The organism is Dyella sp. KRB-257 (assembly GCF_049445995.1).
In the GTDB taxonomy this organism is placed as follows: domain Bacteria; phylum Pseudomonadota; class Gammaproteobacteria; order Xanthomonadales; family Rhodanobacteraceae; genus Dyella_A.
In genome coordinates, this window is the sequence record NZ_JBMSDZ010000021.1 from 1 (window position 1) to 57671 (window position 57671).

44 protein-coding genes, 1 tRNA gene and 1 pseudogene (1 of these 46 running past the window's edge) are annotated in these 57671 nt (G+C 69.7%); 27 read left to right on the forward strand and 19 right to left on the reverse strand.

Annotated elements, in window-relative coordinates:
• Window positions 1-108: 108 nt before the first annotated feature.
• The 7 genes from cbbX (at window position 109) to ACO2Q2_RS14225 (ending at window position 7840) form a co-directional block, all read left to right on the forward strand.
• Window positions 109-1104, forward strand: a complete 996-nt coding sequence (gene cbbX, locus ACO2Q2_RS14195; protein ID WP_423256486.1) for a CbbX protein — start codon at window positions 109-111, stop codon at window positions 1102-1104.
• A 7-nt stretch (window positions 1105-1111) separates the two neighbouring features.
• A complete protein-coding gene (locus ACO2Q2_RS14200) occupies window positions 1112-2188 on the forward strand; it encodes a class 1 fructose-bisphosphatase (RefSeq protein ID WP_423256488.1) in 1077 nt (358 codons plus the stop codon).
• A gap of 83 nt (window positions 2189-2271) precedes the next feature.
• On the forward strand, window positions 2272-3156 hold the full coding sequence (locus ACO2Q2_RS14205; RefSeq protein WP_423256489.1) for a phosphoribulokinase: 885 nt from the start codon (window positions 2272-2274) through the stop codon (window positions 3154-3156).
• Window positions 3156-5153 (forward strand): transketolase, encoded by a 1998-nt coding sequence (gene tkt / locus ACO2Q2_RS14210; RefSeq protein ID WP_423256491.1) that lies wholly within the window; start codon window positions 3156-3158, stop codon window positions 5151-5153. Before ACO2Q2_RS14205 ends, tkt begins: the two co-directional genes overlap by 1 nt.
• Window positions 5150-5911, forward strand: a complete 762-nt coding sequence (locus tag ACO2Q2_RS14215; protein ID WP_423256493.1) for an HAD-IA family hydrolase — start codon at window positions 5150-5152, stop codon at window positions 5909-5911. The genes tkt and ACO2Q2_RS14215 overlap by 4 nt, the downstream gene beginning before the upstream one ends.
• 112 nt (window positions 5912-6023) lie before the next feature.
• Window positions 6024-7061, forward strand: a complete 1038-nt coding sequence (gene fba, locus ACO2Q2_RS14220; protein ID WP_423256495.1) for a class II fructose-bisphosphate aldolase — start codon at window positions 6024-6026, stop codon at window positions 7059-7061.
• Window positions 7062-7063: 2 nt separating this feature from the next.
• Window positions 7064-7840, forward strand: coding sequence for an HAD-IA family hydrolase (locus ACO2Q2_RS14225; RefSeq protein ID WP_423256497.1), 777 nt, complete (start codon window positions 7064-7066; stop codon window positions 7838-7840).
• 201 nt (window positions 7841-8041) lie between these two features.
• On the opposite strand, the gene tsf is transcribed toward ACO2Q2_RS14225, so the two are convergent.
• Both tsf and rpsB read right to left on the reverse strand, forming a co-directional pair.
• Window positions 8042-8920: a translation elongation factor Ts gene (gene tsf, locus ACO2Q2_RS14230; RefSeq protein ID WP_423256499.1), complete on the reverse strand. Its 879-nt coding sequence runs from the start codon at window positions 8918-8920 to the stop codon at window positions 8042-8044.
• A 67-nt stretch (window positions 8921-8987) separates the two neighbouring features.
• Window positions 8988-9860, reverse strand: coding sequence for a 30S ribosomal protein S2 (gene rpsB, locus ACO2Q2_RS14235; protein WP_423256501.1), 873 nt, complete (start codon window positions 9858-9860; stop codon window positions 8988-8990).
• A gap of 320 nt (window positions 9861-10180) precedes the next feature.
• On the opposite strand from rpsB, the gene map reads away from it, so the two are divergent.
• From map to treY, 10 genes are all read left to right on the forward strand, one after another.
• Complete coding sequence (gene map, locus ACO2Q2_RS14240) at window positions 10181-10945, forward strand: type I methionyl aminopeptidase (RefSeq protein WP_423256503.1); 765 nt, start codon at window positions 10181-10183, stop codon at window positions 10943-10945.
• A gap of 191 nt (window positions 10946-11136) precedes the next feature.
• The gene (gene glnD / locus ACO2Q2_RS14245) at window positions 11137-13779 is read left to right on the forward strand and encodes a [protein-PII] uridylyltransferase (RefSeq protein ID WP_423256505.1); all 2643 of its coding nucleotides are present in this window, start codon (window positions 11137-11139) and stop codon (window positions 13777-13779) included.
• A gap of 758 nt (window positions 13780-14537) precedes the next feature.
• Window positions 14538-14753: a DUF3606 domain-containing protein gene (locus ACO2Q2_RS14250; RefSeq protein WP_423256507.1), complete on the forward strand. Its 216-nt coding sequence runs from the start codon at window positions 14538-14540 to the stop codon at window positions 14751-14753.
• 122 nt (window positions 14754-14875) lie between these two features.
• Complete coding sequence (locus tag ACO2Q2_RS14255; RefSeq protein WP_423256508.1) at window positions 14876-18061, forward strand: maltotransferase domain-containing protein; 3186 nt, start codon at window positions 14876-14878, stop codon at window positions 18059-18061.
• Window positions 18062-18197: 136 nt separating this feature from the next.
• Entirely contained in the window at window positions 18198-21506 is a 3309-nt protein-coding gene (treS, locus tag ACO2Q2_RS14260) for a maltose alpha-D-glucosyltransferase (RefSeq protein ID WP_423256510.1), read from the forward strand.
• The gene (glgB, locus tag ACO2Q2_RS14265; protein ID WP_423256512.1) at window positions 21503-23704 is read left to right on the forward strand and encodes a 1,4-alpha-glucan branching protein GlgB; all 2202 of its coding nucleotides are present in this window, start codon (window positions 21503-21505) and stop codon (window positions 23702-23704) included. The genes treS and glgB overlap by 4 nt, the downstream gene beginning before the upstream one ends.
• A gap of 197 nt (window positions 23705-23901) precedes the next feature.
• Window positions 23902-26016 carry a glycogen debranching protein GlgX gene (gene glgX / locus ACO2Q2_RS14270; RefSeq protein ID WP_423256513.1) on the forward strand — a complete coding sequence of 705 codons (2115 nt, stop codon included), beginning with the start codon at window positions 23902-23904 and terminating at the stop codon, window positions 26014-26016.
• On the forward strand, window positions 26013-27788 hold the full coding sequence (treZ, locus tag ACO2Q2_RS14275) for a malto-oligosyltrehalose trehalohydrolase (protein ID WP_423256515.1): 1776 nt from the start codon (window positions 26013-26015) through the stop codon (window positions 27786-27788). Before glgX ends, treZ begins: the two co-directional genes overlap by 4 nt.
• Before the next feature lie 190 nt (window positions 27789-27978).
• Window positions 27979-30054, forward strand: coding sequence for a 4-alpha-glucanotransferase (malQ, locus tag ACO2Q2_RS14280; protein WP_423256517.1), 2076 nt, complete (start codon window positions 27979-27981; stop codon window positions 30052-30054).
• A complete protein-coding gene (gene treY, locus ACO2Q2_RS14285) occupies window positions 30051-32825 on the forward strand; it encodes a malto-oligosyltrehalose synthase (protein WP_423256519.1) in 2775 nt (924 codons plus the stop codon). Before malQ ends, treY begins: the two co-directional genes overlap by 4 nt.
• Before the next feature lie 29 nt (window positions 32826-32854).
• Here the strand turns inward: treY and ACO2Q2_RS14290 are convergent, their stop codons facing one another.
• Complete coding sequence (locus ACO2Q2_RS14290) at window positions 32855-33307, reverse strand: hypothetical protein (protein WP_423256521.1); 453 nt, start codon at window positions 33305-33307, stop codon at window positions 32855-32857.
• A gap of 119 nt (window positions 33308-33426) precedes the next feature.
• Window positions 33427-33939, reverse strand: coding sequence for a peptide-methionine (S)-S-oxide reductase MsrA (gene msrA, locus ACO2Q2_RS14295; protein WP_423256522.1), 513 nt, complete (start codon window positions 33937-33939; stop codon window positions 33427-33429).
• 288 nt (window positions 33940-34227) lie between these two features.
• On the opposite strand from msrA (ACO2Q2_RS14295), the gene ACO2Q2_RS14300 reads away from it, so the two are divergent.
• Complete coding sequence (locus ACO2Q2_RS14300) at window positions 34228-34893, forward strand: hypothetical protein (protein ID WP_423256524.1); 666 nt, start codon at window positions 34228-34230, stop codon at window positions 34891-34893.
• A 42-nt stretch (window positions 34894-34935) separates the two neighbouring features.
• Entirely contained in the window at window positions 34936-35391 is a 456-nt protein-coding gene (locus tag ACO2Q2_RS14305) for a host attachment family protein (RefSeq protein ID WP_423256526.1), read from the forward strand.
• Window positions 35392-35509: 118 nt separating this feature from the next.
• Here ACO2Q2_RS14305 and ACO2Q2_RS14310 read toward each other — a convergent pair whose 3' ends face one another.
• Entirely contained in the window at window positions 35510-37732 is a 2223-nt protein-coding gene (locus tag ACO2Q2_RS14310) for a penicillin acylase family protein (protein ID WP_423256528.1), read from the reverse strand.
• A gap of 352 nt (window positions 37733-38084) precedes the next feature.
• Here ACO2Q2_RS14310 and ACO2Q2_RS14315 point away from each other — a divergent pair, with 352 nt between their 5' ends.
• On the forward strand, window positions 38085-39125 hold the full coding sequence (locus ACO2Q2_RS14315; RefSeq protein ID WP_423256530.1) for a hypothetical protein: 1041 nt from the start codon (window positions 38085-38087) through the stop codon (window positions 39123-39125).
• 167 nt (window positions 39126-39292) lie between these two features.
• On the opposite strand, the gene ACO2Q2_RS14320 is transcribed toward ACO2Q2_RS14315, so the two are convergent.
• From ACO2Q2_RS14320 to ACO2Q2_RS14340, 5 genes are all read right to left on the reverse strand, one after another.
• Complete coding sequence (locus ACO2Q2_RS14320) at window positions 39293-39841, reverse strand: NAD(P)H-binding protein (protein ID WP_423256531.1); 549 nt, start codon at window positions 39839-39841, stop codon at window positions 39293-39295.
• Between the two features lie 255 nt (window positions 39842-40096).
• Window positions 40097-41254, reverse strand: coding sequence for a hypothetical protein (locus ACO2Q2_RS14325; protein ID WP_423256533.1), 1158 nt, complete (start codon window positions 41252-41254; stop codon window positions 40097-40099).
• Window positions 41251-42384, reverse strand: coding sequence for a carboxylate-amine ligase (locus ACO2Q2_RS14330; protein WP_423256535.1), 1134 nt, complete (start codon window positions 42382-42384; stop codon window positions 41251-41253). Before ACO2Q2_RS14330 ends, ACO2Q2_RS14325 begins: the two co-directional genes overlap by 4 nt.
• A 266-nt stretch (window positions 42385-42650) precedes the next feature.
• Window positions 42651-42824, reverse strand: a complete 174-nt coding sequence (locus ACO2Q2_RS14335) for an HAD hydrolase-like protein (RefSeq protein WP_423256537.1) — start codon at window positions 42822-42824, stop codon at window positions 42651-42653.
• Window positions 42824-43009, reverse strand: coding sequence for a hypothetical protein (locus ACO2Q2_RS14340; RefSeq protein ID WP_423256539.1), 186 nt, complete (start codon window positions 43007-43009; stop codon window positions 42824-42826). Before ACO2Q2_RS14340 ends, ACO2Q2_RS14335 begins: the two co-directional genes overlap by 1 nt.
• Before the next feature lie 173 nt (window positions 43010-43182).
• Between ACO2Q2_RS14340 and ACO2Q2_RS14345 the strand changes: the two genes are divergently transcribed.
• The 3 genes from ACO2Q2_RS14345 (at window position 43183) to ACO2Q2_RS14355 (ending at window position 47549) form a co-directional block, all read left to right on the forward strand.
• The gene (locus tag ACO2Q2_RS14345) at window positions 43183-43572 is read left to right on the forward strand and encodes an MAPEG family protein (RefSeq protein ID WP_423256541.1); all 390 of its coding nucleotides are present in this window, start codon (window positions 43183-43185) and stop codon (window positions 43570-43572) included.
• Window positions 43573-43910: 338 nt separating this feature from the next.
• Entirely contained in the window at window positions 43911-44687 is a 777-nt protein-coding gene (locus tag ACO2Q2_RS14350) for a TenA family transcriptional regulator (protein ID WP_423256543.1), read from the forward strand.
• 96 nt (window positions 44688-44783) lie between these two features.
• Window positions 44784-47549, forward strand: a complete 2766-nt coding sequence (locus tag ACO2Q2_RS14355; RefSeq protein ID WP_423256545.1) for a putative bifunctional diguanylate cyclase/phosphodiesterase — start codon at window positions 44784-44786, stop codon at window positions 47547-47549.
• Between the two features lie 101 nt (window positions 47550-47650).
• Here the strand turns inward: ACO2Q2_RS14355 and msrA (ACO2Q2_RS14360) are convergent, their stop codons facing one another.
• Window positions 47651-48370: a peptide-methionine (S)-S-oxide reductase MsrA gene (gene msrA, locus ACO2Q2_RS14360; protein WP_423256547.1), complete on the reverse strand. Its 720-nt coding sequence runs from the start codon at window positions 48368-48370 to the stop codon at window positions 47651-47653.
• 176 nt (window positions 48371-48546) lie between these two features.
• Here msrA (ACO2Q2_RS14360) and ACO2Q2_RS14365 point away from each other — a divergent pair, with 176 nt between their 5' ends.
• A complete protein-coding gene (locus ACO2Q2_RS14365; RefSeq protein WP_423256549.1) occupies window positions 48547-49362 on the forward strand; it encodes an arylamine N-acetyltransferase family protein in 816 nt (271 codons plus the stop codon).
• 10 nt (window positions 49363-49372) lie between these two features.
• Here ACO2Q2_RS14365 and ACO2Q2_RS14370 read toward each other — a convergent pair whose 3' ends face one another.
• Window positions 49373-49603 (reverse strand): RNA-binding S4 domain-containing protein, encoded by a 231-nt coding sequence (locus tag ACO2Q2_RS14370; protein ID WP_423256551.1) that lies wholly within the window; start codon window positions 49601-49603, stop codon window positions 49373-49375.
• Window positions 49604-50223: 620 nt separating this feature from the next.
• On the opposite strand from ACO2Q2_RS14370, the gene ACO2Q2_RS14375 reads away from it, so the two are divergent.
• The gene (locus ACO2Q2_RS14375) at window positions 50224-50982 is read left to right on the forward strand and encodes a pseudouridine synthase (RefSeq protein WP_423256553.1); all 759 of its coding nucleotides are present in this window, start codon (window positions 50224-50226) and stop codon (window positions 50980-50982) included.
• On the opposite strand, the gene ACO2Q2_RS14380 is transcribed toward ACO2Q2_RS14375, so the two are convergent.
• The 7 genes and pseudogenes from ACO2Q2_RS14380 to ACO2Q2_RS14410 form a co-directional block, all read right to left on the reverse strand.
• On the reverse strand, window positions 50945-51823 hold the full coding sequence (locus tag ACO2Q2_RS14380; RefSeq protein WP_423256555.1) for an IS4 family transposase: 879 nt from the start codon (window positions 51821-51823) through the stop codon (window positions 50945-50947). The two genes, ACO2Q2_RS14375 and ACO2Q2_RS14380, sit on opposite strands and share 38 nt — an antisense overlap.
• Before the next feature lie 37 nt (window positions 51824-51860).
• Window positions 51861-52037 (reverse strand): annotated as a pseudogene (locus ACO2Q2_RS14385) (IS4/Tn5 family transposase DNA-binding protein); the annotation flags it as partial.
• 61 nt (window positions 52038-52098) lie between these two features.
• Window positions 52099-53124 carry a UDP-N-acetylmuramate dehydrogenase gene (gene murB / locus ACO2Q2_RS14390; RefSeq protein ID WP_423256571.1) on the reverse strand — a complete coding sequence of 342 codons (1026 nt, stop codon included), beginning with the start codon at window positions 53122-53124 and terminating at the stop codon, window positions 52099-52101.
• Window positions 53125-53152: 28 nt separating this feature from the next.
• The gene (locus ACO2Q2_RS14395) at window positions 53153-54190 is read right to left on the reverse strand and encodes a quinone-dependent dihydroorotate dehydrogenase (protein ID WP_423256557.1); all 1038 of its coding nucleotides are present in this window, start codon (window positions 54188-54190) and stop codon (window positions 53153-53155) included.
• 53 nt (window positions 54191-54243) lie between these two features.
• Entirely contained in the window at window positions 54244-55020 is a 777-nt protein-coding gene (locus ACO2Q2_RS14400) for an SDR family NAD(P)-dependent oxidoreductase (RefSeq protein WP_423256559.1), read from the reverse strand.
• Complete coding sequence (locus ACO2Q2_RS14405) at window positions 55017-55343, reverse strand: DUF4190 domain-containing protein (RefSeq protein ID WP_423256561.1); 327 nt, start codon at window positions 55341-55343, stop codon at window positions 55017-55019. Before ACO2Q2_RS14405 ends, ACO2Q2_RS14400 begins: the two co-directional genes overlap by 4 nt.
• Window positions 55344-55399: 56 nt before the next feature.
• Window positions 55400-56935: an aldehyde dehydrogenase family protein gene (locus ACO2Q2_RS14410; RefSeq protein ID WP_423256563.1), complete on the reverse strand. Its 1536-nt coding sequence runs from the start codon at window positions 56933-56935 to the stop codon at window positions 55400-55402.
• 169 nt (window positions 56936-57104) lie between these two features.
• On the opposite strand from ACO2Q2_RS14410, the gene ACO2Q2_RS14415 reads away from it, so the two are divergent.
• Window positions 57105-57181 (forward strand) — tRNA-Arg (locus tag ACO2Q2_RS14415).
• 53 nt (window positions 57182-57234) lie between these two features.
• Window positions 57235-57671: the beginning of a tyrosine-type recombinase/integrase gene (locus ACO2Q2_RS14420; RefSeq protein WP_423256565.1), read on the forward strand. The gene runs 637 nt beyond the window's last position; 437 of the gene's 1074 nt are visible here — the first part of the coding sequence; its start codon is at window positions 57235-57237; its stop codon lies off the right edge, out of view.

Consider the following 57671-nt stretch of genomic DNA (forward strand, 5'->3'; position numbering starts at 1 on the left):
TCGTTCAACGCCGGCTTGCGCCCGCGCTTTACGTCACTGCGCTTCTTTTGTTCCATGAGAACCGTCCGCTCGTGAGACCTACGGCAGATTCTACAGGTTTGTTTTATTTTGTCGACACCCTCTGAGATGGGCGCGCCGAACTACAGCATTCCCGGCAGCCGCGCGCCCACCGTCGCCGCGCCCGTGACGGCGCCGGCGCCGGCCGCGCAAGGCGAGGCGACCGCCATGGCCGCCGCCCGCACCGTCAACGAAGTGCTGGCGCTGAGCCACGTCGAGGACGTGCTGGACGAGCTCGATCGTGACCTGGTGGGCCTGCGCCCGGTCAAGCAGCGCATCCGCGACATCGCCGCGCTGCTGGTGATCGACAAGCTGCGCATCAACCTGGGCCTGCAGGCGGAAAACCCCAGCCTGCACATGTGCTTCACCGGCAACCCCGGCACCGGCAAGACCACGGTGGCGATGCGCATGGCCGAGATCCTTCATCGCCTCGGCTATGTGCGCAAGGGGCATCTGGTGGCGGTGACGCGCGACGACCTGGTCGGCCAGTACATCGGGCACACCGCGCCCAAGACCAGGGAAGTGCTGAAGAAGGCGATGGGCGGCGTGCTGTTCATCGACGAGGCGTACTACCTCTACAAGCCGGAGAACGAGCGCGACTACGGCGCCGAGGCGATCGAGATCCTGCTGCAGGTGATGGAGAACCAGCGAGACGACCTGGTGGTGATCCTGGCCGGCTACAAGGACCGCATGGACACCTTCTTCCAGTCCAACCCGGGCATGAGTTCGCGCATCGCGCACCACCTGGATTTTCCCGACTACTCGGTGGACGAGCTCGCGCAGATTGCCGAACGCATGCTGCATCAGCAGCACTACCGCTTCGGCGAGGGCGCCGCCGAGGTGTTCCACGACTACCTCGAGCGGCGCATCGTGCAGCCGCATTTCGCCAATGCCCGCAGCGTGCGCAATGCGCTCGATCGTGCCCGCCTGCGCCAGGCCAGCCGCCTGTTCGTCGATCGCGACCGGGTGCTCGACGAAGCGGCCCTCACCACCCTCGTTCCAGCCGATCTGCTGGCCAGTCGTGTGTTCCAGAACCCGAGTTCCTGAGGTCGCCATGCCCCTGTCCAACCGCATCACGTTGACCCAGTACCTGATCGAGCAGCGTCGTCGCTTCCCCACCGCCAGCGGCGAACTGAACGCGCTGATCCTCGACGTATCGATCGCCTGCAAGGCGATCGCCCGCACGGTGGCCCTGGGCGCGCTGGCCGAGACGCCGGCGGGCGGCGCGATCAACGTGCAGGGCGAGGAGCAGAAGCCGCTCGACATCGCCAGCAACGCGATGCTGATCCGCCAGACCGAGTGGTCGGGCCACCTGGCCGGCATGGCGTCGGAAGAGATGGATGAGCCCTACCAGATTCCCGCCAGCTATCCGCGCGGCAAGTACCTGCTGGTGTTCGATCCGCTGGACGGCTCCAGCAACATCGACGTCAACGTCTCGGTCGGCAGCATCTTCTCGATCCTGCGTGCGCCGCAGGAGGCGATCGACTCGGGTCGCGACGTGGTCGAGGCCGACTTCCTGCAGCCGGGGGCCACCCAGGTGGCGGCGGGCTACGCGCTGTACGGACCCACCACGATGCTGGTGCTGACCGTGGGCAACGGCGTGGCCGGTTTCACGCTCGATCTCAACGTGGGCGAGTTCAAGCTCACCCATGCCGACATGCGGATTCCCGAAGACACCCACGAGTTCGCCATCAACAGCTCCAACAGCCGCTTCTGGGAAGCGCCGGTGAAGCGCTACGTGGACGAATGCCTGGCCGGCAAGACCGGTATCCGCGGCAAGGATTTCAACATGCGCTGGATCGCCAGCATGGTGGCCGAGGCGCACCGGATACTGATGCGCGGCGGCGTGTTCCTGTATCCGCGCGACAGCAAGGATCCGGCCAAGGCCGGGCGCCTGCGGCTGCTGTACGAGGCCAATCCGATCGGCATGGTGATGGAGCAGGCCGGCGGCCGCGCCAGCACCGGCCGCCAGCCGGTGCTGGCGCTCACGCCCGAGTCGCTGCACCAGCGCATCGGCCTGGTGTTCGGTTCGCGCCGCGAGGTGGAGCGCATCGAGCAATACCACAACGAGCCGTCGCGGCGCGAAACCTCCAATCCGCTGTTTGCCGAGCGCGGGCTGTTCCGCGACTGACATCCGCCAGTCACCGGTTCCATCGTGTCCGTCGCTGCGCGCGGCGGGCACCGACCCTTCCTGAGAGCTGCTGGGGAATCCTCATGTCCGAATGCCACCCGATCATCGCCATCACCGGTTCGTCCGGCGCCGGCACCACTTCGGTCACGCGCACGTTCCAGAACATCTTCCGGCGCGAGGGGCTCACCGCGGCGATCATCGAAGGCGACAGCTTCCACCGCTTCGACCGCAAGGAGATGCGCCTGCGCCAGGCCGAGGCCGAGCAGACCGGCAACATGCACTTCAGCCATTTCGGCGCGGAGAACAACCTGTTCGCCGAACTGGAGCGACTGTTCGGCGACTACGCGCGCACCGGCATCGGCAAGAGCCGCAAGTACCTGCATGATGCCGGCGAGGCCGCGCCCTACCAGCAAGAGCCGGGCACCTTCACCGCCTGGGAAGACATCGAGCCGAATACCGACCTGCTGTTCTACGAGGGCCTGCACGGCGCGGTGGTGACCCCGGAAGTGGACGTGGCGCAGCATCCGGACCTGCTGATCGGCGTGGTGCCGGTGATCAACCTGGAGTGGATCCAGAAGCTCTATCGCGACAAGAACGTGCGCGGCTACACCGCCGAGGCGGTCACCGACACCATCCTGCGCCGCATGCCCGACTACGTGAACTACATCTGCCCGCAATTCTCGCGCACCCACGTGAACTTCCAGCGCGTGCCGGTGGTGGATACGTCCAATCCGTTCATCGCGCGCGACATTCCCAATGCCGACGAGAGCATCTGCGTGATCCGCTTCCGCGATCCCAAGGGCATCGACTTTCCCTACCTGCTCAACATGATCCACAACTCGTGGATGTCGCGCGCCAACACCATCGTGGTGCCCGGCGGCAAGATGGAGCTGGCCATGCAGATGATCTTCACGCCATTCATCTGGCGCATGATGGAGCGGCGCAAGCGCGCGCTGGGGGCGCTGTGATGGCCAGCCAGTCGAGCATCCGCATCGAACATGGCGAAGCCTCGCGCGATCCGCGCGCCAGCGCCCTGCGCGCACTGGCGATGGACGCGGTGCAGCGGGCGAACTCCGGCCATCCGGGCGCGCCGATGGGCATGGCCGAGATGGCCGTGGCGCTGTGGGGATCGCACCTGAAGCACAACCCGGCCAACCCGGGCTGGATCGACCGCGACCGCTTCGTGCTCAGCAACGGGCACGCCTCGATGCTGCTGTACGCGCTGCTGCACCTGACCGGCTACGATTTGCCCGTCGAGGAGCTGAAGCGTTTTCGCCAACTGCACAGTCGCACCCCGGGGCATCCCGAACGCGGCATCACGCCCGGTGTGGAAACCACCACCGGGCCGCTGGGGCAGGGCATCACCAACGCGGTCGGCATGGCGCTGGCGGAAAAGCGCCTGGCGGCGGAGTTCAACCGTCCCGGGCACACGGTGATCGATCACCACACCTACGTGTTCCTCGGCGACGGCTGCCTGATGGAAGGCATCAGCCAGGAGGCGATTTCACTGGCCGGCGTGTGGCAGCTCGACAAGCTGGTGGCGCTGTACGACGACAACGGCATCAGCATCGACGGCCCGGTGCAGGGCTGGTTCCGCGACGACACCCCGGCGCGTTTTCGTGCCTGCGGCTGGGACGTGATCGGGCCGCTGGACGGCCATGACATCGGTGCCGTCGAAGCGGCGATCGCCCAGGCCAGGCGTGGCCGCGGCAAGCCTACGCTGATCGTCTGCCGCACCACCATCGGTGCCGGCTCGCCCGGTCGCGCCGGCACCGCGCGTGCACACGGCGAACCGCTGGGCGTCGACGAGATCGCCGCCACCCGCGAGGCGCTGGGCTGGTCTCATCCGCCGTTCGAACTGCCCGACGATGCCCGTGCCGGATGGGACGCGCGCCAGGCCGGCGAGCAGGCTGAGGCCCGGTGGCAGGCCCGCTTCGACGCCTATCGCGCGGCGCATCCGGAACTGGCGGCCGAATTGCAGCGGCGCATGGCCGGCACGTTGCCCTCCGACTGGGACACGCTGAGCGCGGCGGTGGTGGAGCACGAGGCGGCACGTACCGACGACGTCGCCACGCGCAAGGCCTCGCAGCAGGTGCTGGCGCAGTTGGCGCCGGAGCTGCCGGAAATGTTCGGCGGCAGCGCCGACCTCACCGGCTCCAACCTCACCGATTTTCCCGACGCGGGTGCGCGCCACCTGTCCTATGGCGTGCGCGAGTTCGGCATGGCGGCGGTGATGAACGGCATGGCCCTGCACGGCGGCTTCATTCCCTACGGCGGCACCTTTCTCACCTTCAGCGACTACAGCCGCAATGCGATCCGCATGGCCGCGCTGATGAAGTTGCGGGTCATCCACGTGTTCACCCACGACTCGATCGGCCTGGGCGAGGACGGCCCCACCCATCAGTCGGTGGAACATGCGGCCAGCCTGCGGCTGATTCCCAACCTGGCGGTGTGGCGCCCGTGCGACCCGACCGAAACCGCGGTGGCCTGGACCGAGGCCCTGGCCGCGGCCACCCAGCCCAGCGCGCTGCTGCTGTCGCGCCAGGCGCTGCCGACGCAGGCCCGCAGCGCGGAGCAGGTCGCGGCGATCGCCCGCGGCGGCTATGTGCTGGCGGAGGATCACGCGGCACGGGCTACCGTGCTGGCGACCGGATCGGAGGTGGGGCTGGCGATGCGCGCGCGCCAGCTGCTGGCGGAGCGGGGTGTGCCGGTGCGGGTGGTGTCGATCCCCAGTTCGACCCGCTTCGACCGGCAGGATCGCGCCTACCGCGAGCAGGTGCTCGGCATGCTGCCACGCTTCGGCGTGGAGGCGGGCGTCACCGCCTGGTGGGGACAGTACGGCTGTGTCGCCGCGCTGGGCGTGGACAGCTTCGGCGAGTCCGCGCCCGCCGCCGACGTGTTCGCGCATTTCGGCTTGACGCCGCAGGCGCTCGCCGACCGCATCCAGGAGACGCTTGGCTCATGACCGTCCCCTCCCACCGCACCGCGCGTGCCGACACCGCCGGGCGGATCGACCTGCTCACCTTCGATCTCGACGGCACCCTGGTTGATACCGCCGCCGAGATCGCCGAGGCGGTCAATCGTGCACTGGCCGATGTCGACGTGGCGCCGTGCCCGCAGCCGCAGATCGAAGCGCTGATCGGTGCCGGGGCGCACGCGCTGATGCGCCGGCTGCTGGCGCAGATCGACCCGGCACAGCGGCTGGACCGCGAGCTTGTGCTGGCCCGGCTCGATCATCACTACGCGCAAACCGCGGGCACGCATGGCGTCACCTATCCCGGCGCGCACGCCTGCCTGCAGGCGTTGCGCGAGGGCGGCGTGCGGCTGGGGCTGGTGACCAACAAGGAGCTGCGCCATGCCCGGCGCGTGCTCGATGCCAACGACCTCGCCGGCTATTTCGAGCAGGTCATCGGTGGCGACTCGCTGGCCTGGAAAAAGCCCGACGCGCGGGTGCTGCAGCACGTGATGGCGATGCTGCGCTGCGAGCCGGCGCGCACGGCGCACCTGGGCGACTCGGCGACCGATCTGCATGCGGCGCGCCATGCCGGCGTGGTCGACTGGGCGGTGCCCTGGGGCTACAACGCGGGCCGGCCGGTGGAACACGACCGGCCGAGCCGGGTGTTCCACAGCCTGCCGCAAGTGGCCGAGCACGTGCTTTCGCTGCGCCACGGCCCGAATGCTTCCGAGATTTCCGCGGCATGCGCGGCCGGCCTGTCCGGCTGAGTTCGTCGCGGATCGCGCGTGCATGGGCCCCGATCCGGTCGACGGATTGGGGCGGCACTACCCCCGTCCGGGTGCCGTTGCACCCTTGGTTACCCGCCTTACGGAGATGACGATGGCCCTTGTTTCGCTACGCCAGTTGCTGGACCACGCCGCCGAGCACGACTACGGCGTGCCCGCGTTCAACGTGAACAACCTCGAGCAGATCCAGGCCATCATGGAAGCGGCCGACGAAGTGCAGTCGCCGGTGATCCTGCAGGCCTCGGCCGGCGCGCGCAGTTACGCCGGCGAGGCGTTCCTGCGACACATGGTGCTGGCGGCGGTGGAGTCGTATCCGGATATCCCGATCGTGCTGCACCAGGATCACGGCGCCACGCCGGCGGTCTGCCAGCAGTCGATCCGCTCCGGCTTCACCAGCGTGATGATGGACGGCTCGCTGCGCGAGGATGCCAAGACGCCGTCGAGCTACGACTACAACGTCGACGTCACCGCCAAGGTCTGCGAGTTCGCCCACGCGGTCGGCGTGTCGGTGGAAGGCGAGCTGGGCTGCCTGGGCTCGCTGGAAACCGGCGAGGCCGGCGAGGAGGACGGCGTGGGCGCCGAGGGCAAGCTCACCCACGCCATGATGCTGACCGACCCGGAGCAGGCGCGGGATTTCGTCGCGCGCACCGGCGTGGACGCGCTGGCGATCGCCATCGGCACCAGCCATGGCGCCTACAAGTTCACCCGCCAGCCGACTGGCGACATCCTCGCCATCGACCGCATCGCGGCGATCCATGCCGCCGTGCCCGACACCCATCTGGTCATGCACGGCAGCTCCAGCGTGCCGCAGGAGTGGCTGGCGATCATTCGCCAGTACGGTGGCGACATCAAGGAGACCTACGGCGTGCCGGTGGAGGAGATCGTGCGCGGCATCCGCAGCGGCGTGCGCAAGGTCAATATCGACACCGACATCCGCCTGGCGATGACCGGGGCGATGCGCCAGCTGCTGGCCGAGAAGCCGGGCGAGTTCGATCCGCGCAAGCCGCTGATCGCCGCCAGGAAGGCTGCCCGCGGCATCTGCAAGGCGCGCTTCGAGGCGTTCGGCTCGGCCGGCCAGGCAGCGAGGATCAAGCCGGTGTCGCTCGAAGCGATGGCCAGGCGCTACGCCTGACCATGCTGCGCGCGGTCATCTGGGACGTCGACGGCACCATCGCGGAAACCGAGCGCGACGGTCATCGCGTGGCCTTCAATCGCGCCTTTGCCGAATGCGGCCTGGCGTGGGACTGGGACGTGTCGACCTACGGCCATCTGCTGCGGGTGCCCGGTGGGCGGGAGCGTCTGCTGGCCTGGATGGAGTCGCGTCCGGATGCGCCCGCCACCGAGGCCGGGCGTCTGCAACTGGCCAGTGAACTGCATCGGCGCAAGGGGCAGCACTACTGCGAGCTGGTGGAGCAGGGCGTGCTTGTCGCCCGGCCGGGCGTGCTGCGACTGGTGCACGCATGCGTCGACACCGGCGTACATCTGGCGGTGGCCACCACGACCGGGCGCGGCAATATCGAGGCGCTGTTTCCGCGGCTGTTCGGCGCCGACTGGCGCACGCTGTTTCCGGTGCGGGTGTGCGCCGAGGATGCGCCGCTGAAAAAGCCGCATCCGCAGGCCTACGAGCTGGCGCTGGAGCGGCTGGGCGTGGCCGCCGTCGATGCGATGGCGATCGAAGATTCGCCGGCCGGCCTTGGCGCATCCCGGGCGGCCGGAGTGGGCTGCGTGGTGACCCGCAGCGCCTATTTCGAGGACGCCGATTTCCGTGGCGCCGTGCACGTGTGCCGCGATCTGGATCATGCGATGGCGATGCCCGACGGCGTCGGCGCGCCGATCGACCTGCCGGCGCTGCGCCATCTGCATGCGGTTGCGCGCTGGATGGTGCTGGATGAGGATGGGCCGCCTCGCTGAGCAGCGCGGATGGTTCGGCGTCGGGGCGGCGATATCTGTGGCTCGCGGTCGGCGGTGGCTCACGGGCGGGAGAGTGCGCCGCCCGGGGCGGCGTGACGCCAGGCACCGATGATGCGCGCGTGCGCCACGCGCCTGGCGCAGGCAAGAAAAAAGCCGCGGTCACCCGCGGCTTTCTTCAGCGGCCCGAGGGCAGCGGGGCGATCAGACCTGCATCGCCTTGGCCACTTCGGCGGCGTAGTCTTCCTGCACTTTCTCGATGCCTTCGCCAACGGCCAGGCGGGCCACCGAAACCACCTCGGCACCGTCCTTCTTCAGCGCGTCGCCGACGGTCACGCCGGTGTCCAGCACGTAGGGCTGGCCGAGCAGGGTCACCTCGGACACGATCTTGTTGATCTTGCCGGCGATGATCTTCTCCAGGATCTCGGCCGGCTTGGCCTTGTCCTTGTCGGTCATCTGGCTCAGCGCGATGTCCTTTTCCTTCGCCACGAACTCGGCGGGAACGTCCTCGGCCCTCACGTACTGCGGGTTCATCGCCGCCACGTGCATGGCCACGCCCTTGGCCAGCTCCTCGGAGCCGCCCTTCAGGGCCACCAGCACGCCGATGCGGCCGCCGTGGATGTAGCTGCCGATCGTGCCGTCGGTCTCGACGCGGGCGAGGCGGCGCACGTCGATCTTCTCGCCGATGGTGGCGATCAGCGCCTTGGTGCCTTCCTCGACATTGCTCGCGCCCGGGAACGCGGCGGCCTTCAGCGCATCGATATCGGTCGCACCGGATTCCAGCGCCACCGCAGCCACGCTGTCGCTGAACTTGACGAAGTCGGGGTTCTTGGTGACGAAGTCGGTCTCGCAGTTGACCTCGACCAGCACCGCCTTGCCGGCGGCCTGGGCGGCCGCGATGCGGCCTTCGGCGGCGACGCGATCGGCCTTCTTGTCGGCCTTGGCCAGGCCGTTCTTGCGCAGCCACTCGATGGCGACTTCGATGTCGCCATTGTTCTCGACCAGGGCCTTCTTGCATTCCATCATGCCGGCGCCGGACCGCTCGCGCAGTTCCTTCACCAGCTGGGCGGAGATGTTGCTCATGTCAGTTCCTCGAATGCTTGGGAGCGGCGTGGCCGGGTCGGGCCACGCCGCGGGTGAAGCGTCAGGCTTACTCGGCGGCGTCGGACGACTCGCGACCGCCACGGCCGCGGCCGCCGTCACGGCGCGGCGCGCCGGCGCCCTTCTTGGCCGGGGCGCGGCGCGGCGCGGCGGCCTTGCGATCCTCGTCCCTGGCGACCGGGTTGCCTTCCTCGTCAAGCTCGACGAACTCGTCGGCGTCGCCCTGGGCGGCGTTCGGCGCGGCGGCCCTGCCCTCCAGGATCGCGTCGGCGGCGGCGCGGGCATACAGCTGGATCGCGCGGATGGCGTCGTCGTTGCCCGGGATGGCGTAGTCCACCAGCTCCGGGTTGTAGTTGGTGTCGACCACGGCGATCACCGGGATGCCGAGCTTCTTAGCTTCCTGCACGGCGATGTCTTCGTGGCCGATGTCGATCACGAACAGCGCGTCGGGCAGGCGGTTCATGTTCTTGATGCCGCCCAGCGAGTTCTCCAGCTTGTCGCGCTCGCGGCGCAGCGCCAGCACTTCATGTTTGACCAGCTTCTCGAACGAACCGTTGGTCTCGGCCGCTTCCAGTTCCTTCAGGCGCGCGACCGACTGCTTCACGGTGCGGAAGTTGGTCAGCATGCCGCCGAGCCAGCGGGCGGTGACGAACGGCATGCCGGCGCGTGCGGCTTCCTCGGCCAGCGGCTCGCGGGCCGAACGCTTGGTGCCGACGAACAGGATGGTGCCGCGCTTTTGCGCCAGCCCCGACAGGAAGTTCATCGCGTCGGTGAACAGCGGCAGGGTCTTCTCGAGATTGATGATGTGGATCTTGCCGCGCGCGCCGAAGATGTACGGCGCCATCTTGGGGTTCCAGTAACGGGTCTGGTGACCGAAATGGACGCCCGCTTCGAGCATTTGGCGCATGGTGACTTGGGCCATGGGTGTAACTCCGGATTGTCGGTTCCAGAAGGAACCTGGGGGTTGGGACCTCCACGCATCCCTTACCTTCGACCGCGGCGTTTCCTGGTGAGTGGCGGAAACGGACGCGGCACCCCGAAGGCGGTGCCGATACGTGTGTGGCGTTGGTTGGGCTTGCTCCGCGGCGCGGTTACAATGCCCGTTCGCTGTGCAGTCGACATGACCCGGAAAGGGCGCGTGCGGCCTGCAAAACTCGCAAATAGTAGCCGGTGCGCCGGTTAGGCGGCAAGTTGCCGGCGGGCGTTGGTCCGCCGGCCCGCCGCCGCCATCTGGGTGGAACCATGGCCATTACCCTCAAGACCCCCGAAGACCTGGCCGCGATGCGCGTGGCCGGCCAGCTCGCCGCCGAAGTGCTGGCGGTGCTGAAAGAGCACGTCAAGCCCGGCGTCACCACCGAGGAGCTGGACCGCCTCGCCTACGAGCACATCGTGCACAAGCAGAAGGCGATTCCGGCCAACGTGGGCTACCACGGCTTCCCCAAGACGCTGTGCACCTCGGTCAACCACGTGATCTGCCACGGTATCCCGACCGAGGGCAAGGTGCTCAAGGACGGCGACATCATCAATCTGGACGTCACCGTCATCAAGGACGGCTGGCACGGCGATACCAGCCGCATGTACTGCGTGGGCACGCCGTCGGTGCTGGCCAAGCGCCTGGTGGACACCACCTTTGATGCCATGATGCGCGGCATCCAGGCGGTGCGCCCGGGCGCCACGCTCGGCGATGTCGGCGCGGCGATCCAGAAGCACGCCGAGGCGGCCGGCTTTTCCGTAGTGCGCGAGTACTGCGGCCACGGCATCGGCAAGGTCTACCACGACGAGCCGCAGGTCCTGCACTACGGCAAGCCCGGCACCGGCATCGAGCTGAAAAAGGGCATGACCTTCACCGTCGAGCCGATGATCAACGCCGGCAAGCCGCACACCAAGCAGTTGCCCGACGGCTGGACAGTGGTTACCAAGGACCATTCGCTCTCCGCCCAGTGGGAGCACACCATCGCGGTGACCGACGACGGTTTCGAGATCCTCACGCCCTGGCCGGATGCCTGAAGGGCGAGAAGTGAGTGGAGAGGAGTGAGGAGTGAAAGAGGGCGCCCGGTCAACGTGGCGCCCTCTGCATTTGGGCGATCGGCGGTGACGTGGCATGAGCTGATATGGAGCCGCGCCCCGGGCCCCGGCGCTGGCCATGCCGGGGTCTACACTGTCCTGCCTTCTCTCACTCCTCACTTCTCACTCCTCCCATGCCCTCCATCGCCGTCCCGCTGCCGCCGCTGCCGCGCCTGCCCGTCGCGGTGCCCCGTTCGGGCGTCTCGACCGAGGCGCGCAAGGCGTTGCGCCAGTTGCTGGGCGACATGGATCGCGCGCTGGCCACCGCCTTCCGCGACAGTGCCGATGCCACGGCCCTGGCGGCGCGCCGCAGCGAGTCGGTGGCGCGCATCGTGGTGCACGTGTGGAACGCCTGCCTGGGCGAGGTGCTCGACACCGCGCTGTTCGCGGTCGGCGGTTTCGGCCGCGGCCTGCTGTTTCCGCACTCGGACGTCGACCTGCTGGTTCTCACCACCGGCGACGAGCCGACCCTGCGCCGCGCGCTGGAGCAGTGCTTCGCCACGTTCTGGGACATCGGGCTGAAGGTGGGCCACGCGGTGCGCGAGCCCGCCCAGTGCCGCGCGCTGGCGGCCGCGGAGGCCAGCGTGTTCACCAGCCTGCTCGATGCGCGCCGGCTGGCCGGCGACCCGGCACTGGATCCCGCGTTGCGCGCCATCGTCGACGATCCGGTGCTGTGGCCGCCGCGCGCCTACCTCGCCGCACGGCTGGCCGAGCGCGACGCTCGCCACGCCCGTTTCGACGACACCGCCTACAACCTCGAGCCCAACCTCAAGGACGGCCCCGGCGGCCTGCGCACGCTCGACTCGCTGCGCTGGCTGGGCCTGCGCCTGGCGCACGCCGACGGCTTCGATGCGATGGTCGCCGAGGGCCTGCTCGATCCGGTCGAGCGCGCCACGCTGGCCGCGGCCGAGGCCACGCTGCGCCGCTACCGCTTCGCCCTGCATCTGGAGGCCGGGCGGCCGGAGGAACGGCTGCTGTTCGACTTCCAGCGCGCTCTGGCCGCGCGCATGGGCTTCGTCGACCAGCACGAGAAGAACCTCGGCGTCGAGCAGTTCATGCAGGGCTACTACCGCGCGGCCAGCCAGGTGGAGCGGCTCGGGGTGCAGATCGTCGAGCGCTTCGAGGAGATGCTCGAGCCGGACGGCGCGATGACGCCGATCGGCGACGGCTTCGTGCAGCACGGCCGGCGCATCGCCGCGGCCGACCCGGAACTGTTCATGACCCGGCCGGCGGCGCTGGTGGAGATCTTCCTGGCGCGACTGGATCACCCCGAGCTGATCGGCTTCAGCGCCGAGACCATGCGGCGCATCCATCAGGCCACCGCCCACCACGGCACCGCGCTGGCCGACGATCCGACCGCGCTGGCGGCATTCCTCAAGCTGCTCCAGCGCGGCGCGCCGGCGGTGGATGCGCTGTGGCGGATGAACCGGCACGGGCTGCTGGCGGCGATCCTGCCGGCGTTCGGCAAGGTGTTCGGGCGCATGCAGTACGACCTGTTCCACGTCTACACCGTGGACGAGCACACGCTGCGCGTGCTGCGCAACCTGGCGCGCTTCGCCGACCCAGCGGCGTTCAAGGAATTCCCGCTCGGCTGCCAGATCTGGGCCTCGCTGGACAAGCCCGAACTGCTGCTGCTGGCCGGCCTGTTCCACGACATCGCCAAGGGCCGCGGCGGCGACCATTCGGTGCTCGGCGAGGAGGACGCCCGCGCGTTCTGCACGCGGCTCGGCCTGTCGCCCGAAAGCGTGGACACGGTCGCCTGGCTGGTGCGCCAGCATCTGCTGATGAGCACCACCGCGCAGCGCCAGGACATCACCGACCCGGACGTGGTGCACCGCTTTGCCCAGACGGTGGACGACCGCCTGCGGCTGGACCGGCTCTACCTGCTCACCATCGCCGACATCATCGGCACCAGCCCGCGGCTGTGGAACGCCTGGAAGGATCGTCTGCTGGCCGACCTCTACACCGCGACCCGCTACGCGCTGCGCAGCGACGCCGCGCTGCCGCGCGACGCCGGCGCCAGCATCGCCGAATGCCGCACCTACGCGATGGCGCTGCTCGAAGCCGAAGGCTTCGCGCCGGCGCAGGTCGAGGCGGCGTGGAGCGACTTCCCCGAGCGCAGCTTCCTGCGCCACCGCCCGGAGCAGGTGGCCTGGCAGACCGCGGCGATCCTGCGTGCGAACGGCGCGCTGCCGCTGGTGGAGGTGCATCCGTTCTCGATCCGCGGCAGCACCGAGCTGTTCGTCTGCGCGCCCGATCGCGATGGTCTGTTCGCCAGCGTCACCGCCATGCTCGACCGCATGCATTTCTCGGTGATGGAAGCGCGCGTGCTCGGCTCGCCCAGCGGACTGGCGATGGACACCTTCCTGCTGCTGGAGGCGGACACCCAGATGCCCGCCAACGCCACCCGCTCGGACGAGCTGCGCCAGCGCCTGCTGCGCGCGCTGGCCGAGGCCAAGCCGGTGCAGCCGACCCGCCGCGGGCTGTCGCGGCACCTGAAGCATTTCCAGATGCCGCCGCGCATCGCCTTCAGCGCCATCGACGGCCGCACCCAGATGGCGCTGGTCTGCAGCGACCGCCCGGGCCTGCTCGCCGCCGTGGCGCAGGTGCTGCTGGAGGTCGGCGTGCGCGTGCAGGACGCGCGCATCGCCACCTTCGGCGAACGCGTGGAGGATTTCTTCCAGCTCACCGACCGCCACGATGCACCGCTGTCGGCCGGGCTGCAGGGGCGGCTGCAGGGCGTATTGCTGCAGCGCCTGACGCCACCCAAGGTTTGAGGGTCTCCTCTCGGCAGGAGCGAAGTCCCGCCGCACCGTTCACCTGAGAGGCGGGTCCGCAGCCGTGGGGCGTCCCCGCAGCCCTTCGACTCCGCTTCGCTACGCTCAGGGCGAACGGTGACCGGTTCGCGCATCTTGAAAGTCGCTCTTCTCGGGAGAGCGTGGCGGCTGTCGCCGGAAACCGAAAAGCCTCCCCCTCACTCCGACCATCTTCCCCAAACGATGGAACTGTTCGGGGGAGAGGGAGCAAGGCGCGGGTATCAAGATGGCGTGGCGCTCGCATCTTGAGCCCTCTCCTCCGAGCCTGCTCGCACGAGGGCTTCGGTCGCGCGAGGTTTGTGCTCCCTCCACGCTGGAGATAGGGCTTCGAATCGAGCGAGTGCTCCCTCTCCCCGCTGGGGAGACGGCTGGGGCGGGGGGCTACAGAGCGTGATATATGGGAACGCCTCGGGCCTGTGCTGCCTGCCGGCCGCCATCGCGGAGGCCCCCATGCGAGACGGTGGGTGAAGGGCGACCACAGGTGGGCTCCTTACAGTCCGGGGCCGGTCGCCATGCCACACGCCATGCGGTACACGATCCGAGGCATGTCGCCGGCGGCCTGCGCAGAACGCAGTGCACGAGTGGTCCGGGCGGTGCATTGAGCGCGGCCGTTACACCATCCTCATCCGGCCATGACGGCGCCTTCAGGCTCGCGATTGCAAGATGAAATCCCTGCCGTACGCGGCGACGCCGAGACCGCCACCGAGTGGTTACCTCCGATGAGTCAGCCCGATCGGACTCTTAACACCATCAACGCCGCCGATCCGTTCGCCATACGGTACTGGTCCAAGCAGTTGCGCATTTCGGAGGGCGACCTGCGGCAAGCCATTGCCGCGGTCGGCACCAGCACGCAGGCGGTGCGCCAGTACACCCAGCGGCCACAGGCCAATCGCGCGGACGAGCCGCGTGGGGGTCACCGCAAACGGGGGGCCTGAGCGTCGGAGGGTCTTGCGCGCGGTTCCATCCAAACGTCCGATCGCCCGGCGGCCGCTCGCGCCGGGCACGGTATGGCCTAGCAGGTGTGCCGGCAACGGCGCGTTCCATCTCGGGAGTAGATATGCCGGCTCACGCAGCCGCGACGGCGCTTCGTATCTTCAGTCTGCCCGCCGGGCTTGATGACGACCCCGAGGCCTGGGCACCCTGGCTGGCGCAGGCGAGCGAGCTGGGTTTCAGCCACGTGCTGGCCGCCGGTGTCCTGCCGACAGACGCTGCGGGCGAGCCGCCCGCCAGCGGGCCGACGCTGTCGGCGCGGATCGAGCAGTGCGCGGCACACGGCCTGGCGCTGCTGCTGGATGTCGATGTGGCGCAGCCGCTTTCTCCCGGTCTGGCGGTGCGCGCGCAGCATCCGGGCTGGTTCAACGCGTTGGCGCATCCGGCGAGCCTGCCTGATCCGCGCAAGCCCGCGCCCGAGGCCGGCGTGCGCTGGCGTCTGCATGACGAGGCGGTGGCACCCGAGGCACTGGCCTGGTGGTGCGAGCGCCTGTGGCATGGATTGGAGGCAGGCGTCGCCGGCTACCGTTTCCTGTCGCTGGAGGCCGCCCCGCCGGCGTGGTGGGAGCATCTGCTCGACGGCCTGCATGCGCATGCCCGCGCCGCCCTGCTGCTGGGCTGGACGCAGGGCTTGCCGCCGTCGGCGCTGTCCGCGCTGGCCACAGCGGGTTTCGACTACAGCTTCTGCTCGGCCGAATGGTGGGACTTCCGCGCCGGCTGGCTGGCGCGGGAACTGCGCCGGCTGACGAACGTGGCCCCGCCGCTGGCGTGTGCCGCCACGCCCTTCGACGCTCCCGGTTCGCCAGGCGCCGCCGGTACCACCGAACTCAGCCGCCGACGGGCCGCCTGGTTCGCCGCCGCCTGTGCCTGCGGCTGGCTGATGCCGGCCGGCTTCGTCGGCGACCCTGCCGCCGGCGCCAGTGCGCTGGCCGACGACGTCCGGCGCATCAATGGCTGGCTGGCCGACCCGGGCGTGCAGACGCGGCAGATGCCGGCGCTGCACGTGGACGACGCGTGGGTCGGTGTGCTGTGCCAGTCCGGCGACCAGGCGCGGCTGGCCCTGTTCAACGCGCGGCTGGACGGCGACAGCGTGGTGCACCTCGGCGACATCGCCGGCGGCGCCGCGCGCGGCTTTGCCCACTGGCGCGATGCCGGCGGCGGGGCCACCGCGACGACCTTCGATGCGCCGGTGCTGATGCTGGCGGCCGGCGGCATCCGCCTGCTGCTGGGCGAACGCACGCGCCCGGTGACGACGCGCGTGGCGCCTGCCGCCAGGAAGCAGGCGCTGCTCGCGGCGACCGCCGCGCCACGCATCGCCATCGAGGCGATCACCCCACGCGTCGATAGTGGCCGCTTCCCCATCAAGCGCGTGGTCGGCGACAGCGTGCGGGTGGAGGCCGACGTCTTCATGGATGGCCACGACCGGCTGGCGGTGCGCCTGCGCTGGCGGGCGGTCGACGAGAAACAGTGGCAGGAACAGCCCATGCAGCCGCTGGGCAACGACCGCTACGCCGCCACCTTCGTGCCGCTGCGGGTGGGCCGTTACGAGTACACCGTGCAGGCCTGGCGCGATGCCTACGCCAGCTACCGCCACGAGATCGTGGCCAAGCACGACGCCGGGGTGCCGCTCGCCCTGGAGATGCGCGAGGGACAGCAGCTGGTCGAGGCCTTCGCCGCCAGCGCCGCGCCCGCCCGGCGCAAGCCGCTGCGCGCCCTGGCCGGCGCCCTGGCCAAGGCCGCCGACGACGCGGCGCGCTACCGGTTGCTGATCGCCGAGGACACGCAACAGGCCATGGCCCAGGCCGACCCGAGGCCATTCGCGGTGGAGCATCCGCCGCTCGCGCTGGAGGTCGATCGGCACGCGGCGCAGTTCGCCAACTGGTACGAGCTGTTTCCCCGCTCGCAGACGAGCGACGCCTCTCGCCACGGCACCTTCCGCGATGTCATCGCGCGGCTGCCGGCGATCCAGGCGATGGGCTTCGACGTGCTGTATTTCCCGCCGATCCATCCGATCGGCCGTGCCTTCCGCAAGGGGCGCAACAACACGCTCACCCCCGACGAGCACGATCCGGGCAGCCCGTATGCGATCGGCTCGGCCGAAGGGGGCCACACGGCGATCCACCCGCAGCTGGGCACCCTCGAGGACTTCCGTGCCCTGCGCGATGCGGCGCAGGCGCACGGGCTGGAGCTCGCGCTCGACTTCGCCATCCAGTGCTCGCCCGACCACCCGTGGCTCGGCGAACATCCCGAGTGGTTCGACTGGCGCCCCGACGGCAGCCTGCGCTACGCGGAAAACCCGCCAAAGAAATACCAGGACATCGTCAACGTGGATTTCTACGCCGAGGGCGCAGTGCCCTCGCTGTGGCAGGCCTTGTGTGACGTGGTGCTGTACTGGGCCGGCGAGGGCGTGCGCAGCTTTCGGGTGGACAACCCGCACACCAAGCCGTACCCGTTCTGGGAGTGGTTGATCGCGCGCGTGCGCAGCCAGTACCCGGACACGCTGTTCCTGGCCGAGGCCTTCACCCGGCCCAAGCCGATGTACCGCCTGGCCAAGCTGGGTTTCAACCAGTCCTATACGTACTTCACCTGGCGCCATGGCAAGCAGGAGTTCACCGACTACCTCACCGAGCTCACGCAGGGGCCGCCGCGGGAGTTCTTCCGCCCGAACTTCTTCGTCAACACGCCGGACATCAACCCGTACTTCCTGCAGCAGTCCGGGCGCAGCGGTTTTCTGATCCGCGCCGCGCTGGCGGCCACGCTGTCGGGCCTGTGGGGCATGTACTCCGGCTTCGAGCTATGCGAGGCGGTGCCGATTCCGGGCAAGGAGGAGTACCTGGACTCGGAGAAATTCGAGATCAAGCCGCGCGACTGGACCGCGCCGGGCAACATCATCGCCGAGCTCACCCAGCTCAACGCGATCCGCCGCGAGCAGCCGGCGCTGCAGAGCCACCTGAACGTGCGCTTCCTGCGCGCGGACAACCCGCAGGTGCTGTTCTTCGAGAAATACCTCGCCACCGGCGACGGCGTCGGCGAGCGCGACCGCGTGCTGGTGGCGATCAACCTGGATCCGCACCACGCGCAGGCGAGCGAGCTGCACCTGCCGCTCGCCGACTGGGGCGTGGCCGAGGACGCGCCGCTCACCGTGGAGGACCTGCTGCGCGACGCCACGCTGACCTGGCGCGGCGGTCGCCAGCAGGCATGGCTGGGGCAGGACCTGCCGTACGCGATCTGGCGGGTGGAGGGCCGGGCATGAGTTCCCGCGTCTCCGCGCTGCACCCATGCAGGAGCACACCCTGTGCGCGACCGCGCGGCAACGGCGTACCACCGCGGTCGCGCACAGGGTGCGCTCCTACCGGAGGGCATGCGTTCGCGCACCAGAGGAGTCCCGCATGAGCGCGCAGGCCAGGACCACCCGGCGCAATTTCTCCAACGACCCGCTCTGGTACAAGGACGCGGTGATCTACCAGGTGCACGTCAAGTCGTTCTTCGATGCGAACGACGACGGCGTCGGCGACTTCCAGGGCCTGATCGACAAGCTCGACTACATCGTCGAGCTGGGTGTCAACACGCTGTGGCTGCTGCCGTTCTATCCCAGCCCACGGCGCGACGACGGCTACGACATCTCCGAATACAAGGACGTGCATCCGGATTACGGCCGACTTTCCGACGCCCGGCAGTTCATCGCCGCGGCGCACTCGCGCGGCCTGCGCGTGATCACCGAGCTGGTGATCAACCACACCTCCGATCAGCACCCGTGGTTCCAGCGCGCGCGGCGGGCCAGGCGCGGCTCGGTGGCGCGCAACTTCTACGTATGGTCCGACACCGACCAGGCCTACGCTGGCACGCGGATCATCTTCCTGGATACCGAGAAGTCCAACTGGACCTGGGATCCGGTCGCCGGCCAATACTTCTGGCACCGCTTCTTCTCGCACCAGCCGGATCTCAACTTCGACAACCCGGCGGTGGTCAAGGCGGTGCTCGGCGTGATGCGCTTCTGGCTGGACATCGGCGTCGACGGCCTGCGGCTGGATGCGGTGTCCTACCTGATCGAGCGCGAGGGCACCAACAACGAGAACCTGCCCGAGACGCATGCGATCCTCAAGTTGATCCGCAAGGAGATCGACGAGCACTACCCCGACCGCATGCTGCTGGCCGAAGCCAACCAGTGGCCGGAGGACACCCAGGACTACTTCGGCAACGGCGACGAATGCCAGATGGCGTTCCATTTCCCGCTGATGCCGCGCATGTACATGGCGATCGCGCGCGAGGATCGCTTCCCGATCACCGACATCATGCGCCAGACGCCGGCGATCCCAGACAACTGCCAGTGGGCGATCTTCCTGCGCAACCACGACGAGCTGACCCTGGAGATGGTCACCGACGTCGAGCGTGACTACCTGTGGGACACCTACGCGGCCGACCGGCGGGCGCGCATCAACCTCGGCATCCGCCGGCGCCTGGCGCCGTTGATGGAGCGCGACCGCCGCCGCATCGAGCTGATGAATTCGCTGCTGATCACCATGCCCGGTACGCCTGTGCTGTATTACGGCGACGAGCTGGGCATGGGCGACAACATCCACCTGGGCGATCGCGACGGCGTGCGCACGCCGATGCAATGGTCGATGGACCGCAACGGCGGCTTCTCCAGGGCCGACCCGGCCAAGCTGGTCTTGCCGCCGATCATGGACCCGCTGTACGGCTACCAGGCGATCAACGTCGAGGCGCAGGCACGCGACCCGCACTCGCTGCTCAACTGGACCCGCCGCGTGCTTGCCGTGCGCAAGCGCTACAAGGCGTTCGGGCGCGGCAGCATCAAGTTCCTGTACCCCGGGAACCGCAAGATCCTGGCCTACCTGCGCGAGTACCAGGACGAGCAGGTGCTGTGCGTGGCGAACATGTCGCGCACACTGCAGGCGGTGGAGCTGGATCTGGGTGCGTTCGACGGCCGCGTGCCGGTGGAGATCATCGGCGGCACCTCGTTTCCCCCGATCGGGCGCCTGCCGTACCTGCTCACGCTGCCGCCGTACGGCTTCTACGCCTTCCAGCTGTGTGCCAATGCGCAGATGCCTGCCTGGCACCAGGTGCCGGCCGAGCCGATGCCCGACTACGAGACGCTGGTGCTGCGCGGGCCGCTGGTGGACGGTCCGGTGATGGCGCACCACCGCGGCGCCCTGGAGCGCGACGTGCTGCCCACCTACCTGGGCAAACGGCGCTGGTTCGGCGCCAAGGACCGCGGCATCGCCGCGATCAGCGTGATGTACGCGCAGCCGTGGCCCGACCGCGGCGAGGACCTGGTGGTGACCGAGATCATCGCCACGCTCAAGGACGGCAGCATCGAGCGCTATTGCCTGCCGCTGGGGATCATCTGGGAAGACGAGAACCCGCCGCCACGCGCGCAGCAGCTGGCACTGGCGCGGGTTCGTCGCGGCCGCCGGGTGGGTTTCCTCACCGACGGCTTCGTGCTGGATGCCTTCATCTCCGGCCTGCTGCGTGGCCTGCGCCAGCGCGTGGAGCTGCCGCTCAAGCGCGGTGGGATGATCCGCTTCACCGCTACGCCGGCGCTGGATGCGACCGACTTTCCAGCCGACCTGGCCAACCGCTGGCTGTCGGCGGAGCAGTCCAACAGTTCGGTGATCGTGCACGAGGCGGGGATGCTCAAGCTGTTCCGGCATGTGGCCCACGGGCTCAATCCGGAGCTGGAGATGGGTCGTCATCTCACCCGGGTGGGCTACACGCACAGCCCGCCGCTGCTGGGCGAGGTGTTGCACGTGGGCGCCGACGGCGTGCCCTCCGCACTGGCGGTGTTGCAGGGCTTCGTGCGCAACCAGGGCGATGCCTGGCGCTGGACGCTCGACTACCTGCAGCGCAGCTACGACGAATTCAGCCACGCCGTGGACGACGCGGCGCGCGCCGAGATCCTGGCCGACTACGACAGCTTCGCCGCCGCGGTGGGCACGCGCCTGGGCGAACTGCATGCGGTGCTGGCGCAGCCGTGCGACGACGAGGCGTTCCAGCCGCAGACCGCAGACGCGGCCGATGCAGCCGCCTGGGCGGCCGAGGTGCGCGCCCAGCTCGACCACGCGATGGAGGCCATCGAGCACCTCGATACCGCCGACGAAGTCCTGCGCAGCCAGCGCCAGCGCCTGTTCGAGCGGCGCGAGGCGCTGTGCCGGCGGATCGACGCGCTGGCCGCACACGGCGCCGGCGTATTGCGCACCCGCGTGCACGGGGACTTCCACCTGGGCCAGGTGCTGGTGGTGCAGGGTGATGCCTGGCTGATCGACTTCGAAGGCGAGCCCGCACGCCCGCTGGCCGAGCGCCGGCTGAAGACCACGCCGTTGCGCGACGTCGCCGGCTTCCTGCGTTCGCTGGACTACGTGGCGGCGGTCGCCGCGCGCGCCGAGGATGGCATCGCACCGCTGGGAGACCCGCTGTTCGCGCCCTACCTGGAGCGCTTCCGCCTGCGTGCACCGGAAGTGTTCCTGGCCGCCTATGTGGCGGTGCTCGAACGCGCGCCGGTGCGCTGGGTTGGCCCCACGGCACTGGCGCCGTTGCTGGAGCTGTTCCTGCTGGACAAGGCCGCCTACGAGATCGTCTACGAGGCGGCCAGCCGGCCCGGCTGGCTCGGCATTCCGGTGCAGGGCCTGCTGCGTTTGACCACCGAGGCGGCGGTCGGCGCGCCGGAGGCCGGCGCATGAGCCAGGCGCCGATCCGCGACGGCCGCGACGCTGGCGCGCTCGATCCGGGCACACGCGATGCGCTGCTGCAGGCGCGCCATGGCGATCCGTTCGCTGTCCTGGGCCCGCATCGCATCGATGACCAGCGCGTGGTGCGCACGCTGCAGCCGGGCGCATGCACGGTCGAGGCGGTGGACGCGCAAGGCAATTTGCTCGCCACCCTCGACCAGCCGAGCGAGGGCCTGTTCATCGGCGTGGTGCCGAGCGAGGGCGCCTATCGCCTGCGCGTGCACTGGCCGGCCGCGCTGCAGGAGATCGAGGACACCTACGCCTTCGGCACCCTGCTCGATCCGCACGATCTGGACCTGCTCGCGCAGGGGCAGCATCCGGCGGTACACCGCCAGCTGGGCGCGCATGCGATGGCGGTCGATGGCGTGCCGGGCGTGCGCTTCGCGGTATGGGCGCCGAATGCGCGGCGGGTCAGCGTGGTGGGCGACTTCAACCAGTGGGACGGTCGCCGGCACCCGATGCGGCTGCGTCAACCGTACGGCGTGTGGGAGCTGTTCGTGCCTGGCCTGCAACCGGGTGCGCGCTACAAGTACGAGCTGTTGGGCGCCGACGGCAGCGTGCGGCAGAAGGCCGATCCGGTCGCGCTGGCAACCGAGGCGCCGCCCGCGACCGCCTCCGTGGTCGCCGCGGCCGAGCCGTTCCGCTGGACCGATCAGGCCTGGCTGGCCGAACGCGCCGGCCGCCAGCGCCTGGAGGCGCCGCTGTCGATCTACGAGCTGCACGCCGGCTCCTGGTGGCACGACGCGCACGGTCGGTCGCCCGGCTGGGAGGCGCTGGCCGAGCGGCTGATCCCCTACCTGGTCGGCATGGGCTTCACCCATCTGGAACTGTTGCCGATCGCCGAGCATCCGTTCGGCGGCTCCTGGGGCTATCAGACGCTGGGCCAGTACGCGCCGACCGCGCGCTTCGGGCCGCCGGAGGCGTTCGCGCGCTTCGTCGACCGCTGCCACACGGCGGGGCTGGGCGTGATCGTCGACTGGGTGCCGGCGCATTTCCCCACCGATGCCCATGGCCTGACGCGCTTCGACGGCACCGCGCTCTACGAGCACGCCGACCCGCGCGAAGGCTTCCACCAGGACTGGAACACGCTGATCTACAACCTGGGCCGCCACGAGGTTTCCGGCTTTTTGATCGGCAGCGCGCTGGCCTGGCTGGACCGTTTCCACATCGACGGGCTGCGCGTGGACGCGGTTGCCTCGATGCTCTATCGCGACTACAGCCGCAAGCAGGGCGAGTGGGTACCGAACATTCACGGCGGCCGCGAGAACCTCGAATCCATAGCCTTCCTCAAGCGCTTCAACACCGTGGTGCATCAGCATCACCCGGGCGTGCTTACGATTGCCGAGGAATCGACCGCCTGGCCGGGCGTCACCCGTGCACCCACCGAAGGCGGCTTGGGCTTCGACTACAAGTGGAACATGGGCTGGATGCACGACACGCTGGAATACATGGCACGCGACCCGATCCACCGGCGCTGGCACCACCACCAGATGACCTTCGCCATGGTGTATGCCTACTCTGAGCACTACGTGCTGCCGCTGTCGCACGACGAGGTGGTGCACGGCAAGCGCTCGCTGCTGGGCCGCATGCCCGGCGACGACTGGCAGCGCTTCGCCAACCTCCGCGCCTACTACGGCTTCATGTGGGCGCATCCGGGCAAGAAGCTCGTCTTCGCCGGCGCCGAGCTGGCGCAACCGACCGAGTGGAACCACGATGCGCAGCTGCCGTGGGACCTGCTGGACGACCCGCGCCATCGCGGCGTGCAGCTGCTGCTGCGCGATCTCAACCGTCTGCTTGCAAGGGAACCTGCTTTGCACGCCTGGGATGGCGATCCGCGCGGCTTCCGCTGGGCAATCGGCGATGACGCGTCCAACAGCGTGTTTGCCTGGCTGCGCTTCGCCGAGGGCGCGCGCACGGCGCTGGTGGTCAGCAACCTCACGCCCGCCACGCTGCACGACTACCGCATCGGCGTGCCGCACGAGGGCCGCTGGCAGCTGGCGATCAACAGCAACGCCGCCGGTTACGGTGGCTCCGGCGTGGGGCAGGACGAGGCACCGGCCGAGCCGGTGCCGATCCACGGCCAGCCCCGCTCGGTGACCCTCACGCTGCCGCCGCTGGCCACCGTCATCTACCTGGCCGAGCAGCCATGAACGCCATCCGGCACCCGTGTCAGGCTGCCATTGTCCCGTGGTCGCGCACGGGTGAGCTCCTGCAAGGATTTGATGCCAATGAACGTCTCCCCATACCCGTGTGGGAGTGCACCTTGTGCGCGGCCGCGGTGCCAGGCCGTGGCCATGAGGTCACGCACGGGTGCGCCGCGGCGATCGCTGCGGCAGGAGGCTGACTGATGCCGACGCTTCCCGAACGCATGCAAAGCGGCTCGCCCTATCCGCTGGGCGCCAACTGCGATGGGATCGGCACCAACTTCGCGGTGTTCTCCGCGCATGCGCAGCGGATCGAACTGTGCCTGTTCGATCCTTCCGGCCGCCGCGAGATCGCCCGCTACGACCTGCCCGAATGCACCGACGACATCTGGCACGGCTATCTGCCGCGCCTGCGCGGCGGGCAGCTCTACGGTTACCGCGCGCATGGGCCGTACGAGCCGGAGCGGGGACACCGTTTCAATCCGAACAAGCTGCTGCTCGATCCGTATGCGCGCCTGCTCGCCGGGCAGCTCCGCTGGTCCGATGTGCTGCATGGCTACCGGGTGTCCTCGCCACGTGCCGACCTGTCGTTCGACCGTCGCGACAGCGCCGCCGCGATGCCCAAGGCAGTGGTGGTGGACGAGCCCCTGTACTGGGGCGGCCGTGACCATCGCCCGCACACGCCGTGGTCTAAGACGGTGATCTACGAGACCCACGTCAAGGGCCTGACCCGTGCCCTCAAGTGCGTGCGCCCGCACGAGCGGGGCACCTTCCTGGCGCTTGCCGAGCCGTACGTGATCGATCACCTGGTGCGGCTGGGGATCACCGCGGTCGAGCTGTTGCCGGTACACGCCTTCCTGCAGGACCGCCGCCTCACCGAAATGAAGCTGCGCAACTACTGGGGCTACAACACCATCGCCTTCTTCGCCCCGGAGCCGCAGTACCTGGCCGAAGGCGCGCTCAACGAGATCCGCGCCGCCGTGCAGGCGCTGCATGCGGCCGGCATCGAGGTGATCCTGGACGTGGTGTACAACCACACCGGCGAGGGCAGCGAGCTGGGCCCCACGCTGTCCTTCCGCGGCCTGGACAACGCCAGCTACTACCGGCTGCTGCCGGACAATCCGCGCCACTGCATCAACGACACCGGCACCGGCAACACGTTGAACACCGCGCATCCGCGCGTGCTGCAGATGGTGATGGATTCGCTGCGCTACTGGGTCAACACCTTCCACGTCGACGGCTTCCGCTTCGACCTGGGCGTGAGCCTGGGGCGCGAGGCGCACGGTTTCGATCCGTGCAGCGGCTTGTTCGATGCCATGCGGCAGGACCCGCTGATCAATGGGGTGAAGCTGATCTCCGAGCCGTGGGACATCGGTCCGGGCGGCTACCAGCTGGGCAACCACCCGCCCGGCTTCGGCGAGTGGAACGGCAGGTTCCGCGACGACGTGCGGCGCTTCTGGAAGGGCGATCCCGGGCTGCGCGGCGCGCTGGCCGGGCGCCTGCAGGGCTCGGCCGAGCTGTTCGACCACCAGCATCGGCGGCCCTGGGCCTCGGTCAACTTCATCACCGCGCACGACGGCTTCACGCTGGAAGACCTGGTCAGCTATGAGCGCAAGCACAACGAGGCCAACGGCGAAGGCAACCAGGACGGCGCCAACGACAACCAGAGCTGCAACCATGGCGTGGAAGGCCCGACCGACGATCCAGCCATCCACGAGGCCCGCGGCCGCGCCAAACGCGCCATGCTTGCCACGCTGCTGTTCTCGCACGGCACCCCCATGCTGCTGGGCGGCGACGAATTCGGTCGCACCCAGCAGGGCAACAACAATGCCTATTGCCAGGACGACGAGATTTCCTGGTACGACTGGCGGCTGGCGCAATCCGATCGCGGCCATGCGCTGATCGATTTCGTGGCGCGGCTGATCCGCCTGCGCGAACAGCATCCGACCCTGCGCGCCGACACGTTCATGCATGGCGGCGCGGAGCTGCTGCCGGGCCTGTCGCCGGTCTCCTGGTTCGACGAGCGTGGCGTCGCCATGCGGCACAGCGACTGGGATTTCGCCGGGGGCCGCCTGCTCGCGCTGCGACGTGCCTTGCCCAAGGCGCGCCGGCACATCGACGTCACCCTGCTGCTGATCAACGGCACCGATGCCCGGCACCGTTTCGTGCTGCCGGGGCCGCCGCTGCCCTGGCGGCTGCGCCTGGACAGCGCCGCGCCGGACGCGCCGGACCGTCTGCTCGACCAGCCCGCGCTGGAGGTGGAAGGGCAGAGCGTGGTGCTGCTGTCGGCCACGCCGCGGCAGGAGGCGACCGCATGAGCTTCCGCCACGCGATGCCGTACGGGGCCGAACTGCATGGCGATGGTCGGGTGCGCTTCCGCCTGTGGGCGCCGGATGCGGAGCGGGTGCTGCTGGAGATCGACGGTGGCGGCACGCATCCCATGCGTGCGCTCGACGATGGCTGGCACGAGTGCATCTGCGAGGCCGCCGCGGGCACCGGCTATCGCTATCGCATCAGCGAGGCGCTGCGGGTCCCCGACCCGGCCTCGCGCCGCCAGCAAGGCGGCGACGTGCATGGACCCAGCGTGGTGGTCGACCCCGCCGCCTACCGCTGGCAGCACCCGCGATGGTCCGGGCGGCCCTGGCGCGAGGCGGTGATCTACGAGCTGCACGTCGGCCTGATGGGCGGCTTCCGCGGAGTGCAGGCAGCTCTGCCGCGCTTGCGCGAGCTGGGCATCACGGCGCTCGAGCTGATGCCGATCGCGCAGTTCCCGGGCGAGCGCAACTGGGGCTACGACGGCGTGCTGCCGTTCGCGCCGGCCGCTGCCTACGGGACGCCGGACGAGCTCAAGGCGCTCATCGACGCGGCGCACGGGCAGGGGCTGATGGTCTTGCTGGACGTGGTCTACAACCACTTCGGGCCAGACGGCAATTACCTGGGCGCCTATGCCTCGCCGTTCTTCCACGCCGCCGAGAGCGGCCAGCAGACGCCATGGGGCGCGGCGATCGACGTGGCGGTGCCGCAGGTTGGCGATTTCTTCGTACACAACGCGCTGTACTGGCTGGAGGAGTACCGCTTCGACGGGCTGCGTCTGGACGCTGTACACACCCTGGGCAATCCGGCGTGGCTGGCCTCGCTGGCCGCGCGCGTGCGCGCTGCGGCAGGCGAGCATCGCCAGGTGCACCTGATCCTGGAGAACGAGGCCAACCAGGCGCACCTGCTGCGCGCAGGCTTCGACGCGCAGTGGAACGACGACTTCCACAATGCGCTGCACGTGCTGCTCACCGGCGAGAGGTCCGGCTACTACGGCGCCTATGCCGACGATGCCATCGGCAAGCTGGTGCGCTGCCTGGCTGAGGGCTTCGCCTGGCAGGGCGAGCCGATGCGCGGCAAACCGCGCGGCGAGCCCAGCGCGCACCTGCGCCCGCTGTGCTTCGTCGATTTCCTGCAGAACCACGACCAGATCGGCAACCGCGCCCTGGGCGAGCGGCTCAGCGTGCTGGTGCCGCCAGCGCTGCTCGATGCGTGCTATGCCTTGCTGCTGCTGACGCCCGCCACCCCGATGCTGTTCATGGGCGAGGAGTGGGCGAGCACGGCGCCGTTCCTGTTCTTCACCGACCATCAGACCCAGGCCCTGCGCGATGCGGTGCGCGAAGGACGCCGCAAGGAATTCGCCGAGTTCGAAAGCTACGGTAAGGCGGAGGAAATTCCCGACCCGAATGCCGCCGAAACCTGCGACCGTTCGCGCCCCGACCCGGCCGAGGCCGAGCGCCCCGAAGGCGCGGCGCGCCAGGCGCTGCTGCGGCAGTTGCTCGCCGTGCGCAAGCAGCATCTGCTGCCGCACCTGGATCACGCCCGTGCCCTCGGTGCCGAGGCGCTGGCCGAACGCGCCCTGCATGCGCGCTGGCAGCTTGGCCCGGCATGCCTGCGCATCTACTGCAACCTGGGCGACGCGCCGCTGGCCATCGACATCCCGCCGACGCGTGGCGCGCGCTGGTTGCATGGCGAGCCATCCGCGGTCGCGGCGCTTGCCGAAGGCTGCCTGGCCCCGGCCTGCACGCTCGTCTGCCTGGAGCCGTCCGCATGCTGATCCCGTCACCCGAGGCCATGCCCGCGCCGGGTGCGCAGGGCGCCACCAGGCAGCGTCCAGCCCTGCGCCCGGCACCGGCGCAGACCGGGGCGGGAGCAGCGTCCTGCTGCCGTGGGTTCCTGCCTGCCGCAACATTGCGCAGGGCCGGTGCGTCCGCGCCGCCGCGCTTGCGCCGGCCGCGAGGTCGCTCTTGAGCGACCTCGCGGCCCGCCTCGTCGAGCTGGCCGAACAAGCCGGCGTCGATGTGCACTGGCATGACGCCAACGGCCGACCGCAGGAGGTGCCGCTGCCGACCTTGCGCAGGGTGCTGGGCGCGTTGGGGCTGCCCTGCGAAAGCGCGCAGCAGCTCGACGCCAGCCACGAGCTGCTGCGGCGCGAGAACGACGGCAGCCAGTTGCCGCCGATGCGGGTGGTGGATGCGGGCCAGCCGTTCGACGTGCCGCCGGCGCATGCTGCGCGCAGCTACCGCATCGAGGACGCCGACGGCATCGTGCTGGGCGAGGGCAGCCTGGCCGACGGCGAGCGGCAGCTGCGGGCGCCTGCGCAGATCGGCTATCACCGGCTGCTGCTCGGCTCCGCGCAGACCACGCTGGCGGTCGCACCGGCGCGCGCGTTCGGGGTGGGCGAGCTTGGCGTGACGCGGCGCGCCTGGGGGGTGGCCGTGCAGCTGAGCAGCCTGCGCCGGCCCGGCGACGGCGGCATGGGCGACTTCACCGCGCTGGAGCAGTGCGTGCGCGCCGCCGCGGCGCAGGGCGCCGATGCGGTGGCGATCAGCCCGGTGCATGCGATGTTCGCCGCCGAACCGGAGCGCTACAGCCCGTACTCGCCATCCAGCCGCCTGTTCCTCAACGCGCTGTACGTCGACCCCGCGCGCGTCGGCGGCGCCGAGGCCGCGCGCACCGTCACCGACGCGCACAACCTGCGCCAGGAAATGGCCGAGCTGGAGTGGCTGGACCGCATCGACTGGCCGCGCGCCGCGCGGGCGCGGATCACCCTGCTGCGCTCGCTGTTCGAATGGTCGACGGCCGATTCGGAACTGACCCGCCGCTTCAGCGCCTTTCGCGCGCGGCAGGGCGAGGAGCTGGAACGGCACGCCCGCTTCGAGGCCTTGCAGCTGCATTTCCGGGCGCACGGTACGCGCGGTGGCTGGCAGGCCTGGCCGGCGACGTACCACGACCCGGCCGGCCCGGCGGTGGCGGTATTCGCCCGCGAGCACAGCCGCGACGTGGCCTTGCATGCGTTCCTGCAATGGCAGGCGGTGCTGGGCCTGGACGCGGCCCAGCGCACCGCGCGCCAGGCCGGCATGGCGATCGGGCTCATCGCCGACCTCGCGGTCGGCAGCGATCCGGGCGGCAGCCAGGCCTGGAGCCACCAGGGCGAGCTCTTGCAGGGCCTCTCCGTCGGTGCGCCGCCGGACCTGCTCAACCGCAACGGGCAGGACTGGGGCCTCACCACGTTCTCGCCGCGGGGCTTGCGGCAGAGCGGCTACAGCGGCTATCTGGCGATGCTCCGCACCGCGCTGGCCCATGCCGGCGGCGTGCGCATCGACCATGTGCTGGGGCTCAAGCGCCTGTGGCTGGTGCCGCACGGCGCTGGCGCCACCGAGGGCGCCTACCTGCGTTACCCATTCGAGGACCTGCTGCGGCTGCTCGCGCTGGAATCGCACCTGCGCCGCGCGCTGGTGATCGGCGAGGACCTGGGCACGGTGCCGCCGGATTTCCGCCAGCGCATCGCCGACAACGGCGTGCTGGGCATCCGCGTGCTGTGGTTCGAGCGGGCGCAGGACCGGGGCTTCATCGCGCCCAGGCATTGGTCGCCCGACGCCATGGCCACCACCAGCACGCACGACGTACCGACGGTCGCCGGCTGGTGGTGCGGGCGCGACCTGGAATGGCGCCAGCGCGCCGGGCTCGACGAGCCGGGCGTGGACGAGGCGGCCGAGCGCGTGGCCGACCGCGGCCGCCTGTGGCGTGCGCTCTGCGCTTCCGGCGCGGCGCAGGACGAACACGCGCCGCCGGCGCCGGAGGATGTGGTGCCGGTGGTGGTTGCGGCCAGCGGACACGTCGCGCGCGCCCCGGCACCGCTGGTGATCGTGCCGGCCGAAGACCTGCTCGGCCTGTGCGAGCAGCCCAACCTTCCCGGGCCCACCGACGAGGTGCACCCCAACTGGCGTCGCCGCCTGCCCGAGACTTCCGCGGCCTTGTTCGACGGTCCGGTGGCCAGCGCCTGCTGCCAGGCGATCACCCGAGGGCGCCGCGAGACATGAGCACGGCACCACCCCCGGCCGGACCGCCGCGTGCGCTGGCGCGACTGCAGTTCCATGCCGGCTTCACGCTCGACGACGCCGCGGCGCTGGTCGACTACTACGCCGAGCTTGGCATCAGCCATCTGTACGCCTCGCCGTTGCTGCGCGCCAGGCCCGGTTCGACCCACGGCTACGATGTGATCGACCCGCACCAGCTCAACCCCGAGCTGGGCGGCGAGCCGGCGCTGCGCCGGCTGGTGGCGCGCCTGCGCCAGCACGGCATGGGCCTGGTGCTCGACATCGTGCCCAACCACATGTACGCCGGCGCCGGCAACGCGTGGTGGATGGATGTCTTGCGCCATGGCCGCGCCAGCCGTTATGCCGGCTACTTCGACATCGACTGGGCCAGTCCCGATCCGCTGGTGCGCGGCCACGTGCTGCTGCCGATCCTGGGCAAGCCCTATGCGCAGGCACTGCGCGAGGGCGACGTGCGGTTGGGTTTCGATCAGCCCACGAACGCCTTCGCGCTGTTCGTCTACGACACCCCGCTGCCGCTCTCGCCCGCCTCGCTGGAAGCCGTGCGCGGGGCAGGGCAGCGCGACGCCGTGATCGCGGCCCACGACGCCAGCACGGAGCCTGGCCTGGCCGCGCTGGCCGCCCTGATCGACCGCCAGCCTTACCGGCTGGTGTGGTGGAAGCTGGCCAACGACATCGTCGACTACCGCCGCTTTTTCGACATCAACGAGCTGGTCGGCCTGCGCCAGGAACGCACGCGCGTATTCGAGGACAGCCACGCGCTGATCTTCCGGCTGTACGCGGAGGGCCTGATCGACGGCGTGCGGGTGGATCACGTCGACGGCCTGGCCGATCCGCACCGGTATTGCCGCCAGTTGCGCCATCGCTTGCGCCGCCTGCAGAGGCAGCGTCCGGCCGATGCATGGCGCGGTGGCGCCTACGTCGTGGTGGAGAAGATCCTCGCCGAGGGCGAACACCTGCGGCAGGCCTGGCGCATGGACGGCACCACCGGCTACGAGTTCATGGACCAGGTCGGTGCGCTGCTGCACGACCGTGCGGGCGAGGCGGCACTGACCGTGACCTGGCAAGCGATCAGCGGCGAGCGCAGCGGCTTCGCCGAGGTGGCGCGCGCGGCGCGGCGGCAGATCCTGGTCGACAGTTTCGAGGCCGAACTGAACCGCACGGCGCGCGCGCTGTTCGATGCCGCGCGCGCCGAACTGGCCACGCGCGACGTCAGCCTGGCGGCGATCCGCCGCGTGCTGGTGGAGCTGCTGGTGCATTTCCCGGTGTATCGCACCTATGCCGGCGGGCTCGGCCGCGATGCCGCGGACGAGGCGGTGTTCCAGTACGCCGATGCGCAGGCCCGCCGGCACGTGCGGCTGGAGGATCGCGAACTGCTGCAGGCAGTGTCGGAGTGGCTGGGCGGCCAGCCGCCCCGCCAGCTGCCGCCCGGTGGCGTGCGCCAGGCGCGCGAGCGCGCCATGCGGATCTTCCAGCAGGCGACCTCGCCGATGGCCGCCAAGGCGGTGGAGGACACCGCCTGCTACCGCTACGGCCGTCTGCTCTCGCGCAACGAGGTCGGGGCCGATCCGGCAGTGCTGGCGATCGACGTCGCGGCCTTCCACGACGCCTGCGCGGAGCGCGCGGCCCGCTATCCACACAACCTGCTGGCCACCGCCACCCACGACCACAAGCGCGGTGAGGATGCCCGCGCGCGGCTGGCGGTGCTGTCACAGCCGCAGGTGGCCGGGCTGTGGGCTAGCACCGTGGCGCGCTGGCGCGAGCGCAATGCCAGCCTGCGCAACGCCGAGGAGGGCGCGCCCTCGGCCGCCGACGAATACATGCTCTACCAGACCCTGGTCGGTTCCTGGCCGCTTGATCTTGCCCCCGACGATCGGTCGGGCCTGGATGCATTCGCCGGGCGCGTGGCGCAATGGCAGCGCAAGGCGCTGCGCGAGGCCAAGCGGCGCTCGCGCTGGACGCTGCCCAACGAACCCTACGAGGAGGCCTGCGAGGCCTTCCTCCACGGGCTGCTCGGGCCGGGCCACGGCTTTGCCATGGAGCTGCACGCCTTCGTCCAGCGCATTGCCGCGGCGGGCGCGGCCAACAGCCTGGCGCAAGTCGCCCTCAAGCTCACCACGCCGGGCGTGCCGGACACCTACCAGGGGACCGAATTCTGGGATCTCAGCCTGGTGGATCCGGACAACCGCCGGCCGGTCGACTTCGGCGCGCGGCGCCAGGCGCTCGCCACCCAGGCATCGCTCGGAGAGCGGCTGCGGCACTGGCGCGATGGCCACCTAAAGCTGCACCTGATCCACCGCTTGCTGCAGCTGCGCCGGCAGGCGCCTTTGGTGTTCGCGCAGGGCGACTACCAGCCGCTCCCGGTAGACGCCCCGGCGCCCGCAGCGCAGGCGCGCCTGCTGGCCTTCCGGCGGCAGGCCCAGGGTCAGACCGTGATCGTCCTGGTGCTGCGGCGCCTGGGCGCACTGCTGCTCGATGCGCCGGCGCCGGCAGCGCTGGCGCAGTGGCTGCCGGCGCCCACCCGAGTGCACGGGGTGCCGCCGGGGCGCTACCGGGACGTGCTGAGCGGAAGGGAGGCCGAGCTTGGCAACTCGCTCGAAGCAGGCGACTGGCTGCATCCCTTGCCGGTGGCGGTGCTGCTTGCCGCACAGGTTCCTAGCTGTGATCTCTCAGTAGGTTGTTCATCCGGGGCATCCCTGGAAGATGGGGTTTGCGAAGCCAACCAGCCCCCAAGAGCCCCGAATAAACCTGCATAAACATGCCCGTCTTACGGCGCGCGGGCGATTTACGCTTCGAACGCCAGCGTCAGCGATGCGCCTGCGGCGAGCGCCTGCCACCGTTCCGTCAGTTCGAGCAGCCTGCCGCGGACCGCTTCGATATCCTCGGCCTGCACCGACAACGGCGCGCACGCGCGCGCCCCGCAGGTGACCCGGTAGAGCTCCAGCATGTCCGCCGGCGCGCAGTTCCAGCCGGACCAGCCGTCGGCCTGGAACACCTCCACCAGCCGTTCCACGCCGTCGCTCCCGGAATTGCCCTGCATCTGGAACGAGGCCGCTTCGCCGTGGAGCACGCGGCCGATGAAACCCCGCTGGTGCAGGGTGCTCTCCACCGCGTAATGGACCATGTCGTGCGGAACGATCCCCTGCTTGGGGCAGTCGATGCTCTCGACCGGCGCGCCGTGACGGATCACGTCCATCCGGTCGTGCTTGCCGGCTCCCTTGGTGAAGACGAGTTCCATGGCCTTGGCCCCTTGCCCGGTAGTGACGCCACCCGCTCGGCGCATGCAGCGGGCGCCGATTTTGTCACGGCCGGCGGCGCGGTGGCGGCAGGCGCGACGCGCGAGCGCGCCCGCCCGCCTCAGGCGCGCTCGCGCCGCGGCAGCTTCCAGCCCGGGCGGACGAAGTGGCAGGTGTAGCCGCTGGGGTAGCGCTGCAGGTAGTCCTGGTGCTCCGGTTCGGCCTCCCAGAAATCGCCGGCCGGCGCCACCTCGGTGACCACCTTGCCCGGCCACAGGCCCGACGCCTCGACGTCGGCGATGGTGTCCTCGGCCACGGCCTTTTGCTCGGCGCTGGTGTAGTAGATCGCCGAGCGGTAGCTCGGCCCCACGTCGTTGCCCTGGCGGTTGCGCGTGGTGGGGTCGTGGATCTGGAAGAAGAACTCCAGCAGCGCGCGGTAGCTGGTGACGGCCGGGTCGAAGATGATCTCGATCGCTTCGGCGTGCGTGCCGTGGTTGCGGTAGGTGGCGTTCGGCACGTCGCCGCCGGAGTAGCCCACGCGGGTGGACAGCACGCCGGGCTGGCGGCGCACCAGCTCCTGCATGCCCCAGAAACAGCCGCCGGCGAGGATGGCGCGTTCGGTGAGAGCGGTCACGGAGCAACTCCTTCGATGGGGATGAATCCCGGCATGTTGGGTGTACCCGGTACGGATTCAACGGGGCGCCAAGGGTTCAGGGCGAATGCGGTGGCAGCCGGAACCGCATCGGCTGCGCGATGCGGCGAAGTCGCGCTGCGCCCGCCGGTCCATGCATCGCATCCCACTTGCCCGGCTGTCATTGCGTGGTCACCGGCAACGGCTGCGGAAGTAGTGCCGGCGCCGCCGATCGCGTAACGTGGTAGCCGCCGCGGCCCGCCACGATCGAGTCTGCAGACAGGAGTCGTCATGCCCGCCGGAACCTTGCCCACCCATATCCGCCTCGTCCTGATCGCCGTGCTGTGTCTCGCGTGGTTGCCGGCCCACGCGCAGAGCCGGCCCGGCCACGACCTGCCCGGGGTGACCGTCACTGCGCCATACACCCGGATCCACGGCGGCTACGTGGTGTCGGGCAATTTCCGGGTCGACGAGCGCATGCCCACGGTGGTGTTCCCCGCCGAGGCGCTGGTTAAGGGCGACATCCTCAGCGTGCAGCCGGTTCATCTCAACGATGATGAATACCTGGTGCTGCAGGAATGCGCCGTGGCGGATTGCCGGATGGCGCACTTGGTGCAGGTGTGGAACGCCGGCGGCGCGGTGGGGCGGGTGCGCAACAGCGAGGCGCGGGTGTGGATCGCCCACGAAAACAAGTACTTCATCTGGATGCAACGCCTGCCGTCGATCCAGCGTGACTGCAGCACCTGCGGCTCGCGCTTCGAGGATTTCCAGACGCTCAGCCCGCCGATGACGCTGATCCCCGTCGGCGAGGAGGCGGCGCGCAACCGCGGTGCGTTGCGGGCGCAGCCGGCGGTGGCGGTGCCGGTGGTGGCGCAGTCGCACGAGGGCGCCACCTTCGTGGTGCGCTTCGCCGGTGGCGCGGTGGTGCGCATCCGCCGCATGCACGCGGCGTCGTGAGCGGTTCCACGCCGGATCGCCGGCTACGGCGACCAGCGCGAGGTGGGACTGCTGGTGGAAGCGGGGTTCACGCCGGTCGAGGAGAGCTGGATGTACAAGATTCCCGAAGGCACGTGGGTAGTGGTCGCCGATGGCACACATGCGCGCGTACTGCACAATTTGGGTACGGGCACCCGACTGAAGCTGCACCAGGTGAAAGTGATCGAACCGACCGACCTCGGCGACGACGGCCCGTCAGGCCGGGTGCCGCCCGATGCGAGCCAGTCCTATGTTGACGAGGCGACCTTCGCCAAGCAGCTGAGCCAGTGGATCAACGCCGCTGCACTGGCCAACGAGTTCGAGGCGATGCTGCTGGTGGCCGACCCGCAGACACTGGGCCAGATCCGTCCACAGCTGCACGCCGAGGCAACGAAGCGGATCGTGGGAGAGCTGGCCAAGACATTGACCAGGTCGCCGCTGGAGGAGATCGGACGCTCGATCGCCGCGATGCTCGACTGACGGCACAGGCGACAAGCCTCGTCGTGTCGCTTTCGCAAAAAGGGGCCAGGGCGTCGGGGCTGAAGCCCCTCCCACAACGCGGCTGGGGAGCGCATCGCCCACGACGCAGAGGTCGCACTCACTGGCCCGGGTGGTAGACGCGCTCGGTGTGCCCCTTCAGCTGCTCGGGCCAGAAGTACACCTCGCGCAGGTTGCCGGTGGTGTAGCGCTCGGCCTCGTCGTTGAAGTGCTTCGAGTCCGGGTGGCCGCTCTCGCCGCCGGCGGTGATCGCGCGGGCGCTCACCCTGGGGCCGAACTCCACCACGGCCACGAAGCTGTTGCCGCTGGTGCCGTAGTAGCGCTTGGTGCCCGGCCAGCGGTGCGCGCCGAACGAGGCCAGCGAGCCCCAGCGCGAGGAGGTGAACGGCACCGGGATGCTCGGCTTGGCGTCGTCGAACGGCTGCTGGATGTCGCCGGTGAGGCGCTGGAAGCGGTTCACCTCGCCCCACGGCACGCCCCAATGGCCGAAGTCCTGTTGCAGGCGATCGACCGCTTCGGCCAGCGCGTGCAGACGCTGCTGCGGGCCGGCCTTCTCGGCCATCACGTCGTAGATCGACAGGCCTTCGGCAGTGTCCGCCTTGCTCACCTCGTCCCACAGCGTGTCGCCCCAGAACACCGCCAGCGTGGTCGGCATCGAGGCGATGCCCCAGCGGTAGTCCCAGCTGCGCAGCAGGGCGATCGGGCCGCGCAGTTTGGCTTTCAGCGGATCGCTGGCGGGCAGCGCGTCGTAGTCATGGATCAGCACCGGCAGCTGGCGCGCGAAGGCGGGCAGGTACGAGTCGAACGCCATGGAGATCAGCGAGGCGCGCGTGACGTCCTTCGCGCCGGTGAGCAGGCGCGTGGCGTGCAGGCCGCGCGGGTTTTCGCCGAAGGTGTCCATGTAGCGCGGGTAGTCGGCCTGTTTCGGGCTGTTGGGGCCGGCGGCAGAGTACGGCCAGTCGTTGGTGTTGAAGGCCCAGCCGTTCGGCGGGTTCACCACCTGCGGCAGCTGGTCCAGCGAGGTGAGGCCATGCCAGTCGGTGGCCGGGTTCGAGCCGTCCACTGGTTTTGTGTAATCAAAGCGGTTGTCGCGTTTGGGCACGAACTGCGGCATCAGGAACGCGGTCTCGCCCTTGTCGTCGGCGAACAGCGTGTTGTTGGACGAGTTGGCCTTGAGCTCGGCCACCTTCATGTAGCTGGCCAGGTCATGGGTTTTGGTGCGCAGCCAGCTCTGCTCCAGCGCCGGGATCGGCGTGTTCATCAGCGCCTCGGCGATCCACTGGTCGCCGTCCCTGCGCACGATCGGGCCGTGGTGGGTGAAGTAGGCAGTGAACGTGCGCTTGGCCATCGAGCCATCCGCGCGGCGATACGGCACGGTGATCTCGCGCGAGGTCAGCGGCCGAAGCTCCTTGCCGTAGCGATAGAACGGCTGGCCGTCCTTGCGCACGATGGTCTCGGCGAATTCGTCCACCGCATCCAGCCCGGTGGAGGTGTGCATCCAGCCGACGTGCTGGTTGAAGCCCTGGTAGATGAAGAACTGGCCCCAGGTCACCGCGCCGTAGGCGTCGAGCCCTTCGTCGCTGGACATCTGCAGCTCGGAGCGGAAGAAGAACGAGGTGTGCGGGTTGATCAGCAGCAGCGCGTGGCCGTTGGCGGTGAGCTTCGGTGCGATGGTGATGCCGTTGGAGCCGGTCGGCTCGACCCAGCTCGGTTTCATCTCCACCTGCGCCAACGGCGCATCCGCGGGCTGGCCGTAGAAATCCTTGAGCTGCTTGAGATCCACTCGCTCGATGTCGCCGCCGATGCTGCCCTCGGTGAAGGAGAGCGCCATCCACGGTTCGAAATGCGTGATGACCTGCGGGTGCACGTCGGGATGGGTGGCGAGGTAGTCGTTCAGGCCGTCGGCCCAGGCATCCATCAGCTGGCGCAGCCAGGCAGGGCTCTGGCCGTAGAGTTTTTTCAGCACCACCGGATCGATGAACAACTGCTGGCGCAGGTCCAGCCAGATCGCCGACTCGCCCTTCGCCTCGGCCATGCGGCCGAGCGAGAGCAGGTAGTTGGTTTCCACGCGGTGGAAGTCGTCCTCGGCCTGCGCGTAGGCCATGCCGAACACGGCGTCGGCGTCGGTGGTGCCGTGCACGTGGGCGATGCCCCAGTCGTCGCGGATGATCGTCACCGCCTGTGCCTCGCGCTGCCAGCGGTCGTGCTCGGCGCTGCCGGCACGGGCCGGCACAACGGCCAGCAGGCCCATGGCCAGGGTGAGCGCCGCCACGGCGAGACGGACATGGCGCGGTGCTGCCGCAGTCGTCGGATAAATCGGCATGAAATTCCCCTCGGGTTACCCATCCCCACTATGTAACCCAGACCGCCGCGCTTGGCGACGGTACGGTCGCGCACGGCACCTTTGGCATAGGACGCGGGTGCGCGCCGGATACACGATTCGACCGGACTTCCAGGGAGGAGCATTCATGCTCGCACGCATGCTCGCACGCGTGCTCGCCGCCGCGACTGCCGCGATTACCCCCAGGCCGTGCCCATCCGCTGCGAGGCGGGCATTTCTACGCGCCGCCGGATGACCTGCGCTTCGCGATGCATCACGTTTCGCGCGGCGCGTTTCGTGGCAAGGTAGGCCCACAACGAAACGCATCACCGGCATCGAAGACAGGGGGGGCCTGATGATCGAGCTGGAGGTGCAGGTGCTCGCACACTCGCGCGAGGGCCTGCTGGTGGAAATCGGCCGCGTCGTCGCGGCCCATGGATTTGTCCTGCAGCGCCAGCGTCTAATGATGGATCGCCACGGCGCGCTGCTCACCCTGGTCGTCGCCGGCGCACCGCGCAGGCAGCGCGCGCTCGATGGCGCGCTGGGCGCACACGAGCGCGTGATCAGCCACGCGATCGCAGCTTTCGAAGGCGGCCAGATGCGCGAGCACTTTGCCGCCTCGCGTGCGGTGGATACCTCAGGCTACGTTCCGTCCGCGCCGGTGGCGGCCGCACCCGCCGAGCCGCCCGCTGCTGCGCCGGCGGCCGCGCCGCCGCCCGGGTCCACACGGCCGCCCGCGCCGGTGGTGCCGCTGCCGGCATTCGATCCGGAGGAATTCCTGCTGCCGCTGGAAGCAGTCGCCGCGCCGCCGGCCGCGCCGCCGGGGCGCGCGACGGACGAGCTGCCGCAACGGCCCGCCGAGCGGCTGGCACCCCAGTCGCCACCGCCGCCCGCGCCGGCCCCGCCGCCGGCCGATCCCTACGTGGAGATCGTGCCGCTGCCGGCGGACGAGGCGGCGATCGAGCGCCTGCTCAGTGATCGCGCCGAGCTGTCGGGCGAGCTCATCGCCGTGCTGCTGCAGCTCGATGGCGCGGTGGCGCCGGGCGCGCGCGAGCCCACGCTGCAGCGCGCGGGCCAGCGCCTGGGCGCGGCCCTCGCCCGCCGCGACGGGTCCGCCGCGCCGATGGCGTTGACCGAGGCGATCGAGCGGGTGGGTTTGCCCGCGCTGCGCGCCCTGGCGCAGGCGGATGCGCAGGGCAGCCAGCTGCATATCCGGCACAGTCCGCTGTGCGCGCAAGCCGGTCGCTCCGGCTGCGTGTTCTTCACCGGGTTGCTGGAAGGCGCGCTGGGCCCGCACGTGGCCGCGCACGAGGTGAGCGTGTTCAACGTGTGCTGCCGCGCCTGGGGCGCCGACGAATGCGTGCTGGCGATCAGCGATGAGGGCCATCTTGAATGACCCGCGCTGAGCTCGTCGTTGCTGCGGCGCTGGATGCCGAACACGGCGCTGAGCGCCGACGTGACCGGCCGGGCGCTGCGCGCGCTGGCGTGCCGCGGCTGGCCCGCACCGGCATCCGATGCGCGCGATATCGCCGCCGCCGCGGGCACCGATAGATCGGCGACAGATCAACCCGACAGCATGCCCTCGGCGCGCATCCACGCCAGCGTGCCGGCCAGCAGCGCATTGAGCGGCGTCTCGACGTAGTCCAGCTCGCGCTTCGCCCTGGAGGAATCCACGTGCAGACGGTGCGAGGTGAGCGCGGCGCCTTCCGGTGTCACGTCTGGCTCGCGGCGGGTGAGGCGCGAGAGGCCGTCGAGCACGCGGTCGTAGGCCATCAGCACCCACGCCGGCGTGGCGCCGCGCGGCGTGCGCCGGCCCAGCGCCGCGCCCACGCGATGGACGAAGTCGGTGGCGAGCTGCGCGGCGGCGTGCGGGCGCCAGAGGCTGGTGTCGGCGGCGGCATGGAACACCGCCTCGCAGCCGTCCAGCGCGCGTGGCAGGGCGTCGGTGTCGGCCAGGCTCCCGCGCACCGGCGTGCCACCCAGCGCGGCGATTGCCGCGTCGGTTTCCGGCCAGCGCGACAGTGCGCGCACGCGGTGGCCGGCGGCGACCAGCTCGCGCAGCAGGTGCCCGCCGAGAAAACCGCTGGCGCCGGTAAGGAAGGCCGTGCTCATGCGCGCGTCTTCCCCAGCCTGGTGGATGGCGCACTCGTCCTGCGGCTCATGATGTTCCCCGTATCCGATGCCCGTTCGCGCCGAGCGTAGCTTGCGTCAGCGAGCGAAGTCGAAGCGCAGATCCACGATAACCGCATGCCGGGCCAGCGTGTCGCGCACAGGGTGCGCTCCTACGACAGCGAGGGGCTCTTGCAGGAGCCCACCCTGTGGGCGACGGGACGCAGGCGCGGTGGCGCACCGGATGGCATGGCAGGCTCATGCCTCGCTCCTGTCGAAATACAGCATCGTCATCCCTTCGCCGGGCACCGTCTGCCGGCCGGTGAGCGTGGCGATGCCGTTGGTGGACAGGCGCAGGATCCAGGCCATCACCCACGGTGGGCGGTCCTGTTCCAGGCCGAGCATGCAGCGCACTTCGCCGAACAGCGGCTGGCCGGTGTCCGGGTGCACGCCGATCGGGGTCTGGCGGAAGCGGTTCTGCACGATCCACTGGCGCGGGGTGGGCAGGGCGGCGAGCTGTTCGGCGGTGGGCGTCAGCAGCAGGCCGCTGCCGGAATGGCCGCCCGCCGCCTTGGCCACCCAGGCGTCGGCCGCCTGCCAGCCGTTGGCGCACAGCGGGCTGCTCTCCACCCAGTGGCAGGCCTCGTGTTCGGCCAGCGCCACGTCGGCCAGGCTGCCCTTGTGGATGCCTTCGTACCAGGCCGGATGGCTGTGCCAGCTGATGCGGTCGGCGGCGATCAGCGTGGCCTCGGCGCTGCGGCGCTCGAACGGCGACAGGTCGGACAGGATCAGCCGGTTCCACACGTGCCCGAAGTGGCGCGCGGTGCCGGGGTGATAGAGCAGCCCGTGCGCGGGGACCAGTTCGCTCCAGTCGTGCACGGCCACCTGCCACCAGTGGCGCGCGGCGTCGAGGTCGGGCCAGGTGGCGCGCTGGTGCGGGCGGTCCTCGATCAGCACGGTGGCCGGCTTCGGCGCCACCCAGCGGCGCAGGTGCTCGGCCCAGGTGGTCGCGTAAGGCGCGGGGTCGTGCGGCAGCCAGCGATGGTCGAGCCCGTGCAGGCGGCGCTGCGCCTGATGCAGGGTGTGGAAGGTCGGCAGCATCGAGGTGAACGCCTGGATCTCCACCCAGGCCAGCTCGAACGGCTGCCGTGGATGTTCGACAAAGGCCAGGTCCAGCGCCAGCACGTCCGGCTGCGCGCCGTGCCAGTGCGGACGCGGTCGGCGCAACTGCGGCCCGAGCGCCTCGACCAGGTGCGCCACTTTCGTCTTCAGTGCCGCACGCAGCGCAGGGTTGCCGACGGCGTAGTGGTCGGACATCTGGCTCTGCGGCAGGTGCGGCGCGCGCACGTCGGCCAGCGCCTGGCCCAGCGCATCGGCGCCGAGCCGGTGCAGGGCGATCTGCGGCAGCGCGCTCATGACCAGCCCTCCGCGCGCGGCAGGGAGCAGGCATCCTCGCTGGTCTGCGCCACCATCCAGTGCAGCGTGGTGCGCCAGTCGCCGCCATCGGCATGCACGCGCTGGCGCAGGCGGTCGGCGAAGCTGCCTTCGTCCAGCGCGGCGGCCAGCTCGCGCTCCCAGAAGTGATGCTCGGCCGCGTGCTGCGCGCGCGGCGCGATGCGCGACCACCAGCGCTCGAAGCGCGCCGGTGTGGCGATCTCCTCGTCGCGATCCCAGTCGATCCAGCGCGCCTGCATGGCGTGGCGGCGCGCGCGCCACTTGTTCTCGTCGATGCAGGTGCGCGGCCAGGGTGGCCCGGCGCGACCCTGGGCCAGCTCCAGCTCCAGTGTCTCGGCCTCCCACTTGAGCAACGTGGCGATCAGGCCGATGCGCGCCAGCTGCGGGTGCGTGTCCATGATGCGCACCTCCAGCGTGCCGTAGCGGTGGTGCAGGCGCAGGTCCTGCCACAGGCCCTGTTCGGGGCCGATGCAGCCGGTGCGGCGCAGCCGCTGCACGTGCGCGTCGTAGGCCGCCTCGCTGTCCCACACGTCCGGCATGCCCATGCGCGGGTAGCGGTCGAGCAGGCTGTGCCGCCACGAGTGCAGCCCGGTGTCGCGGCCCTCGAAGAACGGCGAGCTGGCCGACAGTGCCAGCGCCTCGGGCAGCACGTGGCGCAGCCGGTTCATGATCGCCATGCGCGGCGCCCCGGGCGCGAAGCCCAGGTGCAGGTGCATGCCGAAGCTGAAGGCGCTGCGCGCCACGTCCTGGTATTCCTCCACCAATGCCGTGTAATGCGGAAAGGCCGCGCCTTCATGCATCGCCTGCTGCTGCCAGCGCGCGGTGGGATGCATGCCGGCGATCAGGATCTGCTGGCCCTGCGCGGCCGCCTTGCGCCGCGCCTGCGCGCGCAGCGTGGCCAGCGCGGCGACGAGGTCCGGCACGCCGTGGCAGATGCGTGTCTTCAGCTCGATCACGCAGCGATGGATCTCCCGATCCATCGTCCCCTCGCGGCTGGCGCAGTCGTCCTGCCCCTCGGTGAAGTCGTGCGGCACCAGCTCGCCGCCCGCGTTCACCACCTGCACTTCCTCTTCCATGCCCAACGTGACCATGACGCGCCTCCTCTCGTGGAAAAGCGCATCAAACACCTTTGCCGCAGGTGCCGTCGCGTGACGCATCGCGCCTCGCAAGGGGCCCCGGTCGGGCGGTCACGGCATCGCCCTCGGCGCGGCGTTTCGATCGCCGCGGCAAGGCGCTGGCTGCCTGGAGGAACGCTTCGCCCATTCTTTCCGGCGTCAGCGGGCCGATGGCGACGTGTTGCCGGTACCGCGGCGGGTCCGGTCAGCGGCCGGACCGGGCGCCACGACCCGTCCGGCCGCTACTTCGGTCCGGCGGCGGCGAGCAGCCACGCCTGCAATTCGGTCAGTGAACGGACCTGGTGGTGCGGCGTGATGCCTTCGGGCGTGTTGTGGCCGTGCGGATTGAACCAGCAGGTGTGCACGCCGGCGTTGAGGCCGCCCAGGATGTCCGAGTGCGGGTTGTCGCCCACCATCAGAACCGCTCGCGCGGCGGCTGGCCCATGCGTGTCAGCGCGTGCTCGAAGATGCGCACATCCGGCTTGGCCACGCCGAGCTGCTCGGAAATCACCAGCGGGTCGAAGTGCTCGCGCAGGCCCAGGTAGGCGTCGAAGTGGAACAGCGTGTCATCGGCATCGAAGAGGATCCAGCGGTAGTTCACGGGCAGGCCAGTCGGACCGGGAAGGGCGGCACGATAATCCGCGCCGCCGCGCCGTGTCCGTCCGGGCTGGCGCGCCACGAAATGCCGGTGCGACGATCGGGCATGATGGCCTGCCTGCCCGGCGGCTGCGCCTGACGTCCTGTCGTGCCGGGCATTTTCAGCGGAGAGCGATGATGACGATGGAACTGAAGATGCTGACGTGGGCCGTGGTACTGGGCCTGGTGCATGTGCTGGTCGCCGCCACGCTGGCCACCGCCCAGCGCGGCCTGAAGTGGAACGCGGGCAACCGCGATGGCGAGGCGCGGCCGCTGACCGGCTTCGCCGCGCGCGCCACGCGGGCGAGCGGCAATTTCATGGAGACGTTCGTGTTCTTCGCCGCCGCGGTGCTCGCCGTGGTGGCCGCACAGAGAACCAGCGCCGGCACCGCGCTGGGCGCGCAGATCTACCTGTGGGCGCGGGTGGTCTACCTGCCGGTGTACGTCATCGGCATTCCCTACCTGCGCACGCTGGTCTGGGTGGTGGGATTCTGGGGCATGCTGCAGGTGATCGAAGGGCTGTTCTGAGGACATTGCGGTCCCTCCGGCCGGAATGATTGGCCGCAGCCGCAGGAGCGCACCCTGTGCGCGAAGGCTTTTCATCGGGTTGGCATAAAAGCCTTCGCGCACAGGGTGCGCTCCTGCGGGGGCAGGCCGGACGATTTGCGTTTTTCGGCACGCGCTCGCGCGGCTCCTGCGGAGCCTGCGCATTCACCGGCGCAAGGAAGAGCCGGCGGTGCCCTGATCGGCCCGTCGGGATACCAGGTTTGCCGGCGACCGCGGCTGTCCGGTCGGCGGCACCCCGTCCGGCGTGCTTGCGCACGACCGGCTGCTGGCAGCCATCGAACCGCCTCAAGGAGCGACACATGAACAAGCACTTCGAACGCACCGGCCCGCTCACCGAGCTGTCCAGCTACCCGCAGTGGGCGCAGGACATGGTGGCCGACTGCGCGAGCACCAAGGCCCGCGTGCTCGATCACGAGATCTGGAAACTGATGATGGACCTGCGCCTGGACGACGAGTCCACGGCCAACTTCATGATGGGCCTGTGGCCCTTCATCGAGCGTTTCCCGGGCTTCATGGCGCTGAGCCTGCTCAAGACCCGCTACGGCCGCAGCCCGGGCGACAACCTGGCCCGCCGCTGGCTGGTGCGCAACATCCGGGTGGAGCAGAACCATGCCGAGTACTGGCTGCAGTGGGCCGAGGGCGCGGGGGTGCCCCGCCAGCGGCTGCTGCACGAATTGCCGCCGCACGGCACCGACGGGTTGTCGCGCTGGTGCGAGGACATCTGCCACCGGGGAACCCTCGCTGCCGGCATCGTCGCCACCAACTACGCCATCGAAGGGGTGACCGGAGAGTGGTCGCAGATGATCCATGACAGCACGAAGTACCGGGAAAGCTTTGATCCTTCGGTACGTACGTCGGCATTAAAGTGGTTGCACCTGCATGCCGCTTATGACGACACTCACCCGTGGGAAGCGCTGGAAATCGTTTGCACGCTGATGGGACTGGAGCCCTCGGCCGATGACGTGGCGCACCTGGCTGAATGCATCAAGCGCAGTTACACCAGCATGATCCTGCTGGGCGACCGATGCATCCAGAACTGCCCGAACCGACTGGTGGTGAGCGAGGCTGCGGCGTAAGGTGCTGTCGCAGAAGGGGAAACTGGGACGGCGGACACGGGTTGGTGTCCTTCAGCAGGCAGGCATGCAATGCGTTTCGTCGGTAACAGTCTGAGTATGCAGCGGTCCCTGTCGCGGCGCCTGATGCCGCTGGTCTACGCGCTCGCGTCGGCGGTGGCGCTGATCATGGCCATGACTTGGGGCGTGCTGCAGGTCCAGGTGACTCTCGCTGGTTTCCTCAACAGCGAGAGCATCTGGTCGAAGGCCCAGAAACAGGCCGTGATCGACCTCAAAAGCTACACCCTCAGTGGCTCCCCGGCCGACCTGGCCAGCTTCCGCCGCAATTACGAACTGCTCGAGGGCGATCGCTGGGGGCGCGACGCGATCGCCGCGGGCCACTATCGCCGGGAGGACCTCGACGAGGTATTCCGCCGCGGCAACATCATGCCGGCATCGCAGCCCGGGATGATCTTCATGTTGCGCCACTTCGCCGGCGCACCGCACGTGAAGGCCTCGCTGGACGCCTGGCGCTCCACCGACGGTTCCATCGCCGAACTCGGTCGCATCGCCGACCGCCTCGAAGCCGGCTTTGTCACCGGCACCGTGTCTCCCGCACAGGCGGCGCAGGCCCGGGCGCGCATCGACGCGCTCAACGAATACATGCAGCCGCGCACCGAGCAGTTCTCGGTGGAGATGGTCAAGGGCGCGGTATGGGCCGAGCAAATGCTGTTCTGGTGCGTCATCGGGGCGTTCTGCCTCGCTGCCGGGCTGTGGATGTGGATGTCCCGGCGCATCGTCGAGAGCATCCGCAGCAGCGAGGAGCGCTACCGGCTGCTGTTCGACAGCGCCGGCGACGCGATCGTGATGGTCGACCGCGGCAGCGGTCGCATCATCGACGCCAACCGCACCGCCGCCGCCTGGACCGGCCGCAGCGAGCGCGAGCTGGTCGGCAAGGAATTCACCTCACTGTTCGCCCACGACCCGCTGGACGTCGACGACACGCCGACCCTGCCGGCCCATCACCGCGGTGACATCGCGCTCACCGCGCTGCTCGGCCCCGACGGCCAGGTGCGTCCGGTGGAAACGCGCAGCTCGATCGCGCGCTGGGGCGACACCGAGATCAGCCAGGCGATCGTGCGCGACATCTCCGAGCGCGTGGCGATGGAGCGCGAGCGCCGCGTGGCAGCCAAGGCGCTGGGCAGCATCGCCGAGGGCGTGATCATCGCCGACGCCGAGCGGCGCGTGGTCACCGTCAACGCCGCGCACGTGGAGATCACCGGGTTTACTGCCCAGGCGCTGCAGGGACTGCGCTTCGACGACACCCGCAGTCTGCCCGACGACCGTCCGCTGCCGGACAGCGTGTGGCGCTCGATCGAGCTGGGCGGCAACTGGCGCGGCGAGGTGAAGAGCCGCCGTCGCGACGGCAGCAGCTATCCCGAGCTGCTGAGCATCAGCGCCATCCGCGACGACGCCGGCCGGGTGCTGCACTACGTGGCGGTGTTCACCAACATCACCACCACCAAGGCCGACCAGCGCCGGCTGGAGCACCTGGCTACCCACGATCCGCTCACCGGGCTGGCCAATCGCTCGGAATTCGAGCGCCGCTGCACCGGGGCACTCGCGCTTGCGTCGCGTGCCCGGCGCTGCGTGGCGGTGCTGTTCATCGACCTGGATGCGTTCAAGATCGTCAACGACAGCTACAGCCACGCCCTCGGCGACCGCCTGCTGGCCAAGGTGGCCGAGCGCATCAACGCCGAACTGGGCGAGGGCGACGTCGGTGGACGCATCGGCGGCGACGAGTTCACCGTGCTGGCCACCAACATCGACACCCGCGACGGCGCCGCCGGCATCGCCAGCCGCCTGCTCTCGGCGCTGGCCGCGCCGATCCCGGTGGACGACTACGAGATCGTGCTCAGTGCCAGCATCGGCATTGCCAGCTATCCGCTGGACGGCGAGAGCCCGGCGGCCCTGATCAGCAACGCCGATGCGGCGATGTATGCGGCCAAGAGCGAGGAGCGCAACGCGTTCCGCTTCTATTCGCCGATCATGCAGGCCGACGCGCGCAAGCGCCTGCAACTGGCCTCCGAACTGCGCCAGGCGCTGGCCAACGAGGAGTTCCGGCTGGTGTTCCAGCCCAGCCTGGAACTGCGCAGCGGCCGCATCGTGGCGGTGGAGGCGCTGCTGCGCTGGCAGCACCCCAGGCGTGGGCTGGTGATGCCGGACAGCTTCATCCCGATGGCCGAGAGCCTGGGCCTGATCCGCCGCATCGACGAATGGGTGCTGCGCGCGGCCTGCGCGTGGATTCGCCAGTGGGACCGCGAGCACATCGCGCCGATCCGCGTGGCGGTGAACGTGTCGGCCAGCTGGTTCGGCCACCCGGCCTTCATCGAGGGGCTGCACACCGCGCTGCGCGATTACCAGGTCGACCCCAAGCGGCTGCTGCTGGAGATCACCGAGAGCGCGATCCTGCGTCTGGGCGAGGGCACCCACCGCACCATGTACGCCCTGCACACCATGGGCGTGGGCGTGGCGATCGACGATTTCGGCACCGGCTACTCCTCGCTGGCCTACCTCAAGCTGCCGGCGGTGGTGTGCCTGAAGATCGACCGCACCTTCATCACCGGCATCCCGCGCAATCCCGACGACGTGGCGATCGTCGAGGCGATCCTCGCGATGGCCCGCAGCCTGAAGCTGTACGCCATCGCCGAGGGCATCGAGGACGAGGAGCAGCACGAGTTCCTGCTGCGCGCCGGCTGCGAGGAAGGGCAGTGCTACCTCTACGCCCGTCCGCTGGAAGTGCCCGACCTGCTGCGCATGCTCAAGTCCGGCGGCGGCAACCCACCGACCCGGCTGCGCCTGGTGCAGCCGCCGCGGGCGGGCTGAGCTTCTCGCGCTGACCGGGCTGTCGCGACTGAAGTCGCTCCCACAGGCGCGCCACCGGCCACCCCTGTGGGAGGGGCTTTTAGCCCCGACGCTTCGGGGGGTCAACGCTGCCGAGCCTGCGCCTGGGCCAGCGAGGTCTCGGTCTGGTACAGCTCGGGCATCAGCTTGCGCAGGGCGGCGACCTTGGGCGCATCGTTGTAGACGATGTACGGGTCGTTCGAGTGCGTGCGGTAGTAGTCCTGGTGGTAGCCCTCGGCCATGTAGAAGGCCGGCAGCGGCGCCACCGTGGTGACGATGGGCGATGCGTACACCTTCGCCGCATCCAGCTGGCGGATGTAGGCCTGCGCCACGGCGCGCTGCGCGTCGCTGGTGGTGAAGATTTCCGAGCGGTACTGGGTGCCGCGGTCCGGCCCCTGGCGGTTGAGCTGGGTGGGATCGTGCGCCACCGCGAAGAACACCTTGAGCAAGGTGCCGTAGCTGACCTGGCGCGGGTCGTAGACGATCTTCACCGACTCGGCGTGGCCGGTGTCGCCGTCGGAAACGCGGAAGTAGCTGGCGGTATCGGCGCTGCCGCCGGCGTAGCCGGCCCACACCTGCCTGACGCCCTTGACGTGCTCGAACACCGCCTGCATGCCCCAGAAGCAGCCGCCGGCCAGCACGGCGACCTGGTCGCCCGGCGCGGTGACGGCCGGGTCGTTGGTGGGTGCGGGGATCATCGCGCCGTCGCGGGCAGCCGGCGAGGCGGTGCAGGCGCCGACGGCGAGAGCGAGCAGGGCAACGCCCAGGCGCAGCGGAAAGGACGAACGGCGGGACGAGGGCATGAGGTGTCTCCGTGGGGCGGGAAACCGGGGCAAGGCGTGACCTGGAAAGATACGCGGGCGCTCCGCTGCGGGATGCAGCGGCGCCGCGTCCGGTGAGTGTTTCGCTGCGGCGGGCGGCGCGGTTACGCGACCGGCGCAGTGCTATGGTTTGCCACCGTTACCTGGCGAACGCATGCATGCGACCGGAGATCGACCTATCGGCCTATGCCCGGCGCATCGGTCACCTGCAGCCGCTGCGTCCCGATCTGGCGACCGTGCAGGCGATCGTGCGGGCGCACGTGGCGGCGATCGCGTTCGAGAACCTCGACGTGCTGATGGGCAAGCCGGTGGACCTCGATCCGCTGGCGATCGAGGACAAGCTGGTGCACCGCGGCCGCGGCGGCTACTGCTTTGAGCACAACCGGCTGCTGGCCGAAGTGCTGCGTACCATCGGGCTGGCGGTGGTGCCGCTGATCGCGCGGGTGCAGTGGAACCGCCCCGAGGACGTGCCCACCGCGCAGACCCACATGGCGCTGCTGGTGACGCTGGACAACGAGCGCTGGCTGGTCGACGTGGGTTTCGGCGGGCTCACGTTGAGCAGCGCCCTGCGCCTGCAACCCGGCATGGAGCAGCTCACGCCGCATGAGCCGTATCGCCTGCTGCACGGCGCCGGCGAGTGGCGCCTGCAGGCCAAGGTGGCCGGGCAGTGGCGGGCGCTGTACCGCTTCACCCTGCAGCCGTGCGAGGAGGTGGATTTCGTGGTGGCCAACCACTACGTCGCCACCCACCCGGATTCGCCCTTCACCCGCGAGCTGATGGTGGCGCGCACCGTGCCCGAGCAGCGCCTCACGCTGCGCAACCGTGCGTTCACCATGCATCACCGCGATGGCCGCAGCGAGCGCTACACGCTGGACGGCGCGCGCGAGATCCGCGGCGTGCTGGAGCGGCATTTCATGCTGGTGCTGCCGGCGCATCCGTCGCTGGACCGCCGCCTCGCTGCGCTGCCGGATTGACCGGCCGGACTCAGCCGGCGGCGTGCACGCGGATCTCGATCGCTTCGTCCACCACCACCCGCTGGCCCGGGCGGATCTTGCAGGTCTTGCGCGTTTCCGGCACGCCGTCCACGGTCACCGCGCCGCCGGCCACGATCGCCTTGCCGGCGCCGCCGCTGTCGCAGATGCCCACCAGCTTGAGCAACTGGTTCAGCGCCACGTGCTCGTGCGGCGGTTCGAGATCGAAATCGAGGTATTCCATGCGGCGCTCCGGCAACGGTCAGGTATCCGCACCGGGCGTGGCGGCGGGCACGGCGCGATGCTGCCGCCACGCCAGCACGGCGACGACCAGCACGATCACGGTACCGGGCCGCTTGCGCGTGGATGTCCGGGTCGCGGCGGGAAAGCCACGCAGTGTAACGGTACGGCGCGCCCCGGGGACGCGCCGAGGTCCGGCGCCGCCGACCATGCCCGGCATCCCGCCGGGCGCGGACACGCCGCAGGACATCGGGGCATGGACCCGGCAGGCATGACCTTCCGGCTAGCTAGGCCTCCTCAGCATCGCGGCATCGCGGCATGTTGGAGCCCGGCCTCGCGCGGAACCTCTTTTTTGGGGCGTGCCCGGCGGGGCGCACTTGCCTGAAAGTGAACGTCCTCTACTCACCGGCAAAGGAAAGAGTTGGCCAGAGGCATGGGCGATCCTGGTGCTGCGCTGGCAGCCGCGGTAATAGTCGCCCCTGCTGCGCAGCGCCTGCGCCTCGGTGAACGGGATACCGTGAAGCGGTACAGCGGCGCCCACGGCGGCGGAGCGGGCGCGTGCGATCGCAGGGGGGGCGGCGGTCGACCCTTGGTTTCCCTCGTCCGGCCGCCTACGCTGCCGGGATGATCCGATCCTCTCGCCGCTCCTCCGCCCCTCGCGCCACCGTTCCCCGCCACGGTCTGGCCCGCGTGCTGAGCAAGCTCGGCGTGTGCTCGCGCAGCCAGGCCGAGCAGGCGGTGCGCGCCGGGCGGGTGAGCGTGGACGGCCGTCGCGTGCTCGATCCGGAGCGGCCGACCGATCCGGGGCGTGAGGTGCTGCGGCTCGATGACGCCACAGTGGGCGCCGCCGCGCGCGTCTACGTCGCCGTGAACAAGCCGCGCGGCATCGTGGTGAGTGCCGCCGACGAGCGCGGTCGCGACACCGTCTACGACCTGCTCAAGGACGCCGGCCTGCCGTGGCTGGGTCCGGTGGGCCGGCTCGACCGCGCCAGCGAGGGCCTGCTGCTGCTGAGCAACGACACCGTCTGGGCTGCCGGCCTCGCCGAACCGAAACAGCACGTGGACAAGACCTACCACGTGCAGATCGACCGACGACCCGACGCCGCGTTGCTCGCCGCGCTGCGGGCGGGCGCGGTCGATGCCGGCGAGCGACTGGGCACGATGGCGGTCACCGTGCTGCGCGAGGGCGAAAAGAACGCCTGGCTGGAGATCGTGCTCGACGAAGGCCGCAACCGGCACATCCGCCGCCTGCTCGCCGCGCACGAGGTGGGCGTGCTGCGGCTGATCCGCGTGGCGATCGGGCCACTGGTGCTGGGCGAGCTGCCCAAGGGCCAGTGGCGGCACCTCACACCCGACGAGGTGCACGCGTTGCGCCGTGCATGACCTCGCCGGGAAAGGCAAGGCTGGCAGGAATCATCCTTTCTCTCCTCCCCGCTGGGAGCTTCGATGTGCGAAGTCCATGCTCCCTCTCCCCGGCGGGGAGAGGGCCGGGGTGAGGGGCGCTACGAGCGGGATAAACGGGTGCACCTCGCGCCTGTTCCGTCCGCGGTCGCGACAGCAGCTCGACATCAAGGTCTGGGCAGCTTCGACCCAACCGCATGAGCCGTGCAATGCGCCACGCCACCACCAGATACACCGCCAGTGCCCGCTCCAGCTTGTCGATACTGGCCAGCTGCAGCGCCTCCACCTTGCAGCCGTTCTTGAGCACGTGGAAGAACATCTCGATCTCCCAGCGCGCGCGATACCAGTCGATCAACTGCGCGGCGTCGTTGAAGTCCTTGATCGGGCGGTTGGTCAGCAGACGCCATTCCACCGGCGTCACGCCTACCGGGGGATCGGCTTCGGTGGCGATCACGCAGGACGCCGACAGCTCACCGCCGCGGCCATCGGCCAGCGTGACGGACTTGACTCGGATCTGCTGGTGAACTTCCCGCGCCTTCCGGCCATGCCGCGACGCCATCGTGAAATGCAGCTCGCCCACCGGCTTGTCGGCCATCACCGCCGACCAGAGCCGCTCCCCGTGCGGCAACGCCCGGTGGTGCTGCGAGCGCACCAACCAATCCACCGGCTCGCCCAGATCGCGTGCCGTGCGCATCAATTCGATGATGTCCGCTTCGCGGTCGGCCACGTACACCAGGCGGGTATCGGGCAACGAGGCGGACAGCTCCGCCAGACGCGCATAGCCTTCGATCCAGCGCGTGCTTTCCTTGATGCCTGCACGCACGCCACCTTCGTCTGGCTTGCCAGGAAACCTCTTCGTGCGCAAAAAACCGATATGCCGCCTGGGTTTCGGCCCACCCCTTGCACGCCCCGGGAATACTGGCTGTCGGATTGTCCGCCAAGCGTTCGGCCAACAGCACCAGGCGCCGATCCAGCCGCTTGTCGCCCAAGTGGATCGTCTCAAACTCTGCCTCTGCCCAGCCCATGACCAACCCCATGAAAGTAAGAAGGTTCAATAGGTTAGAGCAAGTGGCTCACGTTGTGTGTAATGGAATGGGCTTAGCCGCCGACCACGACCGGCTCGGGTTCCAGCGTCACTCCGAACATGTCGCGCACGCGCGCGATCACCTGCTGCGCCAGTGCCCACAGCTCGGGACCGGTGGCGTGGCCGTGGTTGACCAGCACCAGTGCGTGGCGATGGGAGATGCCGGCATCGCCTTCGCGATGGCCCTTGAGGCCGGCGGCCTCGATCAGCCAGGCGGCGGAGAGTTTCCAGCGGCCATTTATCGCGGGCCAGGCGACCAGCTCCGGATGCGCGCGGCGCAGCGCTTCGCCGGTGGCGGCCTCGACGATGGGATTCTTGAAGAAGCTGCCGGCGTTGCCGATCACCGCCGGGTCCGGCAGCTTGCGCGTGCGCAGGTGCACCACCGCCTCGGCCACGTGGAACGGCGCCGGCCTGGCCACGCCCATGCGCTCGAGCTCTTCGCGGATGCCGGCGTAGTCCAGGTGCAGTTCGTGGTTGCGCGGCAGTACGAAGCGCACGGCGGTAACGATGTAGCGGCCCGGTTCGCGCTTGAAGCGCGAATCGCGATAGCCGAACTTGCAGTCGGCGTGGTCCAGCGTGACCACGCGTTGCTCGCCGGTGTCCCACGCTTCCACGCTCTCGATGAACTCGGCCACCTCGGTGCCGTAGGCGCCAATGTTCTGGATCGGCGCGGCGCCGACGGTGCCGGGAATCAGGATCAGGTTTTCCAGCCCGGCCAAGCCCTGGCCCAGCGTCCAGCGCACGAAGTCGTCCCAGCGCTCGCCCGCGGCCACGGCGACGCGGGCGGTGTCACCCTCGGACTCCACCTGCACGCCCTGCGTGGCCATCGCCAGCACGGTGCCAGGGTAGTCGCCGGCGAACAGCACGTTGCTGCCTTCGCCGAGCACCAGCACGGGGCCGCTTTTCACAGCGGGGAAGGCGAGCAGCTCGGGCAGCTTGCTGGCATCGCGGATCTCCGCCAGCAGGTGCGCCTTGGCCGCCACGCGCAGCGTGTTGCGATGGGCCAGCGGCGCGTTCTTGATCAGCGCGTAGCCGCCCATATCGATGCGCTGGGCGGGCAGGGTGTGGTCAGCGGGCATCATGCGCTCCGCGCTGGCGACGGATTTCCTCGATGCACTCGGCGATCAAGGCCGGGCCGCGATAGATCAGCCCGGAGTAGACCTGCACCAATGCGGCGCCGGCGTCGAGCTTGGTCACCGCGTCGTCGCCTTCTAGGATGCCGCCCACGCCGACGATGCCGACCTTGCCCTGGAGCCGCTCGGCCATGCCGCGCTGCACGGCGGTGGCGCGCGCCATCAGCGGGCGACCGGACAGGCCACCGGCCTCCTGCGACTGCGGGTCGCTGGCCACCGCGCGGTGGTCGACGGTGGTGTTGGTGCAGATCACGCCGTCCACGCCGCTGGCCAGCAGCACCTCGGCGATGGCGTCGAGTTCGGGTTCGCTGAGGTCCGGCGCGATCTTCAGCAGCATCGGCTTGCGCGCGCCGTGCCGGGCGGCCAGCCGCTCCTGCGCCTCGCGCAGGGTGCCGATGAAACGGCGCAGGGTGTCCTCTTCCTGCAGGTCGCGCAGGCCCTGGGTGTTGGGCGAGGAGATGTTCACCGTGACGTAGCCGGCGCGCGCGTACACGCGCTCCAGGCAAAAGAGGTAGTCGTCGACCGCCTTCTCGTTCGGTGTGTCCTTGTTCTTGCCGATGTTGATGCCGAGCACGCCGGCATAACTCGACTTCTCCGCGTTGCGCACCAGCGCGTCGACGCCGGCGTTGTTGAAGCCGAGCCGGTTGATGATCGCTTCGTGTTCCTTCAGCCGGAACATCCGCGGCTTGTCGTTGCCCGGCTGCGGGCGCGGTGTGGTGGTGCCCACTTCCACGAAGCCGAAGCCCAGCGCGCCGAGCGCATCGAGATGGTCGGCGTTCTTGTCCAGTCCCGCGGCGAGGCCGACCGGGTTGGGAAAGCGCAGGCCGAACGCGTCCACCGGCAGATCCTGCGGCGGCCTGGCGACGAAGCGCAGCAGCTCGCTGCGATGGGCCACATCCAGCGCATACAAGGTGGCGCCGTGGGCGGTTTCCGGCTCGAGCGCGAACAGCAGGGGGCGAAGACAGGAGTACATGCGTCAGCTCGGCGTGCCCACGTAGACGCGGGTGTCAAGGTCGGTCATGGGATTCAACCGGTGAGCATCTGGCCGCCGTCCACGGCGAGGGTCTGGCCGGTGATCCATCCGGCCCAGGGCGAGGCGAGGAACAGCGCGGCGTGGGCGATCTCCTCCGGCGTGCCGAAGCGGCCGAACGGGATCTTGGCCAGCGTGGCGGCGTACAGCGAGGGATCGTCGCGCTTGCGCCGGTCCCACAGGCCGTCGGCGAAGGCGATCGAGCCGGGTGCGATGGCGTTGACGCGGATGCCGTCCGCCGCCAGGGCCAGCGCCTGCGAGGTGGTGTAGTGGCTCAGCGCGGCCTTGATCGCCGCGTACGGTGCGCCGCTGGCGCGCGGGCGCAGGGCGGCGATCGAACTGGTGTGCAGGATGCTGGCGTGCGCGCTGCGCTGCAGGTGCGGCAGCGCGGCGCGCGAGGCACGCACGGCGGCGAGCAGGTCGATCTGGAAGTTGGCGGTCCAGCCTTCGTCATCGTCGCTGAAGCCGTAGCCGGTGGCGTTGTTCACCAGCACGTCGATGCCGCCCAGCGCACGGGCGGCCGCGGCGACGTAGCGGTCGATGGCGGCCGGGTCGGCCAGGTCGCAGGACTGCGTGTGGGTGACCACGCCCTGGGCGCGGAGCGCCTGCGCCACCTCGGCCAGCGCCACCTCGCCGCGGGCGCACACCGATACGCCGGCGCCGGCCCGGGCGAAGGCGAGCGCGATGCCGCGACCGATGCCGCGGCTACCGCCGGCCACCACCACGCGGTAGCCGTCGAGGCGGAACGGAACCTCGCTGTCTGCGCCGGTCATGGGCGGACCCAGTGGAAGAATCCGAGCAGCAGTGTCCAGAAAAACAGCATGCCGATGACGCCCAGGAGCAGTTGCGCGTAGCCGAGGACCAGCCCGGTCACGGCAAGGCCATCGCCGTCGAGCGGTTCGGACACGGTCTGGCGGATGTCCCGGCGGGCAAGGTGGCCGCAGATCACCGCGACGATGGCACCGATGAAGGGAAACACGGTCCATGCCGCGATGCCGAAGCACAGGCTGACCACGGCCAGGGTGCAGGTGGATCGGGGAGGGGACGTCGGGTTCATCTTGAAAACCCCGCAGCGACAGAAGGGGGGCGCGGCCATGCCGCCCATGTCCTGCAGCGTACGCGGACCGGCGTCCGCGTACGCTGCGTTGTTGCTTACAGGTCGAACTTGATGCCCTGGGCCAGCGGCAGCGAATCGGAGTAGTTGATGGTGTTGGTCTGGCGGCGCATGTAGACCTTCCACGCGTCCGAACCGGATTCGCGACCGCCGCCGGTTTCCTTCTCGCCGCCGAACGCACCGCCGATCTCGGCGCCGGAGGTGCCGATGTTGACGTTGGCGATGCCGCAGTCGCTGCCGGCCGCCGAGAGGAACTGCTCGGCCACCTTCAGGTTCTGCGTGAAGATCGCCGAAGAGAGGCCCTGCGGCACGTCGTTCTGCATCTCGATCGCCTCGTCGATGCTGTCGAACGGCATCACGTAGAGGATCGGTGCGAAGGTTTCCGACTGCACCACTTCGTCGGAATTCTTCAGCCCGGTGATGATGGTCGGGAGCACGAAGTTGCCCTTGCGGTCGGTCAGCGCGGCGCCGCCGGTGGCGATGGTGCCGCCCGACGCCTTGGCCTTCTCGACCGCGGTCAGGTAGGCCTTCACGCTTTCGGGGCTGTTCAGCGGGCCCATCAGCGTGGTCGACAGGGTCGGATCGCCGATCTTGCCCTCGACCTGCTTGTACGCCTTGACCAGCGTCTCGACCACGGTGTCGTGGATCGAGCGGTGCACGAACAGGCGGCGGGTGCTGGTGCAGCGCTGGCCGGCGGTGCCGACCGCGCCGAACACGATGCCCGGGATCGCCAGCTTCAGGTCGGCGCTCTGGTCCAGGATGATCGCGTTGTTGCCGCCCAGCTCCAGCAGCGAACGGCCCAGGCGATGCGCCACGCGCTCGCCGACCATGCGGCCGACCTTGGTCGAGCCGGTGAAGCTGATCAGCGGGATGCGCCTGTCGTCGACGAACTTCTGCGCCAGCTCGTTACCGCCGTCGTTGAACAGGAAGAAGATGTCCGGGAAGCCGCCGTCCTTCAGCGCCTCGTTGCAGATCCGCATGGTGGCGACGGCCGACAGCGGCACCTTCGGCGAGGGCTTCCAGATGCAGATGTCGCCGGCGATGGCGGCCAGCATCGCGTTCCACGCCCACACCGCGACCGGGAAGTTGAACGCCGAGATGATGCCGACCAGGCCCAGCGGCTGGTACTGCTCGTACATGCGGTGGCCGGGGCGCTCCGAGTGCATGGTGTAGCCGTAGAGCATGCGGCTCTGGCCCACCGCGAAATCGGCGATGTCGATCATCTCCTGCACTTCGCCGTCGCCCTCGGGCTTGATCTTGCCCATCTCCAGCGCAACCAGGCTCCCAAGCGCGTCCTTGTGCTTGCGCAGCGCTTCGCCGCACAGGCGCACGGCCTCGCCGCGGCGCGGTGCCGGGGTGGTACGCCACACCTTGAAGGCGGCCCGCGCGCGCTGGACGATGGTCTCGTAGTCGGCCTGGCTGGAGGCATGCACCGCCGCGATCACCTCGCCGGTGGCCGGATTGACCGGGCGCAGCGTGCCCGCATCGGTGGTCGTGGACCATTCGCCCTGGCCGAGATACGTGCCGGACTGCTCGGCGGACAGGCCAAGCGCCTTGAGGATTTCGTGGGACATGCATGCTCCTTGGAACGGCTCTTCGCGGCGCCATGAAATGCCGCGGTGAAAATCGCAAGTCTAGCAGCCCGGCCGAGCGAAGCCCGACAGGCTGCGAGCAGCCCGGTTTCCGCAGGCCGACCCCGGGGCGTCGCCCTGGGGCGTGCATCCATGCCAGAATCGCGCCGCTGCCCTCGTAGCTCAGTTGGATAGAGCGGCCCCCTCCTAAGGGGCAGGTCGGACGTTCGAATCGTCTCGAGGGCACCACCCCGCCTTTTCCGCCTTTCTGCATCTTTGCCCTGATTCACCCTTGAACGCCCATGGAGCAACGCCTGGCGGGGTTGGCGAAGTTGCAGGATTGCCCGGATTTACCCTCCTTCGCCCGGGTACACTCCCCAGAAATTCCCCATAAGCTGCTCCCCATGGCGAGCATTCAGCGATCCGGATCCAAGTGGCGCGTCCAGGTCTACGTGCAGGGGCGACGCGATTCGAAGTCCTTCCGCACGAAGCAGGAGGCGTCTGCGTGGGCGCTGGAGCGCGAGGCGGAACTGGGAGGGTCCAAGCTACCCGACCGCACCTTCGCCGAGGCCATGCGCCACTACGAGCGCGACGTGGCGTCGCATCGCAAGGGATCGCGCTGGGAGCTGACCCGGCTGAAGGTGTTCGCCGAGCTTCCGGTGGCGAAGCGCAAGCTGGCCAGCCTCGGCCCCGACGACTTCATCGCCTGGCGCGATGGCCGGCTCGGTCAGGTGAAGCC

What these genes read in the sequence shown, in the direction of transcription:
- ACO2Q2_RS14200 (WP_423256488.1), top strand. Translation starts at nt 1,112, where the DNA reads ATGCCCCTGTCCAACCGCATCACGTTGACCCAGTACCTGATCGAGCAG.
- ACO2Q2_RS14205 (WP_423256489.1), top strand. Translation starts at nt 2,272, where the DNA reads ATGTCCGAATGCCACCCGATCATCGCCATCACCGGTTCGTCCGGCGCC.
- tkt (WP_423256491.1), top strand. Translation starts at nt 3,156, where the DNA reads ATGGCCAGCCAGTCGAGCATCCGCATCGAACATGGCGAAGCCTCGCGC.
- ACO2Q2_RS14215 (WP_423256493.1), top strand. Translation starts at nt 5,150, where the DNA reads ATGACCGTCCCCTCCCACCGCACCGCGCGTGCCGACACCGCCGGGCGG.
- fba (WP_423256495.1), top strand. Translation starts at nt 6,024, where the DNA reads ATGGCCCTTGTTTCGCTACGCCAGTTGCTGGACCACGCCGCCGAGCAC.
- ACO2Q2_RS14225 (WP_423256497.1), top strand. Translation starts at nt 7,064, where the DNA reads ATGCTGCGCGCGGTCATCTGGGACGTCGACGGCACCATCGCGGAAACC.
- tsf (WP_423256499.1), bottom strand. Translation starts at nt 8,920, where the DNA reads ATGAGCAACATCTCCGCCCAGCTGGTGAAGGAACTGCGCGAGCGGTCC.
- rpsB (WP_423256501.1), bottom strand. Translation starts at nt 9,860, where the DNA reads ATGGCCCAAGTCACCATGCGCCAAATGCTCGAAGCGGGCGTCCATTTC.
- map (WP_423256503.1), top strand. Translation starts at nt 10,181, where the DNA reads ATGGCCATTACCCTCAAGACCCCCGAAGACCTGGCCGCGATGCGCGTG.
- glnD (WP_423256505.1), top strand. Translation starts at nt 11,137, where the DNA reads ATGCCCTCCATCGCCGTCCCGCTGCCGCCGCTGCCGCGCCTGCCCGTC.
- ACO2Q2_RS14250 (WP_423256507.1), top strand. Translation starts at nt 14,538, where the DNA reads ATGAGTCAGCCCGATCGGACTCTTAACACCATCAACGCCGCCGATCCG.
- ACO2Q2_RS14255 (WP_423256508.1), top strand. Translation starts at nt 14,876, where the DNA reads ATGCCGGCTCACGCAGCCGCGACGGCGCTTCGTATCTTCAGTCTGCCC.
- treS (WP_423256510.1), top strand. Translation starts at nt 18,198, where the DNA reads ATGAGCGCGCAGGCCAGGACCACCCGGCGCAATTTCTCCAACGACCCG.
- glgB (WP_423256512.1), top strand. Translation starts at nt 21,503, where the DNA reads ATGAGCCAGGCGCCGATCCGCGACGGCCGCGACGCTGGCGCGCTCGAT.
- glgX (WP_423256513.1), top strand. Translation starts at nt 23,902, where the DNA reads ATGCCGACGCTTCCCGAACGCATGCAAAGCGGCTCGCCCTATCCGCTG.
- treZ (WP_423256515.1), top strand. Translation starts at nt 26,013, where the DNA reads ATGAGCTTCCGCCACGCGATGCCGTACGGGGCCGAACTGCATGGCGAT.
- treY (WP_423256519.1), top strand. Translation starts at nt 30,051, where the DNA reads ATGAGCACGGCACCACCCCCGGCCGGACCGCCGCGTGCGCTGGCGCGA.
- ACO2Q2_RS14290 (WP_423256521.1), bottom strand. Translation starts at nt 33,307, where the DNA reads ATGGAACTCGTCTTCACCAAGGGAGCCGGCAAGCACGACCGGATGGAC.
- ACO2Q2_RS14300 (WP_423256524.1), top strand. Translation starts at nt 34,228, where the DNA reads ATGCCCGCCGGAACCTTGCCCACCCATATCCGCCTCGTCCTGATCGCC.
- ACO2Q2_RS14310 (WP_423256528.1), bottom strand. Translation starts at nt 37,732, where the DNA reads ATGCCGATTTATCCGACGACTGCGGCAGCACCGCGCCATGTCCGTCTC.
- ACO2Q2_RS14315 (WP_423256530.1), top strand. Translation starts at nt 38,085, where the DNA reads ATGATCGAGCTGGAGGTGCAGGTGCTCGCACACTCGCGCGAGGGCCTG.
- ACO2Q2_RS14320 (WP_423256531.1), bottom strand. Translation starts at nt 39,841, where the DNA reads ATGAGCACGGCCTTCCTTACCGGCGCCAGCGGTTTTCTCGGCGGGCAC.
- ACO2Q2_RS14325 (WP_423256533.1), bottom strand. Translation starts at nt 41,254, where the DNA reads ATGAGCGCGCTGCCGCAGATCGCCCTGCACCGGCTCGGCGCCGATGCG.
- ACO2Q2_RS14330 (WP_423256535.1), bottom strand. Translation starts at nt 42,384, where the DNA reads ATGGTCACGTTGGGCATGGAAGAGGAAGTGCAGGTGGTGAACGCGGGC.
- ACO2Q2_RS14335 (WP_423256537.1), bottom strand. Translation starts at nt 42,824, where the DNA reads ATGGTGGGCGACAACCCGCACTCGGACATCCTGGGCGGCCTCAACGCC.
- ACO2Q2_RS14345 (WP_423256541.1), top strand. Translation starts at nt 43,183, where the DNA reads ATGACGATGGAACTGAAGATGCTGACGTGGGCCGTGGTACTGGGCCTG.
- ACO2Q2_RS14350 (WP_423256543.1), top strand. Translation starts at nt 43,911, where the DNA reads ATGAACAAGCACTTCGAACGCACCGGCCCGCTCACCGAGCTGTCCAGC.
- ACO2Q2_RS14355 (WP_423256545.1), top strand. Translation starts at nt 44,784, where the DNA reads ATGCAGCGGTCCCTGTCGCGGCGCCTGATGCCGCTGGTCTACGCGCTC.
- msrA (WP_423256547.1), bottom strand. Translation starts at nt 48,370, where the DNA reads ATGCCCTCGTCCCGCCGTTCGTCCTTTCCGCTGCGCCTGGGCGTTGCC.
- ACO2Q2_RS14365 (WP_423256549.1), top strand. Translation starts at nt 48,547, where the DNA reads ATGCGACCGGAGATCGACCTATCGGCCTATGCCCGGCGCATCGGTCAC.
- ACO2Q2_RS14370 (WP_423256551.1), bottom strand. Translation starts at nt 49,603, where the DNA reads ATGGAATACCTCGATTTCGATCTCGAACCGCCGCACGAGCACGTGGCG.
- ACO2Q2_RS14375 (WP_423256553.1), top strand. Translation starts at nt 50,224, where the DNA reads ATGATCCGATCCTCTCGCCGCTCCTCCGCCCCTCGCGCCACCGTTCCC.
- murB (WP_423256571.1), bottom strand. Translation starts at nt 53,124, where the DNA reads ATGGGCGGCTACGCGCTGATCAAGAACGCGCCGCTGGCCCATCGCAAC.
- ACO2Q2_RS14395 (WP_423256557.1), bottom strand. Translation starts at nt 54,190, where the DNA reads ATGTACTCCTGTCTTCGCCCCCTGCTGTTCGCGCTCGAGCCGGAAACC.
- ACO2Q2_RS14400 (WP_423256559.1), bottom strand. Translation starts at nt 55,020, where the DNA reads ATGACCGGCGCAGACAGCGAGGTTCCGTTCCGCCTCGACGGCTACCGC.
- ACO2Q2_RS14405 (WP_423256561.1), bottom strand. Translation starts at nt 55,343, where the DNA reads ATGGCCGCGCCCCCCTTCTGTCGCTGCGGGGTTTTCAAGATGAACCCG.
- ACO2Q2_RS14410 (WP_423256563.1), bottom strand. Translation starts at nt 56,935, where the DNA reads ATGTCCCACGAAATCCTCAAGGCGCTTGGCCTGTCCGCCGAGCAGTCC.